Source organism: Streptomyces sp. NPDC001514 (genome assembly GCF_053597075.1).
The window spans coordinates 1-56,135 of record NZ_JBSFHO010000022.1 but is presented as its reverse complement, the minus strand read 5'-3'; the positions used below and the strand labels follow the sequence as shown (position 1 = coordinate 56,135).

The 56,135-nt window shown below is 70.9% G+C and carries 54 protein-coding genes (1 of these 54 running past the window's edge); 23 read left to right on the top strand and 31 right to left on the bottom strand.

What is annotated here, in order from left to right:
• The 7 genes from ACWCXB_RS22985 to ACWCXB_RS22955 all read left to right on the top strand — a co-directional run.
• Positions 1–607, top strand: the 3' portion of a protein-coding gene (locus ACWCXB_RS22985; RefSeq protein ID WP_450725412.1) for a serine/threonine-protein kinase. 1,301 nt of this gene lie to the left of the window's left edge; 607 of the gene's 1,908 nt are visible here — the last part of the coding sequence; its start codon lies beyond the left edge, outside the window; the stop codon is at positions 605–607.
• A gap of 583 nt (positions 608–1,190) precedes the next feature.
• The gene (locus tag ACWCXB_RS22980) at positions 1,191–1,979 is read left to right on the top strand and encodes an IPT/TIG domain-containing protein (RefSeq protein WP_450725334.1); all 789 of its coding nucleotides are present in this window, start codon (positions 1,191–1,193) and stop codon (positions 1,977–1,979) included.
• Positions 1,980–2,053: 74 nt separating this feature from the next.
• Positions 2,054–3,052 (top strand): IPT/TIG domain-containing protein, encoded by a 999-nt coding sequence (locus ACWCXB_RS22975; RefSeq protein ID WP_450725333.1) that lies wholly within the window; start codon positions 2,054–2,056, stop codon positions 3,050–3,052.
• 216 nt (positions 3,053–3,268) lie between these two features.
• Entirely contained in the window at positions 3,269–4,789 is a 1,521-nt protein-coding gene (locus ACWCXB_RS22970; protein ID WP_450725332.1) for an Ig-like domain repeat protein, read from the top strand.
• Positions 4,790–4,880: 91 nt separating this feature from the next.
• Complete coding sequence (locus ACWCXB_RS22965) at positions 4,881–6,458, top strand: substrate-binding domain-containing protein (protein WP_450725331.1); 1,578 nt, start codon at positions 4,881–4,883, stop codon at positions 6,456–6,458.
• Positions 6,459–6,498: 40 nt separating this feature from the next.
• Positions 6,499–6,699: a hypothetical protein gene (locus ACWCXB_RS22960; RefSeq protein WP_450725330.1), complete on the top strand. Its 201-nt coding sequence runs from the start codon at positions 6,499–6,501 to the stop codon at positions 6,697–6,699.
• Positions 6,696–7,001: a hypothetical protein gene (locus ACWCXB_RS22955; protein WP_450725329.1), complete on the top strand. Its 306-nt coding sequence runs from the start codon at positions 6,696–6,698 to the stop codon at positions 6,999–7,001. The genes ACWCXB_RS22960 and ACWCXB_RS22955 overlap by 4 nt, the downstream gene beginning before the upstream one ends.
• A 97-nt stretch (positions 7,002–7,098) precedes the next feature.
• Here ACWCXB_RS22955 and ACWCXB_RS22950 read toward each other — a convergent pair whose 3' ends face one another.
• Together ACWCXB_RS22950 and ACWCXB_RS22945 are read right to left on the bottom strand one after the other, a co-directional pair.
• Entirely contained in the window at positions 7,099–7,404 is a 306-nt protein-coding gene (locus ACWCXB_RS22950; protein WP_450725328.1) for a DUF4326 domain-containing protein, read from the bottom strand.
• 33 nt (positions 7,405–7,437) lie between these two features.
• Positions 7,438–7,734, bottom strand: a complete 297-nt coding sequence (locus ACWCXB_RS22945) for a putative quinol monooxygenase (RefSeq protein ID WP_450725327.1) — start codon at positions 7,732–7,734, stop codon at positions 7,438–7,440.
• A gap of 113 nt (positions 7,735–7,847) precedes the next feature.
• On the opposite strand from ACWCXB_RS22945, the gene ACWCXB_RS22940 reads away from it, so the two are divergent.
• On the top strand, positions 7,848–8,807 hold the full coding sequence (locus ACWCXB_RS22940; RefSeq protein WP_450725326.1) for a GlxA family transcriptional regulator: 960 nt from the start codon (positions 7,848–7,850) through the stop codon (positions 8,805–8,807).
• A 116-nt stretch (positions 8,808–8,923) separates the two neighbouring features.
• Here the strand turns inward: ACWCXB_RS22940 and ACWCXB_RS22935 are convergent, their stop codons facing one another.
• Positions 8,924–10,207 (bottom strand): adenylosuccinate synthase, encoded by a 1,284-nt coding sequence (locus ACWCXB_RS22935; protein WP_450725325.1) that lies wholly within the window; start codon positions 10,205–10,207, stop codon positions 8,924–8,926.
• Positions 10,208–10,349: 142 nt separating this feature from the next.
• Here ACWCXB_RS22935 and ACWCXB_RS22930 point away from each other — a divergent pair, with 142 nt between their 5' ends.
• A complete protein-coding gene (locus ACWCXB_RS22930) occupies positions 10,350–11,195 on the top strand; it encodes a diacylglycerol kinase family protein (protein ID WP_450725324.1) in 846 nt (281 codons plus the stop codon).
• Positions 11,196–11,356: 161 nt separating this feature from the next.
• Complete coding sequence (locus ACWCXB_RS22925; RefSeq protein WP_450725323.1) at positions 11,357–11,791, top strand: hypothetical protein; 435 nt, start codon at positions 11,357–11,359, stop codon at positions 11,789–11,791.
• Between the two features lie 127 nt (positions 11,792–11,918).
• On the opposite strand, the gene ACWCXB_RS22920 is transcribed toward ACWCXB_RS22925, so the two are convergent.
• Positions 11,919–12,374, bottom strand: coding sequence for a GbsR/MarR family transcriptional regulator (locus tag ACWCXB_RS22920; protein ID WP_450725411.1), 456 nt, complete (start codon positions 12,372–12,374; stop codon positions 11,919–11,921).
• A 139-nt stretch (positions 12,375–12,513) separates the two neighbouring features.
• Between ACWCXB_RS22920 and ACWCXB_RS22915 the strand changes: the two genes are divergently transcribed.
• The 3 genes from ACWCXB_RS22915 (at position 12,514) to ACWCXB_RS22905 (ending at position 15,542) form a co-directional block, all read left to right on the top strand.
• On the top strand, positions 12,514–13,434 hold the full coding sequence (locus ACWCXB_RS22915) for an ABC transporter ATP-binding protein (RefSeq protein WP_450725322.1): 921 nt from the start codon (positions 12,514–12,516) through the stop codon (positions 13,432–13,434).
• Complete coding sequence (locus tag ACWCXB_RS22910; RefSeq protein WP_450725321.1) at positions 13,431–15,059, top strand: ABC transporter permease; 1,629 nt, start codon at positions 13,431–13,433, stop codon at positions 15,057–15,059. Before ACWCXB_RS22915 ends, ACWCXB_RS22910 begins: the two co-directional genes overlap by 4 nt.
• A 135-nt stretch (positions 15,060–15,194) precedes the next feature.
• Complete coding sequence (locus ACWCXB_RS22905; protein ID WP_450725320.1) at positions 15,195–15,542, top strand: hypothetical protein; 348 nt, start codon at positions 15,195–15,197, stop codon at positions 15,540–15,542.
• Positions 15,543–15,587: 45 nt separating this feature from the next.
• On the opposite strand, the gene ACWCXB_RS22900 is transcribed toward ACWCXB_RS22905, so the two are convergent.
• The 3 genes from ACWCXB_RS22900 to ACWCXB_RS22890 form a co-directional block, all read right to left on the bottom strand.
• A complete protein-coding gene (locus ACWCXB_RS22900) occupies positions 15,588–16,793 on the bottom strand; it encodes a cytochrome P450 (protein ID WP_450725319.1) in 1,206 nt (401 codons plus the stop codon).
• Between the two features lie 163 nt (positions 16,794–16,956).
• Positions 16,957–17,616, bottom strand: a complete 660-nt coding sequence (locus tag ACWCXB_RS22895; RefSeq protein ID WP_450725318.1) for a response regulator — start codon at positions 17,614–17,616, stop codon at positions 16,957–16,959.
• Entirely contained in the window at positions 17,613–18,962 is a 1,350-nt protein-coding gene (locus ACWCXB_RS22890; RefSeq protein WP_450725410.1) for a sensor histidine kinase, read from the bottom strand. Before ACWCXB_RS22890 ends, ACWCXB_RS22895 begins: the two co-directional genes overlap by 4 nt.
• A 490-nt stretch (positions 18,963–19,452) precedes the next feature.
• On the opposite strand from ACWCXB_RS22890, the gene ACWCXB_RS22885 reads away from it, so the two are divergent.
• The gene (locus ACWCXB_RS22885; protein WP_450725317.1) at positions 19,453–20,211 is read left to right on the top strand and encodes an SCO4225 family membrane protein; all 759 of its coding nucleotides are present in this window, start codon (positions 19,453–19,455) and stop codon (positions 20,209–20,211) included.
• A 228-nt stretch (positions 20,212–20,439) separates the two neighbouring features.
• Here the strand turns inward: ACWCXB_RS22885 and ACWCXB_RS22880 are convergent, their stop codons facing one another.
• Positions 20,440–20,799: a hypothetical protein gene (locus ACWCXB_RS22880; protein WP_450725316.1), complete on the bottom strand. Its 360-nt coding sequence runs from the start codon at positions 20,797–20,799 to the stop codon at positions 20,440–20,442.
• A gap of 171 nt (positions 20,800–20,970) precedes the next feature.
• Here ACWCXB_RS22880 and ACWCXB_RS22875 point away from each other — a divergent pair, with 171 nt between their 5' ends.
• Positions 20,971–21,666 carry a hypothetical protein gene (locus tag ACWCXB_RS22875; RefSeq protein WP_450725315.1) on the top strand — a complete coding sequence of 232 codons (696 nt, stop codon included), beginning with the start codon at positions 20,971–20,973 and terminating at the stop codon, positions 21,664–21,666.
• A gap of 109 nt (positions 21,667–21,775) precedes the next feature.
• Here ACWCXB_RS22875 and ACWCXB_RS22870 read toward each other — a convergent pair whose 3' ends face one another.
• Together ACWCXB_RS22870 and ACWCXB_RS22865 are read right to left on the bottom strand one after the other, a co-directional pair.
• Positions 21,776–22,432 (bottom strand): hypothetical protein, encoded by a 657-nt coding sequence (locus tag ACWCXB_RS22870; RefSeq protein WP_450725314.1) that lies wholly within the window; start codon positions 22,430–22,432, stop codon positions 21,776–21,778.
• Positions 22,433–22,604: 172 nt separating this feature from the next.
• Entirely contained in the window at positions 22,605–23,051 is a 447-nt protein-coding gene (locus tag ACWCXB_RS22865; RefSeq protein ID WP_450725313.1) for a hypothetical protein, read from the bottom strand.
• A gap of 414 nt (positions 23,052–23,465) precedes the next feature.
• Here ACWCXB_RS22865 and ACWCXB_RS22860 point away from each other — a divergent pair, with 414 nt between their 5' ends.
• Both ACWCXB_RS22860 and ACWCXB_RS22855 read left to right on the top strand, forming a co-directional pair.
• A complete protein-coding gene (locus ACWCXB_RS22860; RefSeq protein ID WP_450725312.1) occupies positions 23,466–24,422 on the top strand; it encodes a C40 family peptidase in 957 nt (318 codons plus the stop codon).
• A 132-nt stretch (positions 24,423–24,554) separates the two neighbouring features.
• Positions 24,555–24,752 (top strand): hypothetical protein, encoded by a 198-nt coding sequence (locus ACWCXB_RS22855; protein WP_450725311.1) that lies wholly within the window; start codon positions 24,555–24,557, stop codon positions 24,750–24,752.
• Between the two features lie 548 nt (positions 24,753–25,300).
• Here the strand turns inward: ACWCXB_RS22855 and ACWCXB_RS22850 are convergent.
• The 14 genes from ACWCXB_RS22850 to ACWCXB_RS22785 all read right to left on the bottom strand — a co-directional run bounded on the left by ACWCXB_RS22850 (position 25,301) and on the right by ACWCXB_RS22785 (position 40,041).
• Entirely contained in the window at positions 25,301–26,233 is a 933-nt protein-coding gene (locus ACWCXB_RS22850) for an alpha/beta hydrolase family protein (protein ID WP_450725310.1), read from the bottom strand.
• Positions 26,234–26,310: 77 nt separating this feature from the next.
• Positions 26,311–27,522, bottom strand: coding sequence for a kynureninase (gene kynU / locus ACWCXB_RS22845; protein ID WP_450725309.1), 1,212 nt, complete (start codon positions 27,520–27,522; stop codon positions 26,311–26,313).
• The gene (gene kynA, locus ACWCXB_RS22840) at positions 27,515–28,360 is read right to left on the bottom strand and encodes a tryptophan 2,3-dioxygenase (protein WP_450725308.1); all 846 of its coding nucleotides are present in this window, start codon (positions 28,358–28,360) and stop codon (positions 27,515–27,517) included. The genes kynU and kynA overlap by 8 nt, the downstream gene beginning before the upstream one ends.
• 175 nt (positions 28,361–28,535) lie before the next feature.
• On the bottom strand, positions 28,536–28,949 hold the full coding sequence (locus ACWCXB_RS22835) for a DUF3151 domain-containing protein (protein ID WP_450725307.1): 414 nt from the start codon (positions 28,947–28,949) through the stop codon (positions 28,536–28,538).
• Positions 28,950–29,021: 72 nt separating this feature from the next.
• Entirely contained in the window at positions 29,022–30,500 is a 1,479-nt protein-coding gene (locus tag ACWCXB_RS22830; protein WP_450725306.1) for an MFS transporter, read from the bottom strand.
• A gap of 484 nt (positions 30,501–30,984) precedes the next feature.
• Complete coding sequence (locus ACWCXB_RS22825; protein ID WP_450725305.1) at positions 30,985–32,139, bottom strand: MalY/PatB family protein; 1,155 nt, start codon at positions 32,137–32,139, stop codon at positions 30,985–30,987.
• Positions 32,140–32,218: 79 nt separating this feature from the next.
• Positions 32,219–33,241, bottom strand: coding sequence for a class II fructose-bisphosphate aldolase (fbaA, locus tag ACWCXB_RS22820; RefSeq protein WP_450725304.1), 1,023 nt, complete (start codon positions 33,239–33,241; stop codon positions 32,219–32,221).
• Between the two features lie 154 nt (positions 33,242–33,395).
• A complete protein-coding gene (gene pyrE / locus ACWCXB_RS22815) occupies positions 33,396–33,935 on the bottom strand; it encodes an orotate phosphoribosyltransferase (RefSeq protein ID WP_450725303.1) in 540 nt (179 codons plus the stop codon).
• Between the two features lie 27 nt (positions 33,936–33,962).
• Positions 33,963–34,712: an aldose epimerase family protein gene (locus ACWCXB_RS22810; protein WP_450725409.1), complete on the bottom strand. Its 750-nt coding sequence runs from the start codon at positions 34,710–34,712 to the stop codon at positions 33,963–33,965.
• A gap of 71 nt (positions 34,713–34,783) precedes the next feature.
• Positions 34,784–35,686: an SRPBCC family protein gene (locus tag ACWCXB_RS22805; RefSeq protein WP_450725302.1), complete on the bottom strand. Its 903-nt coding sequence runs from the start codon at positions 35,684–35,686 to the stop codon at positions 34,784–34,786.
• Positions 35,687–35,858: 172 nt separating this feature from the next.
• Positions 35,859–37,406, bottom strand: a complete 1,548-nt coding sequence (locus ACWCXB_RS22800; protein ID WP_450725301.1) for a polyamine aminopropyltransferase — start codon at positions 37,404–37,406, stop codon at positions 35,859–35,861.
• An 84-nt stretch (positions 37,407–37,490) separates the two neighbouring features.
• Positions 37,491–38,009 carry a DUF2617 family protein gene (locus tag ACWCXB_RS22795; RefSeq protein ID WP_450725300.1) on the bottom strand — a complete coding sequence of 173 codons (519 nt, stop codon included), beginning with the start codon at positions 38,007–38,009 and terminating at the stop codon, positions 37,491–37,493.
• 369 nt (positions 38,010–38,378) lie between these two features.
• Positions 38,379–38,609 (bottom strand): hypothetical protein, encoded by a 231-nt coding sequence (locus tag ACWCXB_RS22790; RefSeq protein WP_450725299.1) that lies wholly within the window; start codon positions 38,607–38,609, stop codon positions 38,379–38,381.
• Positions 38,610–38,832: 223 nt separating this feature from the next.
• Positions 38,833–40,041: an aminotransferase class I/II-fold pyridoxal phosphate-dependent enzyme gene (locus ACWCXB_RS22785; RefSeq protein WP_450725298.1), complete on the bottom strand. Its 1,209-nt coding sequence runs from the start codon at positions 40,039–40,041 to the stop codon at positions 38,833–38,835.
• A 305-nt stretch (positions 40,042–40,346) separates the two neighbouring features.
• On the opposite strand from ACWCXB_RS22785, the gene ACWCXB_RS22780 reads away from it, so the two are divergent.
• Positions 40,347–41,468, top strand: a complete 1,122-nt coding sequence (locus ACWCXB_RS22780; protein ID WP_450725297.1) for a glycosyltransferase family 39 protein — start codon at positions 40,347–40,349, stop codon at positions 41,466–41,468.
• A 61-nt stretch (positions 41,469–41,529) separates the two neighbouring features.
• On the opposite strand, the gene ACWCXB_RS22775 is transcribed toward ACWCXB_RS22780, so the two are convergent.
• Positions 41,530–42,075, bottom strand: coding sequence for a YbjN domain-containing protein (locus tag ACWCXB_RS22775; protein ID WP_450725296.1), 546 nt, complete (start codon positions 42,073–42,075; stop codon positions 41,530–41,532).
• Between the two features lie 140 nt (positions 42,076–42,215).
• A complete protein-coding gene (gene clpB, locus ACWCXB_RS22770; RefSeq protein ID WP_450725295.1) occupies positions 42,216–44,801 on the bottom strand; it encodes an ATP-dependent chaperone ClpB in 2,586 nt (861 codons plus the stop codon).
• Between the two features lie 120 nt (positions 44,802–44,921).
• On the opposite strand from clpB, the gene ACWCXB_RS22765 reads away from it, so the two are divergent.
• The gene (locus ACWCXB_RS22765) at positions 44,922–45,335 is read left to right on the top strand and encodes a pyridoxamine 5'-phosphate oxidase family protein (protein ID WP_450725294.1); all 414 of its coding nucleotides are present in this window, start codon (positions 44,922–44,924) and stop codon (positions 45,333–45,335) included.
• A 207-nt stretch (positions 45,336–45,542) separates the two neighbouring features.
• Here ACWCXB_RS22765 and ACWCXB_RS22760 read toward each other — a convergent pair whose 3' ends face one another.
• A complete protein-coding gene (locus ACWCXB_RS22760) occupies positions 45,543–45,860 on the bottom strand; it encodes a (2Fe-2S)-binding protein (protein WP_450725293.1) in 318 nt (105 codons plus the stop codon).
• A gap of 387 nt (positions 45,861–46,247) precedes the next feature.
• On the opposite strand from ACWCXB_RS22760, the gene ACWCXB_RS22755 reads away from it, so the two are divergent.
• Positions 46,248–47,240: a helix-turn-helix transcriptional regulator gene (locus ACWCXB_RS22755; RefSeq protein WP_450725292.1), complete on the top strand. Its 993-nt coding sequence runs from the start codon at positions 46,248–46,250 to the stop codon at positions 47,238–47,240.
• 103 nt (positions 47,241–47,343) lie between these two features.
• On the opposite strand, the gene ACWCXB_RS22750 is transcribed toward ACWCXB_RS22755, so the two are convergent.
• From ACWCXB_RS22750 to dnaK, 4 genes are read right to left on the bottom strand one after another with little or no spacing between them, the layout of a single operon-like run.
• The gene (locus tag ACWCXB_RS22750) at positions 47,344–47,811 is read right to left on the bottom strand and encodes a heat shock protein transcriptional repressor HspR (RefSeq protein WP_450725291.1); all 468 of its coding nucleotides are present in this window, start codon (positions 47,809–47,811) and stop codon (positions 47,344–47,346) included.
• A gap of 4 nt (positions 47,812–47,815) precedes the next feature.
• On the bottom strand, positions 47,816–49,006 hold the full coding sequence (gene dnaJ / locus ACWCXB_RS22745; protein ID WP_450725290.1) for a molecular chaperone DnaJ: 1,191 nt from the start codon (positions 49,004–49,006) through the stop codon (positions 47,816–47,818).
• Positions 49,007–49,063: 57 nt separating this feature from the next.
• Positions 49,064–49,720 carry a nucleotide exchange factor GrpE gene (grpE, locus tag ACWCXB_RS22740; protein WP_450725289.1) on the bottom strand — a complete coding sequence of 219 codons (657 nt, stop codon included), beginning with the start codon at positions 49,718–49,720 and terminating at the stop codon, positions 49,064–49,066.
• Positions 49,720–51,573 carry a molecular chaperone DnaK gene (dnaK, locus tag ACWCXB_RS22735; RefSeq protein WP_450725288.1) on the bottom strand — a complete coding sequence of 618 codons (1,854 nt, stop codon included), beginning with the start codon at positions 51,571–51,573 and terminating at the stop codon, positions 49,720–49,722. The genes grpE and dnaK overlap by 1 nt, the downstream gene beginning before the upstream one ends.
• Before the next feature lie 232 nt (positions 51,574–51,805).
• Here dnaK and ACWCXB_RS22730 point away from each other — a divergent pair, with 232 nt between their 5' ends.
• The 3 genes from ACWCXB_RS22730 to ACWCXB_RS22720 all read left to right on the top strand — a co-directional run bounded on the left by ACWCXB_RS22730 (position 51,806) and on the right by ACWCXB_RS22720 (position 56,043).
• Complete coding sequence (locus ACWCXB_RS22730; RefSeq protein WP_450725287.1) at positions 51,806–52,327, top strand: sugar transferase; 522 nt, start codon at positions 51,806–51,808, stop codon at positions 52,325–52,327.
• Positions 52,328–52,410: 83 nt separating this feature from the next.
• Positions 52,411–54,684 (top strand): (Fe-S)-binding protein, encoded by a 2,274-nt coding sequence (locus ACWCXB_RS22725; RefSeq protein ID WP_450725286.1) that lies wholly within the window; start codon positions 52,411–52,413, stop codon positions 54,682–54,684.
• A 255-nt stretch (positions 54,685–54,939) separates the two neighbouring features.
• Complete coding sequence (locus ACWCXB_RS22720) at positions 54,940–56,043, top strand: FG-GAP repeat domain-containing protein (RefSeq protein ID WP_450725285.1); 1,104 nt, start codon at positions 54,940–54,942, stop codon at positions 56,041–56,043.
• Positions 56,044–56,135: the final 92 nt, after the last annotated feature.

The following is a 56,135-nucleotide window of genomic DNA, read 5'->3' as shown; positions in this document are numbered from 1 at the left end:
TGACCGGCTGTGCATGGGGAGGTCCGTACTCGTCTCGGCGGACGACGACATGATCGTCTTCGGCGAGAGCGATGTGACCACGAGCGTCCCGGCCTCGGAATGCCTGCCCGCCGCGCACCAGACGCTCACCATGCGCTCGCAGGACGTCATGGAGTGGACGTCCGGCGCCGTCACCGCCACGTTCCGCAGGACGAAGGCGGGTCCTCAGATCGTCCCTGCGGCTTTCGTGGGCAGTTGGAAACAGCACTTCGACGAGCTCGCCGGCGGCAACCAGAACGACCTGTTCAACAACACCGTCACGATCACTCAGGGCCCGGTCGGCGCACCGCTCATCCGCTTCGAGGACTCGTACCCGAAGACCGACGGCGCGACCGGAGAGCCGCTCGACGCCACCGTCAACTGCGCAAGCACAGCAGTGCTGGGCGGCGTCGGCAACCTGCTGGTCATCGGCCCGCGCGTACCCGACCTCCGTGCCTCCGACCCCGACTGTTCACCCGACGGCGCGTCGCAGAGTCTGCGCATCGACCGCTTCGAGGGCAAGCAACGTCTACTCATGTACGGGATGGGGCCGGACGGGGAGCCCGCGGAGTACTTCCGCGACCGTTGAACCGCCGGCCCGGATCGGTCAACGGCGGCTCGCCGATTTCGAGTTCACAAAATCCGGCGGAAGCGGCGGGTTACGGGGCATGAATTCGTCGAGGCAGTCGTGAACCATCCCCGCATTCACGGGAATTCACGCCCGGTGGAGATCAACACCGGAAAGTACTGAACAGCAGCGTGCCCCGGCGCACAAAAAGAGACATTCGAAGTTAATATGACAATCGCATAAGCCACTGATACATCGAATGCGCTCTGTTGGTGCCTGCATTCATCGGATTGAATCAGATCAGGCGAGACGGACCGCCCGGATCAGCCGAACCGCAAGGATCGGTCGACCCGCCGGGATCAGTCACTCCGTTCCACCGTGCGACGCCTGCCTCACGGCTTCGTGACGCGTCACTCGCCCGCCACAACCACAACCGGTCCCGCTGCGCGCGCTCGAAGCGCTGTGGCAGCCCATCGGTTCCCTCACCCGGACTCACCATCCCGTTCACCATCCCGCCGCCGGCGCCCTGGACATGCCGTGACGTCGCGGACCCGCACCACAGACGGTCAGCCACGGGAGCACAACGAGCGCAAGGAGACCCGCCATGGCAACTCTCACCTCGCTGACACCCACCCAGAGCCACAACGGAATCACCCTCACCCTCACCGGCACGAGCCTGTCGGGCACTACCAAGGTGAACTTCGGAACGAAGAAGGTCACCCCCGCCACCGTCAGCGCCACCACCGTCACCGTCGTCATCCCGGTCCTGTGCGGTGGCCAGGTCAATGTCAGCGTCACCGCGGGCACTTCGACGAGCAATTCGCTCTCGTTCTTCTACATCGACCCCCCGGCGCCCACGGCGCTCAGCGCCAACACCGGTCCGGCGACCGCCACATCCCTGAGCGTCCTCGGCAGTGGGCTGCTGACCGCGACCGCGGTGACGTTCGGCGCCGTGGGCGCCGGCACCGGACTGACGGTCGTGTCGGACAGCGAGCTGACCGTCACCTGCCCCGCGCACGGCGCCTTCGGCGGTGCCAGCTTCGACACGGTGAACTGCACCGTAACCACCGCAGGAGGCACCAGCATCCCGCTCGGCGCCCCCACCCAGTACACCTACTACGACGTCCCGACCGTAACCGGCCTGAATCCCACCACAGGACAGGTCGGTGACGACACCACCGTCACCGGCGCCAACCTGGTGGACGTCAGCAGCGTGACCTTCACTCCCACGGGCGGGGGTACCGCGGTCGAGGCCGACTTCACCAGCGTCTCCGCCTCCAGCCTGGTCGCCACCGTCCCCGCGGGGCTCACCGCGGGCACGTACGACGTCCGGGCCACCACTCCCGGCGGCCTGACCGCGATCGTCGCCGGTGACGTGTACACCGTCGTCTGACCCCCTGTCTGCGCCCTGGCCGACGCGCCTCGGCCAGGGCGCAGCATCCTGAGGAGTGCAGGAAGGAACCGGTCATGGCCCCGGTAGTGAGCAGTCTCAATCCCAACAAGGGACCGACCGCGGGAGGGACCGCGGTGACGATCAACGGCAGCGGCTTCACCGGGGTCACAGCCGTGAGGTTCGGAACCGTCTCGGCCTCGTTCACGGTGATCAGCACCAGTCAGATCACCGCCACCTCGCCGGCCGGCTCCGGGACGGTCAACGTCACGGTCGTCGCGACATCGGGTACGAGCAACGGCGTCGCCTACACCTATGTCACGCTCCCGGTGCTCAGCTCCCTGTCACCCAACCGGGGACCGACCTCGGGAGGAAACACGGTCACCCTCACCGGTACCAATCTGTCGGGGGCCACCGCGGTGCAGTTCGACTCGCGTCCGGCCGTCATCACCGGCAACACCGCCACCCAGGTGACCGTCATCGCGCCGGCGGGGCCCGCCGCTCCCGCCGAGGTCAAGGTCACCACGCCGGGCGGTGTCAGCAATCCACTGCCCTACTTCTACATCCCGGCCCCGGTCATCAGCCTGATCAGCCCGGACAAAGGCCCGCTCGCCGGCGGAAACAGCGTCACCATCACCGGCAGCAACCTGACTCTCACCAGCAGCGTCCGCTTCGGAACCAGTACGGCCACCGGTGTCACCGTCGACTCCGACAGCCAGGTCACCGCACTCGCCCCCAGCGGATCGGGCACGGTGGCCGTCACCGTCACCACGCCGGGCGGCACCAGCGCCACCGGGCTGGGAACCGCCTACTACACGTACCTCGCGACTCCGGTCCTCAGCAGCCTCAACCCCTCATCGGGACCTGCCCCCGGCGGAACCACCGTCACCATCACCGGCAGCAATCTGACCTATGCCGACGAAGTGCGCTTCGGGGGCGTTCCGGTGCCGTTCACCGCGGTCTCCGACACACAGGTCGTCGCCGTCGCCCCCGGAGGGACGCCGGGCACGGTGCCGGTGGACGTGCACACCCCGGCGGGCACCAGCCCCGGCATCTCGTTCCAGTACGTCACCTGAGAGAGCGAACGATGTAGGCCGACCGGCCCGGGCGCCGCCGATATGTGTGGCGGTATGCCCGGGCTTTGGCAATCTGATGATGGTATGCAGTGATTGTGGCCTTGTCATGTGCCGGCCGCGGGGTCCGTGCCCGCGGCCGGTTCCGTCCCTCCCGCGTGCCTGATGCCACGTCTGCCGGCGGGATGCCGTGAAGTGCGTGAGAGAGGTGGACCAGGCATGACTCCTGGGATTCGGACGGACCGTTCCCGGCGCCCGGTACCAGGCGGGCGGACAGCTGCCCCCACCGCATTCGGCCCCGCGGGCCGCGCCGTGGCCGCGCTGTTCGCCCTGCTCCTCGCCGTCCTCTCCCCGGCCCTGGTCCCCCAGGTCCCGGCGGCGGCCGCCCAGGCCGTACCCCCCGGGACGTACGCCTACGTCACCAACGAGGCCGACAACACGGTGTCCGTGATCGACGTCGCGCATCCGGCCGATCCCGTTGTCGGCAGCCCCATCCAGGTCGGCAGCGGACCGGTCAGAGTGGCGGTGACCCCCGACGGCACCAAGGCCTATGTCACCAACCAGAGCAGCAAAACAGTGTCGGTGATCGACACCGCGACCAACACCGTCCGTTCCACCATCCACGTCGGCAAGCTCCCTGTCGGTGTCGCGGTCTCCCCCGACGGCAGCACGGTCTATGTCACCAACGCGTTCAGCAACACGGTGTCGGTGATCGACACTGCGACCGACCGGGTCACCGCCACCATCACGGTCGGCATGGGACCGCTCGCGGTCGTCGTCTCCCCCAACGGCAAAAAGGCCTACGTCGTCAACGTCAACTCCGACTCCGTCTCGGTGATCAACACCAAAACCCACGGGGTCACCACCATCGCGAACGGCTTCACGGCGCCGTTCGGGGCCGGGATCACTCCCGACGGCACGAAGGTCTACGTCACCAATTCGATCGACGAGTCGGTGTCGGTGATCGACACCGCGGCCGACCTGGTCACCGCCACCATCACGGTCGGCAAAGGACCGGTCGACGTCGCGGTCACTCCCGACGGCACGAAGGCGTACATCACCAACGGCGTCGACGGCACCGTCTCGGTGATCGACCCCGATCCCGACGACGACGTCATCGCCCCCACCATGCCCATCCCGGTCGGCACCGGACCCCTCGGCGCCGCGGTCACTCCCGACGGCACCCAGGCGTACGTCGCCAATGGCGGCAGCAACACGGTGTCGGTGATCCGCACCGCCACCGACAAGCTCGCCATCACCATCCAGGCCGGCTCCTCACCGCTGGACGTCGCCTTCGGCATCGTGCGCGCGGCCACCACGACAACGATCGCCTCGGCTCCGCGCCCGTCGACGTGCCGTCAAAAGGTGACCCTCACTGCGACCGTGTCCGGTGACGACGACGGGGCACCCACCGACGGGACCGTCACCTTCCTCGACGGAACCACGACCCTGGGCACCGCCCCCATCGACAGCGGCACGGCGGTCCTCGTCATCCACGACCTGCCCCTCGGGGACCACTCGCTCACCGCCCACTACAGCGGTGGCGCGACGTACGCCGAATCCACGTCCCCCGTCCTCGTCCACACCGTCGTGCAGGGCGACCGCCGACCCCACCATGACGGTCCCGACCGTTGCGAGGACCGTCCGGACCACGACGACGACCATGACGACCACGACGACGACCACCACGACGACGGCCCGGACCACGATCACGGAACGGGCCACCACCCGGCAGGCTGACGCCCCCAGCGTCTGAACGGGCGGAGAACATCAGCCGACGGAATGGCCCACCTGGCCGAACTCACCTCGTACGCACGTACGGTGACGATCCGTGGAATGGGTGAGCGCTGAAAACATCGTGGCCGTGGGTACCGCTGTGCTCGGCATCCTGGCCTCCGCCGGCGTCCTCTGGTACGAGCGCCGCGTACCGAGCCGTAAGCGCATCGGCTACCGCATCCAGCTGGACACACCGATCGGCAGCAACGTACGCAACGGCCGCCCCAACATCCGGCTCGGGCTGTTCAACGACACACCCGACATGTCCGACGGGACGCTCGTCCTCCTGCGCATCGAGAACGACGGCTCGCAGAGCATCGCCGACAACGACTACACCGGCCGCGAACTGCACGGCCTCACCGTCGATTTCACCGACCGTTTCGTGCGCGGCCTCGCCGTCACCCACCCCAACGACACGGAACACCTCGTCGAGCACTTCACCCCGGCCGCCGGGCTGCGGTTCGTCGGCAACACCCTCTACATCCCGCGCGTCCCGCTCAACCGCGGCGAGCACTTCAAGCTGCTCGTCCTGCTGTCCGGCGGCCCGGTGGGCTGCCAGGTCAGGATCACCGGCGGCATCCGGGACGGCGAGGTGATGCCCAACCGCGCGATCCTGCCCGACGACAAGCCCCCGCTGTTCAGCAGGGCGGCCCGCAACATCACGGTGCTGCTGACCGCCTGTGTCGTCGCGCTCGCCGCGATCATCGTCGTACGGGACGACACCCGGCCGCCGATCGGCTGCGCCAAGGGCGAGCTGACCGTCACGGGCTCGACGGCCTTCGCGCCCGTCGTACGCGAACTGGCGAAGAAGTACGAGAAGGACTGCGAGGGCTCGAAGGTCACCGTGGACGCCCACGGCAGCGCGGCCGGGATAAGGTCGCTCGCCGCGGCGGGTGAGAAGGCGACGAAGGGCTCCCCCGCCGTGATCGCCCTCTCGGACGGGCCCAAGCCGGGCGGCTTCCCGCAGCTGCGCGAGAACCGGGTCGCCGTCTCGGCCTTTGCGCTCGTCGCCAATGACGAAGTGCCGGTGAAAGACCTCTCCCTCGACGACATCCGCGCGATCTACCGCGGCGACATCACCAACTGGAGCAGGTTCGGCGGGCCGGACCTCAGGATTTTCCTCGTCAGCCGCGACGCCAACTCCGGCACCCGCGAGGTCTTCCAGCGCCGCGTCCTCGGCCGCAACGAGCCCGCGAACTCCTCCCGCGACTGCGTGAACAAGGACGACCCCGAGTCGAAGGTCGTCCGCTGCGAACTCGACAGCACGGAGCAGGTGCTGGCCACCGTGGCCAAGCTGCCGGGCGCCATCGGCTACAGCGAACTACGCGCCGGTTCCGGTCTGAAGGGAGCCCACCGCCTCGACATCGACGGCGAACCCCCGTCGGTGGAGACCATCGGCGCCAGTGCGTATCCGTACCGCGAGATCGAGTACGCGTACACCTACGGCCAGCCCCCCGCCGATTCCCTCGTCTCCAGCTTCCTCGGCTACATGCGGCAGGGCGGCGGCCAGGACGTCGTCACCACCCACGGCCATCTGTCGTGCGCGACGCCGAAGGGGCTGCGGGTCTGCGGGGAGGAGCAGCCAGGACCGCTGACGGGTGCGGGCGGCCGACGCCCGCCAAACAAAAGTTGAGCATTCAACTCGGGTTCCCCTGCCAGGGTTTGCCAAGCCCATGACGATGGAACTCATGGCGCAGCAGACTTCAGAGGGCACCAGCGGCACCACACGACGCGCCGTACTCGCCGCGGCCGCCGGGACCGCGGCGGTCGGCGCCGTACCCACCGGCCATGCAGTCGCCGCCGATTCCGGCCAGGGACCGGCGCAAGCGCCCGGTGGCGGACACAGCGGCCGGCCCGCCACGGCGCAGTCGTGAACGGCGCGGCCCTGTGGACCCTCGCCCAGGCGCCGGGCACCCCACGCAGCGCCGAGATCGTCACCAGCATGCTCACCAACGCCACGGAGCTGGTGTGGGACCGCGGCACGGAGCCGGACCTGGCGGGGTACGAGGTGGTGTGGCGCGAGACGACCGCGCCCGAGTGGACCCATGTCATCGCGGTCGGCGATGCGACGCGGCACGAGGTCGACCTGTCGAAGGACAACGTCTTCTTCGGCGTGCGCGCGGTGGGCCGGACGGGCGCGAAGAGCCCGGTGGCGTTCCCTGTGCCGCAACGCTGAGCGGGGCCCGAGGGCCGGGTGGCCCGCGCGTCCGTCCTCGAACGCCGGAGGGGCTTCAAAGGAGCCCCTCCGGCGAGCGGCCGGCCCCGCCTATGGCCTAGGCGTCCGCAAGTTCCGCGATCACCTCGGCGTGGCAGCGCTCCGGGACACACCAGCAGCCGAGCCGGCGGCCGCGCAGTGCGGGGAGCCGGGCCAGCAGCTCGGGTCGCTCCAGCAGATGGGCGCGGTACTTCTCGACCACTTCGTCCCGCGTGCCGTCGGGGCCCGGGCGGAACGGACTGGCGAGCGGTGAGGCGTCGAGGTGCCAACCGCCCCGGTGCATGGCGCGGCCGACGTACACGACGTCCGCGTACTCGGGGTCGTCGCGGTGTCCCTTGAGGTTGACCACGGTCGTCCTGTGCATGGGCAGATCCTCGCTGCTCGGCCCGGCGGACGCTCAGGGCAGCTTGACCGCGAGCAGGTCGACGGGACGGATGTCGGGCGCCGAGGCCAGCATGGTCTCCGCCGCGTCCATCAGGGCGGCGGCGATCCGGCCCTGAAGATGCCCCGCCCGGCCCTCCTCGTTCTCGAAGGTGTCGAAGACGCCGAAGGTCGTGGCGTTCTCCCGGAAGGCGAACCAGGAGACGGTGTGCTCCTCCTCCTTGGCGAGCTGCAGCGCGCTCCGCAGCATGTCCGCCACCTGGTCGGCGTACTCGGGCTTGGCCTCGATGCGGGCAAGCAGGCCGATGTTCATCGTCGCTCCATGGGTTCGATGTCGTGCCCCGTTCTTCGGGGCCTCACTCAACCTAGGACTCCGAACCGGCCGACCCCAGTGTCGTAAACGACTCATCCGATATCGTTTACGACATGGATGTCTCTGTGCTGGTCTACGACGGCGTGTTCGACTCCGGGCTCTGTGCGGCGCTGGACGTCCTGGACGCGGCCAACGCGATGCGCGGCGAACTGCCGCAGCCGCCCCCGGCCTGGAACGTCACGAAGATCGGCTTCCGGCGGCAGGTGCGCACCGGCGCGGGGCACCTCGTCACGACCGAGCCGATCGCCGCGGCCGCGGCCACGGATCTGCTGCTGGCGCCCGCCCTGGCCGAACGGCGGCCCGATGTGCTCCTCGACCAGGTGTCGAGCAGCGCGATGGCAGCGGCCCGGGAGCTGGTCGCCGACGTGCGCGGGCGGGGCACGCCCGTCGCCTCGGCGTGCACGGGCTCGTTCCTTCTGGCCGAGTCGGGAGTGCTCGACGGGCGGCAGGCAACCACCACCTGGTGGCTGGCGCCGGTGTTCCGCAAGCGGTACCCCGCCGTCATGCTGGACGAGTCCCGGATGGTGACCACATCGGACGGCGTGACCACGGCCGGCGCGGCGTTCGGGCACGTCGACCTCGCGCTCGCCGTCGTGCGGATGACCAGCCCGGCCCTCGCTGATCTCGTCGCCCGCTACCTGGTCGTCGACGAACGGCCCTCGCAGTCCGCGTACACGATCCCGAGCGCGCTCGCGCAGAGCGATCCCCTGGTCGCCGCGTTCGAGCGGTGGGCGCGGCTGCATCTCGACGAGCCGATCGGCCTGGCCGAGGCGGCGCGCTCCCTCGGCGTCAGCGAGCGCACGCTCCAGCGCACCGTCCGCCGCGTCCTGGGCACCACGCCCGTGCGCTTCGTCCAGGACCTGCGCGTCGAACAGGCCACGCATCTGCTGCGGACCACGGACCTGTCGCTGGACTCCATCGCCCGCAAGGTCGGCTACGAGCACGCGAACACCCTGCGGATCCTGCTGCGGGAACGCACCGGAACCACGGCGGGGACCCTGCGCGCCCGCTGACAAGGAGCGCACAGGGAAGCGGCCCGCGGGAACGGTGTCCCGCGGGCCGCTTCGTACGCCTCGCCTCGCCTTGCCTCGGTTCGGCTCGGCTCGGCTCGCCTCGGGCTTGCCTGCGCTTACAGGAAGGAGTTGATCTCGATCGTCTCGGTACGGCCGGGGCCGACGCCGATCGCCGAGATCGGGGCGCCGGACATCTCCTCCAGCGCCTTCACGTACCCCTGCGCGTTCTTCGGCAGGTCGGCGAAGGTCTTCGCCTTCGTGATGTCCTCGGACCAGCCCGGCAGGTACTCGTACACCGGCTTCGCGTGGTGGAAGTCGGTCTGCGAGTACGGCAGCTCCTCGACGCGCTTGCCGTCGATCTCGTACGCGACACAGACCGGGATCTGCTCCCAGCCGGTCAGCACGTCCAGCTTGGTGAGGAAGAAGTCGGTCAGGCCGTTGACGCGGGTGGCGTAGCGGGCGATGACCGCGTCGAACCAGCCGCAGCGGCGGTCACGGCCGGTGGTCACGCCGCGCTCGCCGCCGATGCGGCGCAGGGCCTCGCCGTCGTCGTCGAAGAGCTCGGTCGGGAACGGGCCGGCGCCGACGCGGGTCGTGTACGCCTTGAGGATGCCGATGACACGGCTGATCTTCGTCGGGCCCACGCCGGCGCCGGTGCAGGCACCGCCCGCGGTCGGGTTGGAGGAGGTGACGAAGGGGTACGTGCCGTGGTCGACGTCGAGGAGGGTGCCCTGGCCGCCTTCGAAGAGGACGACCTTGCCCTCGTCGATGGCGTTGTTCAGGATCAGCGTCGTGTCCGCGACGTACGGCCTGATCTGCTCGGCGTAGCCCAGCATCTCCTCGACGATGCGGCCGGCCTCGATGGCGCGGCGGTTGAAGACCTTGGCGAGGAGCTGGTTCTTGTTCTCCAGCGCCGCCTCGACCTTCTGGGTCAGGATCGACTCGTCGTACAGGTCCTGAACGCGGATGCCGACGCGGTTGATCTTGTCGGCGTACGTCGGGCCGATACCGCGGCCGGTGGTGCCGATCTTGCGCTTGCCGAGGAACCGTTCCGTCACCTTGTCGAGGGTGACGTTGTACGGGGTGATCAGATGGGCGTTACCGCTGATCAGGAGCTTGGACGTGTCGACGCCGCGCTCGTTCAGCCCGCTCAGCTCGGAGAGCAGGACAGCCGGGTCGACGACGACTCCGTTGCCGATGACCGGGGTGCACCCCGGCGAGAGGATTCCGGAAGGGAGGAGGTGGAGCGCATACTTCTGGTCGCCGACGACGACCGTGTGGCCGGCGTTGTTGCCACCCTGGTAACGCACCACGTAATCCACGGATCCACCGAGCAGGTCGGTGGCCTTTCCCTTGCCTTCGTCACCCCACTGAGCACCGAGCAGCACAAGTGCGGGCACAGGCGTACACCCCTTCCGGGCGGGGCATGTCCAAGGTCAGGGGGCCTGAGCCGCCAACCGGTGTGCCCCGGAATAGACGAAGCCCCTGGCGCAATAGCGCAAGGGGCTCTTGCACAAAGATGCTACCCGAGGAAGGACCGAGGTGTCGGCTCACGGCCAGCTCCTGGTGGTCATCGACCCGGTCGCCCGCCGTATTGACGGCGAGTCCGTTCGGATCGTGAAGGATGTGTTGTGTGCCGGGGCGGCGGCGAAAATCTGCCTGCCCGACGGGCCCGAGGAATTTTGCCGGGCACTGGCCCGAAGGGGTGCCAGGCGGCTTGTCGTGGTCGGTGACGACCGTGCACTGCTGCGCGCGGTCGCCGCTCTGCACCGCGGGCGCGGGCTCGCGGACGAGGCGCTGTCGCTCGTGCCCGTGGGGGTCGGCGCGTCGGTGGAGCTGGCGCGGGCGCTGGGGGTGCCGACCGGGCCGGTAGCTGCGGCGCGGGCGGTGCTGGACGGGGAGGCGCGGTCACTGGATCTGCTGGTGGACGACAGCGACGGGGTGGTGCTGGGGAATCTGCGGATCCCGGCCCCGTCGGCCTCGTCGGCCTCGACACCGTCCTCTGCCGCTGCCGCGCACCCGGCGTCGGTCTGGGACACCTGCCGCTCCCTGGTCCGCACCCTCGTGCGCCCCGATTCGGTCTCCGCCCCGCCGGCCGCGACCACGCACCGGCTGCGGGTCGAGGCGGACGGGGTGCTGCTGAACGACCTGAACGAGCCGGTCGAGGACGTACGGGTGCGCACGGCCGAGGGCGCCGCTGAGGTGACCGTGCAGCGCCGGGCGGGCGCGGAGCCCCTGCGGACCCTGGCCAAGGTCGTCACGGTCTCGGGCCCCAGCTTCCGCTATCGCGCGGACGCCCTGATCGCCGGCCCGGTCCGGCACCGGACCTGGACGCTGCGGCCGAAGGCATGGTCGCTGACCCTCCCGGCCGCGGGGCCGCCGGAGTAGCTTGGGCGCCGATATCGGCGGGTGGGGGCGGCAGGGGGCGCCGGGCGGCGCCTTGGCAGCCGCAGCGGGCGATCGCGCCTGCGCCGGGACCGGCACAGGGACCGGCACAGGGACCGGCTTCGGCCCCTGCGCGCGGGCGCCGCCGGGGAATCTTCCGCTGGGTGCCGCTCCTCGGCGCGGTCTGTTTCGGGCTCGGCGTCGCCGGCTCGGAGGGGTTCACGCACGACCCGCAGATCGACCTCACCGTGCTGAGCGAGAAGCCCGACGGCCGGTGCGTCGTCCGCTGGACGGATCCCTTCGACGGGCGTGAGCGGACCGGCCCGTACCGGTGCGACCCCGACCGGGAGCCGGAGCTCCACGACCGGGAGACCGGCTTCGTGGTCTCGTACGGCCCCTGGAAGGGCGATCTCTACAACGCGGAGTGGGAGGGCACCGCCGCTGATGACGTCAACGCGGCCGTCGGGCTCTCCGGTCTCGCGCTCCTCGCGGTCGGGCGACGGCGCGCGGACTCCCGCGTCCGCCCGGCCACCGCCGTGGCGTCGCGCGTCGATCCCACCAAGTCACCCGAAGACGGCGGCGAACACGCGCCGACGTAGGCGGTGTTCGCGGGACGGGCGTACCTGGAGCGGCTGGTGGCCGGAGCCTCGTACGCCCCGTGACCGGCTCCGGCTCCGGCTCCGGCTCCGGCTCCGGCTCCGGCTCCGGCTCCGGCTCCGGCTCCGGCTACGAACCGAAGAGCTGCTCCCGGCGTACCTGCCACCGCTCCATCATGTCGACGAGCTCGTCCTGGAGGAAGTCGAAGAAGGCGAGGGTCTCCGCCAGCCGGCGCCCGGCCGGGGTGTCCGGGCCGAGGCTGGCCACACCCTCGCGCAGGGCGTCTGACCACCGCTTGATGATCGCGTCGCGGTTCGTCAGCGCCTCGTACCACTGATTGCTGTGGACGCGGTACCGCTCACGCCGCGATCCGGGCTCACGCTCGCGCGAGACCATGTGCTGCTGCGAGAGATAGCGCACGGCGCCGGAGACCGCGGCGGGGCTGACCTGCAGCTGTTCGCCGAGCTCGGCGGAGGTCAGCGTGCCGGTGTCGGAGGCGAGCAGGGCGGCGAAGACCCGGGCGGGCATGCGCGTCATGCCCGCCTCGACGAGCTGCGCAGCGAAGCGCTCGACGAAGTCGGACACCGCGGCTTCGTCCCGCTCACCCTGCTGCTTCTCGGTCTGTTCAGCCACCACCGGATCATCTCCCCTGCTCACGGCCCGACCCGAGTTTATACGCTTCCTTAACTTCACAAATTTGTGAAACTAGCGTACGTTCCGAACCATGACGAAGGCAATCACGGTCGCCGGACTGCACAAGTCGTTCGGGCGCACACACGCACTGGACGGCCTCGACCTCGCGGTCGAGACCGGTGAGGTCCACGGCTTCCTCGGCCCCAACGGCTCCGGGAAGTCCACCACCATCCGGGTCCTGCTGGGCCTGCTGCGCGCCGACTCCGGCGCTGCCCAGCTGCTCGGCAGGGACCCCTGGAAGGACGCGGTCGAGCTGCACCGGCGGCTCGCGTACGTCCCCGGCGACGTGACGCTCTGGCGCAACCTCTCCGGCGGAGAGGTCATCGACCTCTACGGGCGGCTCCGCGGCGGCCTCGACAAGGCGCGCCGGGACCGGCTGATCGGGCGGTTCGAGCTGGACCCGACGAAGAAGGGGCGTACGTACTCGAAGGGCAACCGCCAGAAGGTCGCCCTCGTCGCCGCCTTCGCGTCCGATGTCGAGCTGCTCATTCTCGACGAGCCGACGAGCGGCCTCGACCCGCTGATGGAAGAGATCTTCCAGCAGTGCGTGGCCGAGGAGCGCGACCGCGGCAGGACTGTCCTGCTCTCCAGCCATGTGCTGAGCGAGGTCGAGGCGCTCTGCGACCGGGTCAGCATCATCCGCAAGGGCCGGGCGGTCGAGAGCGGTTCGCTCGCCGATCTGCGCCATCTGACCCGTACGAGCGTGAGCGCCGAGCTCGCGGGCGCGCCCAACGGGCTCTCGCACCTTCCCGGTGTTCACGACGTCGACATCCAGGGCAGGCGCGTCAAGCTCCAGGTCGACACGGACAAGCTGGACGCCGTCCTGAAGAAGCTGTCCGAGTCGGGCGTGCGATCGCTGACCAGCACCCCGCCCACGCTGGAGGAGCTGTTCCTCCGCCACTACCAGGACGACGTACGCGACGCGGGCGCGGAAGGGGCGATGGCACGATGACCGCCCCGACGCCCGCCGTCGCACGGACCGCGGGATTCACCCGGCGGGCAGGCGGCTCACGCCCGCTGGCCGGCACAGGGGCACTCCTGCGGCTCGCGCTGCGCCGCGACCGGGTCATGCTGCCCCTCTGGGTGCTGGTGACCGGCGGGGTGATCTCCAGCGCCCCGAACTCCCTCAAGACGCTCTACGCCACCGCCGCCGACCGCGCCGGCATCGTCAGAACCATGTCGGGCAACGGCTCGCTGCGCGCCCTGTACGGTCCGGCCTTCAGCGACTCGGTCGGCGGCATCGTCGCCTGGCGCTACGTCACCTTCGGCGCACTGCTGGCCGGAATCATGAGCCTGATCATCGTGATCCGGCACACCCGCGAGGAGGAGGAGACGGGCCGTCAGGAGCTCCTGTCCTCGGCGGTGGTGGGGCGGCGCGCCCCGCTGACCGCCGCGCTGCTCACCGCGCTCGTCGCCAACGCGGCGCTGGCCCTGGTCATCACGGCCGGTCTGCAGGGTGAGGGGGGAGAAGGTGCCCTGGCGCTCGGGCTCGCCATCGGCGGCGTCGGCATGCTCTTCGCCACCATGGCGGGGATCGTCGCGCAGCTCACCGAGAGCGCCCGCCTCGCCAAGGGCCTGACCGCGGCCGTGCTCGGGTTCGCCTTCGTGCTGCGGGCCGCGGGCGACGCCGGGTCCAACGACGGCTCGTCCGTGCTGACCTGGGTGTCGCCGGTCGGCTGGGCCGAGAACATGCGTGCCTTCGCCGACGAGCGCTGGTGGATCCTGCTGCTGTTCGCCGGGGCGATCGTGGTGCAGGCCACCGTCGCGTTCGACCTGGCCGGACGGCGTGACATCGGCATGAGCTTCCTGCCGACCCGCCCGGGTCCCGCGGCCGGGCGCATCGCCACGGCCGGCGGTCTCGCCTGGCGGCTGCAGCGCGGCAGCGTGCTCGGCTGGGGCATCGGCCTGCTGGCCACCGGCATCATGTTCGGCGCGATCACCGAAGGCGCCACCGAACTGGTCGGCGACTCCGAGCGGACCCGCGAGATCGTCGAGCGGATGGGTGGCCAGTCGGGTCTCACCAACGCCTTCCTGGCGGGCATGGTCGGCATGCTCGGCATGGTGACCGCGCTGTACATCGTGCAGGCGGTGCTGCGACTGCACGGCGAGGAGACCGGGCAGCGCGCCGAGCCGCTGCTGGCCGCCGCGGTGGGGCGCGTGCGGTGGGCGGCGGGCCATCTGGTCATCGCCTTCGGCGGGGCGGCGCTGATGATGCTGCTCGGCGGCGCGGGCCTGGCCCTCGGGTACGGGCAGGACCTCGGCCCGATCCTGGGCGCGTGCCTGGTGCGACTCCCGGCGATCTGGGTGCTGGGCGGTGTCGCGGTGCTGCTGCACGGCACCTTCCCCAAGGCCGTGATGATCGCGTGGGCGGCGGCGGGCCTGTCCCTGGGGCTCGGCTGGATCGGCCCCGCGCTGGACCTGCCGCAGACGGTGATGAATCTGTCGCCGTTCGAGCACCTGCCGTCGCTGCCGGGCCCCGACATGCAGTGGACGCCGGTGCTGGTGCTGACGGTGCTGGCCGCCGCGCTGGTCGCTGCGGGCCTGGCAGGGCTGCGCCGCCGGGACCTGATCACCTGAACCCCGGCCCTTCGAACGCGCGGCGCCCGGACCTGTAGCGGAGTCCGGGCGCCGTGTGCTGCCAGGGAACCGTGGGCGGCGGGAACCGAGAGCTGCCGGGGAACCGTGGGCGGCGGCGCGGTGTCCGTCGTGGACATGAGCCAAGAGACCACGGACATGAGCCGGGACGCCGAGGGATGTGCCGGCTTCCTCCTGGCAGCCGTCGGCGCCGCGACCGCGGTGCTCACCTGGGCGCCGCTCGCGCGGATCAGCATCACCGGCGGGTTCGAGGGACAGCACCGCGACCTGAGCGTGCTCTACGGCGACCTCCCGCTCATCGCGCTCGGCGGCGCGCTCGTTCCGCTCGCGGCCTGGGCGCTGACACGGCGTTGGCTGGGCCGCCCATGGATCGCGGCGCTGGCCGCCGTGGGCGCGCTCGGGCTTGCGGTGTGGGGGCTGACGGCGTGGTGGACGCCGTACGAGCGGCCGGAGTTCGTGTTCTAGGTCCTGTCCGGTCGATCAGGCCGGATCCGGACAGGGCCCAGGCGGTCACAGCTCCACGCGCAGCTCCCGCACCCCCCTGATCACGAACCCGGGCTTCCACTCCGGCTCCGCCACCAGTCGCATCCCCGGCGCCTCCCGCAGCAGCTCCCCGAAGGACGCGGTCAGTTCGATGCGCGCGAGCGGGGCACCGAGGCAGTAGTGGATGCCCGCGCCGAAGGAGATGTGCGGGTTGTCCGGGCGGGACAGATCGAGCTCGTCGGGCCGCTCGAAGCGGGCCGGGTCGCGGTTGGCGGAGCCGAAGAGGAGCGCGAGCTCGGAGCCTCGCGGGACGAGGGTGCCGCCGATCTCGATGTCGTCGAGGACCCAGCGCTCGAAGAGCTGGAGCGGGGTGTCGTAGCGCATCAGTTCTTCCACAGCTGTGGACAGCAGGGAGTGGTCGGCGCGCAGGGCGGCCAGCTGCTCGGGGTGGCGGAAGAGCGTCCACCAGCCGTTCGCGGTGGTGTTGACGGTCGCCTCGTGGCCCGCGTTCAGCAGCAGCACACAGGTGGAGATCATCTCCTGTTCGCTCAGCCGGTCGCCCTCGTCGTACGCGGCGATCAGCGCCGAGATCAGATCCTCGCCCGGGGCCTTGCGCCGCTCGGCGATCAACTCCCGCAGATACGCGGAGAACTCGAGCGAGGCGCGGACGGCTCGGGCCGCCGTCTCCTCGGACGGATTGAGCTCGTACATCCCGCAGATGTCCGCCGACCAGGGCCGCAGCAGTTCCCGGTCCGGCTCCGGGATCCCCAGCATCTCCGCGATCACAGCGACCGGCAGCGGCTCGGCGACCTCCGCGAGCAGATCGCCCCCGCCCGCCTTCTTCAGGTCCGCGACCAGCCCGGCCGCGAGCCGGCGTACGGTCGGGGCGAGCGCCTCGACCGTACGCGGGGTGAACGCCTTGGTCACCAGCCGCCGGATCCGCGTGTGGTCCGGGGCTTCGAGGTCCAGCATCCCGTTGTCGTTGAGCGTGTGGAACGGCTCGTGCGCGGCCGGCGGGGGTGTGCGCCCGAACTCCTCGTGCGTGAAGCGGTGCAGATACGTACGGCCCAGGCGCCGGTCCCGCAGCAGCGCGGACACGTCGGCGTGGTGCGGGACGAGCCACTGGCGGGTGGGCTCGAACCAGTGCACGCGGCCCCGGGCGCGCAGGTCCGCGTAGGCGGGGTAGGGGTCGGCGACGAAGTCGGGGGACCAGGGTTCGAAGGGTACGGCCATGTGGGGACGCTAGCCCGCACGGGGCGCGCCTGGCGACCGGATCGGGGCTCCGCCCCCGATCCCCCGGGACCTGTCCGGTACCGCCGGGTCGGCCGGCGTATCCGTCCTCAACCGCCGGACGCGCTCGGAACGAGCCCCGCCGGGGGCCCCGCGCCCCGCCCCCCTACGACGGCGTCACCAGCCTCGTCTCGTAGGCGAAGACCGCCGCCTGGGTGCGGTCGCGCAGGCCCAGCTTCACCAGGACACGGCTGACGTGCGTCTTGATCGTGGACTCGGCGACCACGAGGTGCGAGGCGATCTCCGCGTTCGACAGCCCCTGCGCGATCAGCACCAGCACCTCCGTCTCGCGCTCCGTCAGATCGCCGATCCGGGCCATCGCGGGGGGCCGCGGGGCCGTGGAGATGCGGGAGAACTCGGTGATCAGGCGGCGGGTGACGGTCGGCGCGAGGAGCGCCTCGCCCGCCGCCACGACCCGGACGCCGTCCGCGAGCTGCCGGGCCGATGCGTCCTTCAGGAGGAAGCCGGACGCCCCGGCGCGCAGGGCCTGGTACACGTACTCGTCGAGGTCGAAGGTCGTCAGAACCAGCACTTTCGCTTCGGTGTCCGCTGCGACGATCTCGCGGGTCGCCTCGATGCCGTTGAGCTCGGGCATGCGGATGTCCATGAGGACGACGTCCGGGCGCAGCGCGGCGACCTGGGCGATCGCTTCGCGGCCGTTGACCGCCTCGCCGATCACCTCGATGTCGGGCATCGCGTTCAGCAGGACGGAGAAGCCTTCGCGGACCATCATCTGGTCGTCGACGATCAGGACGCGGATGGTCATGCGGTTTCGTCCCTCGCGACGGGGAGGAACGCGGCGACCTCGTAGCCGCCGTCCTCCGTCGGCTCCGCCGTCATCTCGCCGTTCAGCATCGTCACGCGCTCCCGCATGCCGGTGATGCCGTGACCGGCACCGGGCGAGGGCTTCACGAGCCCGCGCGCCGGGCCGTTGACGATCCGCAGGCCGAGACCGCCGAGGACGTAACTGACCTCGACCTTCGCCGGCGCGCCGGGCGCGTGCCGCAGTGCGTTGCTCAGCGCCTCCTGGACGATCCGGTACGCCGACAGCTCGACGCCCTGCGGCAGTTCACGCACCGCGCCCGTGATCGCCAGGTCCACCTCCAGGCCCGCGTCGCGGACGTTGCCCAGGAGCCCGTCGAGGTCGGCGAGCGTCGGCTGCGGCGCATCCGGGGCCTCGTAGTCCTCGGCCCGTACGACTCCGAGGACGCGGCGCAGCTCGGTGAGCGCGGCCACCGCGTTCTCGCGGATCGTCGCGAAGGCCTGCTCCAGCTCGGGCGGCGGGTTCTCGACCCGGTACGGCGCGGCCTCCGCCTGGATCGCGACGACCGACATGTGGTGGGCGACCACGTCGTGCAGCTCGCGGGCGATGGTGGTGCGCTCCTCGAGCAGGGTGCGGCGGTCGCGCTCGACGGCGGTGACGCTCTGCTGGACGGCGACTTCCTGTCGCGCCTCACGGCGGACGTGGGCCAGAGCCACCACGAGCAGCACCATGGCCGAGACCACCAGCAGCGGAGCGGTGTTGCCGTCGCCGTACCCGCGGCCCAGGAGTGCCTCGGCGACAAATCCGTACGCCCCCGTCAGCAGCCACATCCACATGGCGGTACGCGGGCGGGTGCGCGCCGCGACCACTGGCAGGACGGCGAGGTGCGTGGCGATCATGGCACCCGACCAGGGCCAGTCGCCCCACGGGTTGGCGACGAGCGAGACGAAGAGCGTGGCGGCCAGCGAGGCCCAGAACGCCAGCACCGGGCGGACCAGCGTCATCAGCACCACGGCCGCGGGAACCGCGCCGATGACGAGCGCGGCGAGGCCGTACATGTCGTTCGCCACGCTGCCCGCGGCCAGCACGATCAGCGCGCCGGCCGCGACGACCGCGTGCGGCGTCCAGACCGCGTACCGGCGTATCCGCTTCGGCAGCCGGCGGATCACCGGCCCGTCGGTCGCCAGCGGCGCCAGCGGACGGTAGGCGAAAGCGTCGTGGAAGAGGTCCTGCCGCAGACCGCCTATCGCGCCCATGGCCAGGCGGAACTCGGGGCTGCGGCTCTCGGCGTCGGTGCGCGGTGAGCGCGGTATGCGCTGCGTGGTCTGCGTGTCGGTCACGTTCGCCAAGGTACGGGGGCGGACGGGCGCCGTCGTCACCTGCGAAGGGGATCCTTTCGCGTCCGTCCCAGGTACTACGCGGGGCTTCGCCTCACGGGCCTGGCCGGTGGGGGTGCCTGTGTGGGCGCGCGTCCGGTGTGCGCGGTACCGCGGGCGTGCCCGGTGTGTCCGTCCTCAAGCTCCCCCTACGCCCTGCGGCGTGGGGGGACCCCCAGACGGGCTTGGTGCGGCTGCTGTGGGTGGGTGGTGGGTCGGGGCCCCTCCGGGCTCGCCTCCTGGCCAACCGACGGAATTCGCTGACCTGCTGAAACCCGACCACCGCCGAGTGAGGGTCCCGCGTAGAAGCGTGAGGATTCCCGATGAACTTCCTTACGCCGACGTGTGACTGAGCAGCGTGGTAGGTTCTGCGGCCCTGCCGATGAGTACCCGTACTCATGTCTGTGCGCGCCCTGCGGTCCACCGTGGAGATCACCAACGGACCGACCCGAGGGAGCCACCGATGTCGACTGCGTCCCACCCCCGCCGCTTCCCGCGCCTGCGCCGACTCCTTGCACTTGCCTCGGGCAACTGGCTCGCCCGGGGCTATCTGGCTGTGTTCGCCGCCTCCTTCGCGGTCATGTTTCTCTTCCCGGAGAGTGTCTTCGCCGGGAGCCCTCTGATGCTGACGGCGCCCCTCTCCTTCCTGTGTATATTCCTCCCTCTCGATCCCGGCGCCGAGGTCGACGGGGCGGCCGAGGTGCTGGCCATCGCGTTCTTTGCCGTATGGCTCCTCCTGTGCGCCCTCGTGAACGCTGCCGTGCTCGGCGCCCTCGCCACGAGGGCCGCGACCGCCACATCGCCCGGCGCGCGTGAGCCCCTCCCGCGCGTCGCGGACCCCTCAGAACAGCAGAGAACGGACATGACGGGTTCTGTTGGTCCCCGCCTGCGGAGGGTTCGGGCCTTGCTGGCGCCCGCGGTGGACAACTGGCTCGCGCGTGGATACCTCGCCGTGGTCGCGGTGGCGCTGGGGTTCTTCCTGTGCGCCGAGTTCGTGTTGCCGGACCCCGGGTTCGCCGGGATCTGGCCGCTCATGGCCACGGCGCCGCTCAGCATCCTCGTCCTGATGGTGTCGTCACCCATTGCGTATTACTCCTCGCTCGCCTGGCTGAGCCCGTTGATCTTCTCCATCGGGGTGGCCCTGTCCGGGCTGGTCAACGCCGTCCTGCTCGGCCTGCTCGCACGCAGGCTGCGGGCGCGGGAACCGCGCCCGGCCACCTGAGGGAAGCGCCGGATCAGCCGGCCGGGTCCAGGGCGTGCTGGCTGACCAGGCGCAGACTGCGCCGCGGAGCTCGGGGGATCCCCGAGTAGGGCGCGAGCGTCGACGAACCCGCGGCGGCCGCCCCCGGGTCGCCCGCCGACTGCAGGTCGGGGGGTGGAAACGATGCCCACCGGGGCGAGCCCCCACCGGTGACCACGCCCGGGGACGCGCAGGGGTCGTGACCCGCCCTCAACGTGCGAACTCAGCGGCCGCCGGCACAGTTTCGGGGTGGTGCTTGAGTGCCATCCGGGCCTCGACCCGCGCCGGGCCCTCGAGGGTGGCCCAGTACGGATGGGTCGACACCTGGACGGACAGCTCCCGCACCAGCTCGCGCCAGCGGGCGTTCTCCATCAGCTGCTCCTCGGTGTAACCGGGACTGTCCGCCCGCCCGCCGGTCACGACCCCGGTGTGCGGGTGCACCTCGCCGGGCCAGCCCTTGGCCGGCACGACCGACCAGGGCAGGGTGCGGCAGAAGGCCTCGTACTCGGCTCGGGCCCGATGAAGGCGGAGCTGGGCGTCGAGGAGGTCCGGAGGAAAGGTATCGGCCACGACCAGAATGATACGCCTGTTCGAATTTAAGGAAGAAGTGCGACGCCCGCACGTCACCCGTGTGGGTGCTGTCCCGTCTCCGGAGAAGAACAGGGAGTTTGAGCGAGTACGCGCTCTCAAGTGAGTACGTGTACTCAAGTGCAGCGGGCGGCTTGATCGAAGACTGTGCGCATGACACGAATTCCTGCCCCGACCCGTACGGTTACCCGCTCCGCGCGCCGCCCGCGGCTCACCTTCGCGCTCACAGCTCTTGCCGCTCTGGCGCTCGCCGCCTGCGGCACCGAGAAGCCAAGTGCCGGCGGCTCGCAGAACAGACCCGCCGACGCCGTCGGAGCGCAGCCGGCTGCCGCGCAGCCCGCCCCTGATCCGCAGCAGGTGGTGGCTTTCATGGAGATGCTGAACAAGGTCGCGCAGTCGTGCCCCTCGGGCCCCGCGGGCGCCCTGCACTTGGGCCCCCCGCAGGGACCGCAATCGAACATTCCGGGGGAGGAGCCGCCGACCGGTCCGGTGCCGGCACCACCGAGCGACGCGATCGAGCCCATCGCCCCCACGACAGGGCCGGAAGTGGAGTTGAACGCTCGCGAGTGGTGCGCGAGCAAACTCCATGAAGAGCGCATCACCCAGACGCTCTGGGATCTGGCGGATCCCACCCCCGCCAAGGTCAGGAAGATCCTGAACGACCTCGGCTACGTCGACGAGCACATCCACGGCCTGAAGCAGTCCGGCACGACCACTCGGTTCTTCCTCGACTTGCGTGACAAGGGCGGACGGCTCTGCCTGGAGGGCTCGGCGGAGGGCGAGAAGACCGTCGTCGAGTCTTTCGCAGGTCCCGAGACCGGCCCGTTCACGCCCGGAAAGCGGAACTAGTGACCACCCGTCAGGTAACCACCTCCGCCGGGCGACACCTTCGGGAGGCGTCGCCCGGCGGACGTGGGTTACCGGTGGGCTCCGCGGTCCGGTGCGCGGGTGCGGGCGGCTAATGAGCCGTGCGCTTGGGGGCCTTGGTGCGCCTGTAGGCGTCCATCCAGGGATTCTGGACGGTACCTGAGCCCTTCTTCACCCACTCGGGCTGGAGGTAGGACTGGCAGACGAGGTAGTCACCGTGCCAGTTCCAGAAGCCGCGTTCCTCGTAGACGTCGAACGTGTACTGCTTGTAGATCATGCCTGCGCGGACCCGGTACTGGACCTTCTCCGGCAGCTCGATCTCGACCCTGTCGACGACCGTCCTGGTGTTGGTGACCTCGAATCCCAGACCGGCGCTGAGCTCCTTGTAGGTCATGCCGAAAGTGGCGCTGACCTTGTTGGAGACTTCGAGCTTGTACTCGAAGATCTTCTTGCCGGGACCGGGCATGCTGGTCGCGGCACCGGGGTTGTCGGGCCAGTCGTAGACGGTCTTGACGAACTTCTTGTTCCGGATCTTTTGCGCGCCGGTACGGCAGGACTGGCCCTTCGTCCTGGACTTCTTCGCCGACTGGGCGGCGCCGGCCTGGGTGATGGTGTCGGTTGACCCTGTGGGCCGGGCCTCGCCTCCAAAGAGGTCGGTGGTGCCGGCGGTGAGCCCGCCGGCCAGCAGGCCGGTGGCGATGGCGGTGATCGCCATCGCACGCATCCTTCGCGCGCGTGTGATGTGCATGGTGATGTCCTTTTCAGTTCTTGGATGGGTGGCGCGAGCCGAGAGGTGCCTGGGGCGGCTCGGAGTGCTGTTGCGCCGTGCCAGTGCGCGGCGTGTCCCGCCCTTGGTCAGGCCGGGGTATGGCGGCCTTGGGGCCGTCGCAGCGGCGGGGGACCCCCGGCTGCCGCCTGGCTCAGCGCTCGATGGCGTAGATCGACTTCGCCTTGATGCGCCACTGGTCGCCCCAAGTCGTGCAGATCGTGGTGCGGCGTTCCAGGGGCTTGAAGTATTTGGTGCCGTTGGCCTGGATCTTCCAGCCGCGATGGGCGATGAAGCCGCCGGTCGACTTCTTGTACAGGGCGCCGTTGCCGCCGATCGTGTAGCCGGGCAGGTAGTAGTGCCTGCCGCCCGGGGTCACGAGGTACGGGCACGTGTCCCACGCCTCGAACCTGCCGACGATCTTGGACTGCTTCTGGGAGTGCTCCGCCGCCGCGACGGCGACCGTGTCGGTGGCCTTCTCGGCAGCCCTGTCGGTGGTGACGACGCCCGTGGCAGCGGCGGTGACGCCGCCGGCCAGCAGGCCCGCGGCAGCGACGGCCACCGCCAGTGAGCGGGACTTTCGTGCTCGTGCGATACGCATGCTGATGCTCCTTGAGCTGAGGACTGGTGCGGGATGGGCCGGGCTTGTTCACATGGCCTCGGCTGTGGTTGCGCCTGCCTGCGGTCGTCGACACCAGCGGGCGGCAGGGCCGGCCCGACAGCGCGTGGCGGCGCCTTCGACTGGGGGCGTCGCCCGGCGGTGCGGGGCGGTGGAAGAAGCGTTGCCGGGCGGTCGGGGGTCGGGCAACGCCTTGCGGCGGCCGGGACAGTCCGAGGTTGTCTGCGCTGGTCGGACGCGGTGTCCGCGCATATTTCGCCCGCCGTCGCCAGGGGGTCTTTCACTGGTGGACGGACCCGGACTGTCCCGGACTCCCGTAGATCTGGCGGGACACCTTCACGCCGAAAGAGCCTCCTTCCCGGGCCGCGAACTCCGCGGCTGGTGAAGGAGGTTGTGATGGCACAGCAGACGTTGCCGAGGCCCGGCCAGGAGGCACCGACCCAGGCGCGGAGGCGGGCAGGGGCCCCGGTGTCCCACAGGCGCCCGCGGGCCCGCACCTTGCGCAGGAGCGGCGAGCGAGAGGTGTGGTGGGCGCTTCCGTTCCTGATGGTGTTGTTCGCGCTGTTCATGCTGCTCGGTGCGGGCCTGACCGTGAACGGACCGGACGGGTCGTCGTCGGCTGGGCGGCCGCCGGCGAGTCTCGAGCCTCAGGACCCCACCGCCCCCGAGCCGCCTCAACTGCCGCCACTGCCGCACCCGGTGGAGAACCCTGACAAGCCGGCCGAGGCCCGCCCCGGTCGGGACGCGGCCACGCCCACCCCTGAGAAGAAGGTGGTCCTGCGGCCCGGTGACACCCTCTACGCCCTGGCCCACAAGCACGGCACGACCGTCAAGGCCCTGCAGAGGCTGAACAACCTGGGCACCTCGACCCTGATCTACGCCGGCGACACGCTGCGCGTGCCGTCCGCGGCCGACGCCGGCCCCGAGCCGAGGGCCGATGCATCCCACCGGCCCGCGCCCGCGCCCAAGGAGACCGGCACGTCGGGCACGAAACGGTCCGCGAAGGGCGGCGCCGCGGCGGTCGCTTTCGCCCGGGCGCAGCTGGGCAAGCCCTACGTCTGGGGCGGCACCGGGCCGCGCGGGTACGACTGCTCGGGCCTGGTGATGCGCGCGTGGCAGAAGGCCGGGGTGCAACTGCCGCGCACCACATGGGGCCAGGTCGAGGCAGGCACAGCCACCACTCGCGGCAAGCTGGCCGCCGGCGACCTGGTGATCACCCGCGGCGGCGGCCACGTCCAGCTCTACATCGGCGACGGCAAGGTCATCCACGCCCCCCGCCCCGGCCGCACGGTCACCGTCGCACCGCTCGCCGATCCTTCCGACGTGGTCAGCTACCGCCACATCACCGCATAGGACGGTCCGATGCCCGGACAAGGCGAGGCCCACACCCGCCCGTGCCGTCGAGCGGCCAGCCCAAGGCCACCGACCTCTGGCCGACCCGGTACCGCGGCGTGCTACAGACGAAGATCCTGAAAGACTGCGCCGATGAGCGCCACCCGTCGCCGGCTCGGCACCGGCCCCCGCCCCGACCCCGCCGCGCCGCAGGCCCCTGCCGAGCGCCGCCTCACCGTCGCGGAGCGGGCCGCAGTCGACCCGGCCGCCTCCCAGGCCGAGGCGCCGCCGACGCGGCTGCCGGGCCGCCGGCGCCTGGGATCCGGGCCCACCCCGTCCGAAGAAGCGTGAACGCCCGCGTCACATCCCGCCCACCACCCCGTGATCACTACGGCGATACAGCGGCCGAGGATCCGATGCAAGGCCGGCGACCTGGACTTCCCGGAGACAGACGGGCAGAGTTGCGCGGCTCTAAAGCGTGATTTGTGGCGCGCGGCGTGGGCGAGCGATGACTGGTGGGTCCGGGGTGGCCCGCGCCGTACGGGGGTCCCGGGGTGTCCCCCGCAAAGGCACAGCATGCCGTCCCGGATACCCCCGACACCCCAGCCCGTCTGGGGGTCCCCCCACGCCGCAGGGCGTAGGGGGAGCTTGAGGACGGACACACCGGCCCACCTGGCGGTACCGGCTGCACACCCAGCCTGTCCGGCCGCCGCCGCGACACCGGGCACAAACCCAGCCCGTCTGGGGGTCCCCCCACGCCGCAGGGCGTAGGGGGAGCTTGAGGACGGACGCCCCGGGCCCGCCCGACGGCGCCGGGCACACCGCACACCCGGCCGCCGTCACGGCACCGGGCGCGCCGGTTCACCAGGCGGCACCGGGCATGCTCTGGCAGGAGCGATTCACCAGGCGAGCTGGGCGATCTCCTCCGCCACCACCGCGCACGCGTCGGCCGCCGGATCGATCAGCGGGAAGTGTCCGACGTCCTCGAGGAGCGTGAGGCCCACCGTCTCACCCGCCTTCGCCGCCGCGTCGACGTATGCCTCGGCGACGGCCTGCGGGACGACGGTGTCCTCACGGCCCTGGACGACGGTCGTCGCGATCCCGGTGGGCAGCAGCAGCGCGGGGTCGGCGTGCTTGGCCCGCTCCTCGAACTGCGCGCCCTCGCCGAGCAGCTGGTGCACCGCCCCGCCGCACACGGACAGCTCGGCCGCCCGGGCGAGGTCCGCGATCGGGGCGAGCGCCACGACTCCGCGCAGCGACGGCGGCGCCGCCAGCCGCCAGGCGGGCGGCGCCCCCGCGGGCAGCACATGACGGGCGGCGGCCCACAGCGCGAGATGGCCACCCGCCGAGTGGCCGGTGATGACCGTGCGCCGCGGATCGGCCTGCGGCAGCGCCGTACGGACCAGCTCGGGCAGCGCGTCCAGCGCTGCCGCCACGTCGTCGAAGGTCTCCGGCCAGCGCCCGGCGACGGGACCGCCGGCGTTCTCCTCGTCCCGCTGCTGGGGCAGCGAACCGCCCCGCCGGTACTCCAGGTTGGCGACGGCGAAGCCGCGCCGCGCCAGGAAGTCCGCGAACGGCGTGACGTGCTGCCGGTCGTACGGCGCCCGCCACGCCCCGCCGTGCAGCATCACGACCAGCGGCACCCGCTCCTGGCCGCCGCGGGGGGCGTAGAAGTCGACGATCTGGTCGGGGTGTTCGCCGTACGCGGCCGTGGCGTCCGGGGCGACGGCCGGATGCGACAAGGCGGAGGCTTCCTCGGCGGCATCACGAGCGGCGGCATCACGAGCGGCGTCGTCACGAGCGGCGTCGTCGCGCGCGGCGGGGTCCGGCATGCTGCTCCACCCTTTCGGTGAGGGGGCCGAATCGGCCTGACCAGCGGGGACGGTACCAGGCCCCCGGCCCCCCGCGATCAGCCGTGCACCTCGGTCAGGACCTCGGCGAGGACCCTGGCCGCGCGCTCGGTGTCCGCGAACCCGACGTACAGCGGAGTGAACCCGAATCGCAGCACGTCAGGGCGGCGCAGATCGCCGACGATGCCGCGCGCGATCAGGGCCTCCATGACGGCGGGCGCCCCCTCGCACGACAGCGCGACCTGGCTGCCGCGCTCGGCGTGCGCACGGGGCGTCAGCGAGGTGACCTGTCCCTCGGGGACGTACGCCTCGACGCACTCCAGGAAGAAGTCGGTGAGGGCGAGCGACTTGGCCCGTACCGCCTCCACCGAGACCCCGTCCCAGACGTCGAGGGCGGCCTCGAGCGCCAGCATCGAGAGGATGTCGGGCGTGCCGACCCGGCCGCGTGCCGCCCCGTCCGCCGCCTGGAACCCGGGGGTCATGGCGAAGGGGTCGGCGTGCGAGTTCCAGCCGGGGAGCGGCGAGTCGAAGCGGTCCTGGTGGCGCTCGGCGACGTACAGGTACGCCGGCGAACCCGGGCCGCCGTTCAGATACTTGTAGGTGCAGCCGACCGCGAGGTCCACGCCGTGCTCGTCGAGTCCGACGGGCAGCGCGCCAGCGGTGTGGCACAGGTCCCAGACGGCGAGCGCGCCCGCCTCGTGCACGGCCGCGGTGAGCGCCGGCAGGTCGTGCAGCCTGCCGGTGCGGTAGTCGACGTGGTTGACGAGCGCGACCGCCGTGCGGGGCCCCAGCGCGCCGGGCAGCTCCGCCGGGGCGACGGGCACGAGGCGGTGACCGGTCAGCCGTGCGGCGGACTCGGCGATGTACCCGTCGGTGGGAAACGTCGTCGCGTCGACGACGATCTCGTTCCGGTCGCTCGGGGCCATCCGGACCGCCGCGACCAGCGCCTTGAAGACGTTCACGCTCGTCGAGTCGCCGACGACGATCTGCCCGGGCGCGGCGCCGACGAGCGGGGCGATGCGGTCACCGATCCGCTCGGGCGCGGTCCACCAGCCGCTCTCGGTCCAGGACCGGATGCGCAGCTCGCCCCACTCGCGGGTGATGACGTCGGCCATGCGGTCGGGGACGTGGCGGGGCAGCGCGCCCAGCGAGTTCCCGTCCAGGTACACGACCGAGTCGCCGAGCGCGAACAGCTCGCGCTGCTTGGCCAGTTCGTCTGCGGCGTCCAGTGCCGCGGCCTTCTCGGCCAGGTCCATCGAAAGATCAGACATGGCTGCGCGCCGTCCACAGCTCGGGGAACACGTTCTTCGTGGCCCGCTTCTCCAGCCAGGCGACGCCCGCCGAACCGCCGGTGCCCGTCTTGGAGCCCATCGCCCGCCGGGTGGCGACCAGGTGGTCGTTGCGCCAGCGCCAGACCAGCTCGCCGACGTCGGTCAGCGCCTCGCCGAGGCGTACGAGCTCGGCGTGCTGGTCGTCATCGGCGTACACGCTCGCCCACACCCGCTCGACCTCGGGCGACGGCTCGTACCGCTGCGACAGATCACGGTCGAGGACGGCCTGCGGGACGGGCAGTCCGCGGCGCGCGAGCAGCCGCAGGACCTCGTCGTACAGGCTCGGCTCCTGGAGCGCCTTCTCCAGCTCGGCGTACACGCGCGGGGCGCCGCGGTGCGGCACCAGCATCGACGCCGACTTCTCGCCGAGCAGGAACTCCATGCGCCGGTACATGGCCGACTGGAAGCCGGAGCCCTCGCCGAGGGCGCTGCGGTAGGAGTTGAACTGCATGGGGGTGAGCTGCGCGAGCGGCTTCCACGAGGCGTTCAGCGCGTCCAGCTCGCGTACGGACCGCTTGAGGGCGTCCATCGCGACGGGCAGATCGTCACGGCGGAGGGCGTGGGACGCCGTCTCCCACTCGTGGACGATGACGGTGAACCAGAGCTCCATCACCTGGGTGGTGACCAGGAAGACCATCTCTCCGGGATCGTCGGAGAGCGGGTGCTGGAGATGGGTGAGGACGTCCGCCTGGACGTAGTCCTCGTACGGGGTCGTGCCCGCGAAGTCGAGGTTCGGGGTCTCCGAACCGGCTCCGGAGGCATCGGGATACTGCGACATCGCTGTCTCCTGACACAAGTGTCCGGGTAGCGGTCCGCCCCTTTCCGTTGGTGGTTTCGGAGCTCCGGTCCCCTGCGGGCATCATAAACAGAGGCTCCGCCCGCACCGCCAGGGGCGGACGCCAGGAGGGCGTCCGCCCCTGGTCAGGCGACGGTCACGAGGGCGACGGCCCTCGTCAGCCGAGGGTCTCCGCGGCTGTCTCCGACGAGTCGCGCAGGAACGTCGTGCAGCGCTCGTACTCCTCCTGCTCACCGATGGCCTGCGCGGCGCGGGCGAGGGCGTGCAGGGCACGCAGGAAGCCGCGGTTCGGCTCGTGCTCCCAGGGCACCGGGCCGTGGCCCTTCCAGCCGCTGCGGCGCAGTGCGTCGAGGCCGCGGTGGTAGCCGGTGCGGGCGTAGGCGTACGACTCGACGACGCGGCCGGCGGCGAACGCATCGTCGGCGAGCTGGGCCCAGGCCAGCGAGGAGGTCGGGTACTTCGCGGCGACATCGGCGGGGGCGGTGCCGCTCGCGAGCAGTTCCCGGGGCTCCGGGTCGTCGGGCAGGTGGGTCGGGGGCGGTCCCCCGAGCAGGTTTTCGTGGATGGCCATGTCCTCAAGTGTCACAGAAGGGGTGGGACGGCCTCACCCTGAGGCCTCACTCCGAGGCCTCGCCCTTGGGCCTCACTCCGAGGCCGTGCCCGGCCGTCCGGGGGCGCCCTGCTCGGGCGACGACTGCGCGGGGTGTTCCAGGGCGGGCGCGCCGACCCCGCACTGAATCTTGCACTCGGGGTGGGCGCAGGTCGGCGGCGGCCGCCGTACCGTCGCCCACGCGATCGCCGCGCCCAGCACGAGCACGCCCGCGCAGATCGGCATCGCCCGCCGGAAGGTCGCGTCGAACTCCGCCGGCATCCGGTACGCCTCCGGCCCCATCCCGGCCAGCAGCGGCAGCGCGGCCACCGCGAGGAGGCCCGCCGCACGGGCGGCCGCGTTGTTGATCCCGCTGGCGATGCCCGCCCGCGCGGTGTCGACGGACGCCAGGACGGTGGCGGTCAGCGGGGCGACCAGGGTCACCATGCCGAGCCCGAGCACCAGCATCGCGGGCAGCACGTCGGCGACGTACGAGGCGTCCTCGCCGACCCGCAGCATCAGCAGCATGCCGACGGCGCAGAGCAGCGGGCCGACGGTGAGCGGAATGCGGGGGCCGATCTTCTCGCCCAGCTCCCCCGAGCGGGCGGAGAGCAGGAGCATCAGCACGGTGGTGGGCAGCAGGGCGGTACCGGCGGCGAGGGCCGAGTAGCCCGAGACGACCTGGAGCTGCAGGGCGGCGAGGAAGAAGAACCCGCTGAACGCGGCGTACACGCACAGGGTCACCACATTGACCGCCGTGAACTGCCGCGAGGCGAAGATCGAGGGCGGCACCATGGGCTCCGGCCTGCGCCGCTCGACGGCCACGAACGCGGCCCCGACCACGACGCCCGCCACGCCTGCCCACCACGCCTTGTCGATGAGCCCGTACGTCACGAGCCCGAGGCCCAGCGCGCCGAGGACCGCGCCCAGCACATCGAACCGGCCGTGCGCGGCCGGGTCCCGCGACTCCGGTACGTGCCGCAGCGCGACCGGCACGCACAGCGCGGCCAGCGGCACGTTCAGCAGGAACACCCACCGCCACCCGGGTCCGTCGACCAGCCATCCGCCGACGAACGGCCCCACGGCCGCACCGATGCCACCGAACCCGGACCACAGCCCCACGGCCCGCGCCCGGTCGTCCGGGTGGAAGCTCGCCTGAATGATCGCCAGCGACCCCGGCGTGAGCAGCGCCCCGCCGACACCCTGCAGGGCACGGGCGATGACCAGCACGGGCGCAGTGGGCGCCAGCCCGCACGCCAGCGAGGCCAGCGCGAACCACACGACCCCGATGACGAACACCCGCCGCCGCCCGTAACGGTCGCCGAGCGCCCCGCCGAGCAGAATGAGCCCGGCGAGCGTCAGCATGTACGCGTTGACGGTCCACTGCAGCGCGGCCAGATCGGCATCGAGATCGTCTCCGATGTGCGGCAGCGCGACGTTCACGACGGTCGAATCGAGCATCGCCATGCTGGACCCCAGGACGGTCGTCAGCACCACCCACCGACCGGTCCGTGACGCCAGCCTGATGTCCATACGCCGATCATCCCCGCGTGTACCCCCGCCCACCACCCTGGGGCTCCGCCCCCGCCCCCGGTTTGCGGGGCGCCGCCCCGGACCCCGGGCCGCTGCGCGGGGCCTTTCCCCACCCCGCCCCTTCCCGAACCGGGGGCATCGCCCCCAGACCCCCACTGGGGCTCCGCCCCGAACCTCCCTGGGGGCTGCGCCCCGGACCCTCCCCCTGCGCCCCGGCGGGCGTGGGGGGCGTGGGGGGATATCCCCGGTGGGCCTCGCTTCCTTGCCCGGACCCGGGCGCGCGTATCAAGCCCGTCCGGCGCTTGAGGACGGACACCCCGGCCCACCGCCCGGTACGGGGCGACCTTCCAGCCCGTCTGGGGGTCCCCCCACGCCGCAGGGCGTAGGGGGAGCTTGAGGACCGAGACCCCGGACCGCCCGGCGGTACCGGGCGCACACCCAGCCCGCCCGCAAGGCGCACCAGCGCAGCGACGGGCGGAACCCGTCAGGTCAGCCGGGACAGCGCGCGGACCAGCGCGTCGACGCCCTGCTCCGCCTTGGCCCGCGGGCAACCCACGTTCAGGCGGACGAAGCCCGGCGCGCCGTACACCCCGCCCGGCATGATCGCGACCTTCTCGCGTTCGATCAGCTCCCGCTGGAGCGCCTCGTCCGGCACACCCAGCGCCCGCAGGTCGATCCACGCGAGGTACCCGGCCTGGGGCGGCGTCCAGCCCAGGACCGGGAACGCCCCGTTCAGCCGATCCGCGATCATCGACAGATTCCCCGCCACGTACGCGCGCAGTGCGTCCAGCCACTCCCCCGCCTGCCGGTACGCGGCGACATGCGCCGTCAGCGAGAGCGCCGCGGGCGAGGCGAGGCCCTCACCCGTCTCCATCCGCCGGACGAACGCCGCACGCTCGTCCGGATCGCCGACGATCCCGTACGAACCCGTCAGCGCGGGGAAGTTGAAGGACTTCGACCCGGACGTGATCACCGCCCAGCGACCGCGCTCCCCCGCGAACCTCGTCCACGGCAGATGCCGGTACCCGCGGTGCACGAAGTCCGCGTGGATCTCGTCGCTGATCACGGCGACGCCGTACGTCTCCGCGAGCCGTGCCATCTCGCGCAGCTCCCCCTCCGTCCACACCCGCCCCGTCGGGTTGTGCGGCGAGCACAGCAGCAGAACGCGGCTGTCGTCCCGGGCCAGCTCTCGCTCAAGACCTGCGACGTCGCCCACCGGCACCCCGCGCAGCTCGCGTCCGAGGCCGGAGACCGCCTTGCGGAAGCCGTCGTACGTCGGTGTGTGGACGACCACGCCGTCGCCCGGCTCCGTCCACATGCGCAGCAGCTGCGACAGCTGGTTGAGCACGGACGGCCCGTACACGATCCGCTCCGGGTCGAGCTCCGTCCCGTACCGCGTCGCGTACCACTCGCATATCGCCGCGCGGAAGTCACCGAGCCGCCAGTCGGTGTAGCCGAACACCCCGTGCGCGAGCCGCTCCCGCAGGGCGTCGAGCACCTGCGGCGGCGAGGGGAAGTCCATGTCGGAGATGGTGAACGGGAGCAGCCCGTCCACTCCGAAGCGGTCCGCCACACCGTCCCACTGCACACACGCGGTGCCGCGGCGGTCGACGGTGAGGTCGAAGTCGTACGTCGTCATCGTGCGCCCTCCGGACAGGACAGGACGAAGGCCCGGCACCGAAAACCGGTGCCGGGCCTCGCGTCTGGCTTGGTCTCGCTTACTTCAGCTTCGTGCCCGCGGAGCGCAGCGCACCGCACGCCTCGACCACACGCTTGGCCATGCCGGCCTCGGCCAGCTTGCCCCAGCTGCGCGGGTCGTACGTCTTCTTGGAGCCGACCTCGCCGTCGACCTTCAGCACACCGTCGTAGTTCTTGAACATGTGGTCCGCGACGGGGCGGGTGAAGGCGTACTGCGTGTCGGTGTCGAGGTTCATCTTCACGACGCCGTTCTCCAGCGCGGTGGCGATCTCCTCGGCGGTGGAGCCGGAGCCGCCGTGGAAGACGAAGTCGAACGGGTCGACCTTGCCGAACTTCGCGGCGACACCGGCCTGCAGGTCCTTCAGCAGCTCGGGGCGGAGCACGACATTGCCCGGCTTGTAGACGCCGTGGACGTTGCCGAAGGACGCGGCCAGCAGGTAGCGGCCCTTCTCGCCCAGGCCGAGCGCCTCGGCGGTGCGGATGGCGTCCTCGACGGTGGTGTACAGCTCGTCGTTGATCTCGTGGGAGACGCCGTCCTCCTCGCCGCCGGTCGGGGTGATCTCGACCTCAAGGATGATCTTGGCGGCGGCGGCCTGCGCCAGCAGCTCCTGGCCGATGGCCAGGTTGTCGGCGAGGGTCTCGGCGGAGCCGTCCCACATGTGCGACTGGAACAGCGGGTCCTGGCCCTTCGCGACGCGCTCCGCGGAGACCGCGAGCAGCGGGCGGACGTAGCCGTCCAGCTTGTCCTTCGGGCAGTGGTCCGTGTGCAGCGCGACCGTGATGTCGTACTTCGCGGCGACGATGTGCGCGAACTCGGCGAGCGCGACCGCGCCGGTCACCATGTCCTTCTTGTACTGGCCGCCCAGGAACTCCGCACCACCGGTGGAGATCTGGATGATGCCGTCGCTCTCGGCCTCCGCGAAGCCGCGCAGCGCAGCGTGCAGGGTCTGGGACGAGGTGACGTTGATGGCCGGGTAGGCGAACTTGCCTGCCTTCGCCCGGTCGAGCATCTCGGCGTAGACCTCGGGGGTTGCGATGGGCATCTGTCCGCTCCTTGTGATGTGCGGTTTGCGTTGCTTGGCCCTGACCTGGGGGCGACGTCATCGTCGCACCTATCTTTCCAGACGCCCACGCAGGTTCCCGGTCCCAGGGGCGGGACGTTTCACGTGAAACCCCGCCCCTGCGCAAAACCGCAGGTCAGGCCAGATCGAGGTCCGAAAGCTGATAGCCCGTGAGGTAGGTCAGCCCGGCCTCCGCGATGGCGTCGGCCGCGCCGCGGTCCACGATCGTGGCGACCGCGACGACCTCGCCGCCCGCCTCGCGCACCGCCTCGACGGCGGTGAGCGGCGAGCCACCCGTCGTCGAGGTGTCCTCGACGACGAGGCAGCGGCGGCCCTTGACGTCGGTGCCCTCGATACGACGCTGCATGCCGTGCGCCTTCTGGGCCTTCCGTACGACGAAGGCGTCCAGGCGCCCGCCGCGCGCGGCGGAGGCGTGCAGCATCGAGGTCGCGACGGGGTCGGCGCCCAGCGTCAGACCACCGACGCAGTCGTAGTCCAGCTCCTTGGTCAGGTCGAGCATGACCTGACCCACCAGCGGCGCGGCCTCGCCGTCCAGCGTGATCCGGCGCAGGTCGATGTAGTAGTCGGCCTCACGACCCGAGGAGAGGGTCACCTTGCCGTGCACCACGGCCTTGTCCTTGATCTGCTGGAGCAGCTCAGCGCGTACGTCAGTCATGTTCAGCAGCTTAGGCGGTGTCTCCCCCTAAGCCGGCCGCCGCCAGCTCCAGATCGTGGCGACCTCCAGGGGGTCGATCGGGGTGACCAGGCGCGGGTGGGTGTTGAGACCGTTCGGCGGGCCGGACTGGGGCTCGACGCACACGGCCTCGGCCTCCTCGTTGTAGATGACGACCCACTCGGCGCGGCTCTTCACGGTGAGCTCCAGGCGCTCCGGCCAGGTGAGGGTGACGTCGACGCCGTCGGGCATGCCGAAACAGTCGTCCCAGGGCCCGGGGGTGGGCCCGATGCGCCGGCCGGTGGGGAGGTGATCGGGGCCGCGCTCCTCCTGCCAGTCGGCGGTGAAGGCGATCCGTACGTCCTTGCCGTCGGGGAAGGCGTTGCGCAGGAACCAGGGGTGCCAGCCGGCCTGGGCGGGGAACGACACGTCGTACGTCTCGATGCCGAGCTGGAGGGTGACCGAGTCGGCGGTCAGCTCCACCGTCTGCGTGACCAGTCCGCTGTACGGCCAGGGATCGCCGAGCTCGTAGGTGAACACGGCGGAGGCCGGGCCGGAGCGGACGGTGCGCCAGGCGGTGTCGCGGCCGGTGCCGTGGATGGCGTGGGGAGGGGCGTTGACGGGCAGCTGGTGCGGTACGCCTCCGTTGATGAACCGGCCGTTCTCGGTCCGGCCGCACCAGGGGACCATGGGGAACGATCCGTACCACTCGCCCTGGCGCAGCAGCTCGGTCCCGCCGATCCGGAGGCTGCTGATCCGGCAGCCGTTCGCAGGGGCCATGGTCAGCTCGACGTCGCCGGCGGTGAGCCGGACGCTCTCTTCGCTACTCACACCCCGACACTACTGGTGGACTACCTGCGGCGTCGCAGTGCCCGATTCACCACGACGACGGACGCGATGGCGATCGCGGCGGCGGGCGCGAGCCAGCGCAGGGTGCCTCCCGCGGCTGCGGGCTGCGGCGCGGGGACGGGCGCGTACCGCCCGCGCGGCGGGGCGTGATCGACCTCCTCCGCACTCCGCCCGATCATGGTCCGCCGCGCATGTGCGGCTTCCGCCGGGGGCTCGTCGTCCTCGCCGAGCTCCTCCTGGGCCATCGGGTCCAGGGCGGAGGGCGGTACGTCGACGTCGAACACGGACACGGCGTCGGGCTCGTCGGCTTCGGCGACTTCCGTGCCCTCGGCGCCCTCGGCTTCCTCGACGTCCTTGACGCTCTCGGCTTCCTCGACGTCCTTGACGTCCTTGACGTCCTCGGCGCCGTCGTCGGCAGACGCCTCATCCGTGTCGACCGAAACCACCGCGTCGGACCTCGCCGCCTCGGGACTCGCCGCCGTCGCCGTGTCCGCCAGCGACGAGGCGAAACGGTCCAGGAGGCGGGTGGCCGCCTGGGAGGTGGTGTCCTCGGGGAGCTCCGCGAGACGGCCCTCCGCGTGGGACGTGCCGCTGAACCTGAGGGTCGTGCCGCCCTCCGCAGGGGTGAGCCGGAGTGTCAGGGCGAGCTTGGCGGAGCCCGGACCGCGGGCCTCCGTGCCCTCGCCCTCGACCGCGAAGGCGCCGCCCTGCTCGGTGATGCGCAGGGCGCCGCGATAGGTGATCGTGTGGCCGGCCACCCGGATCTTCAGACGGCCCGCGAGCGGGCCCGCCGAGGCGTCGGCGTCCTGCTGAAGTCCGGGGACGCAGCGCGCGACGCGCGCGGGGTCGGCCAGCGCATGCCGGAGGGTTTCTGCCGGAACCGGAACGAACACCTCATGCTCCATGGAAGCCGAGCCTACTCAGCCCGGGCCCGCAGTGAGCCGTTCTGCGCAGAACCGGCACAGTTCGCGGCGCCCCGGCTCGCCCGGGCCGGCAGCCAGGCAGTCCCCGTAGCAGCGCCGGCGGCCGGGCCCGACAGCCCCCGGCCGGGCCGCCGCAGTGCGTCGACCGCCCCGCTCACTCGGCGTACCGCGGTCGCAGCAGCGTCGACGGCGACAGACCCTCCGGCCGCTCACCCTGCACACCCCGGACCCCCGGACCCAGCGCCGGCGGCGGGCCCGTCGGTGCACGGACGGCGAGGACGAAACCCCGGTCGGGCGGGGCCGGCGAGCGGTACGGACGCGTCGCGAACCCCGCCGCGCGGATCGTGGCCTCTACGGTCCAGTAGGTCCGCGGGCGCGCCGCCACCGGCCCCGCGTGCACGACCAGCCGCCCGCCGTCCGCCAGGACCCCCGCCGCGAGCCCGTAGAACTCCTGCGAGTACAGCTTCGCGCTGGGCGCTGTGCGCGGATCGGGCAGGTCCGCGATCACCACGTCGTACGCCCCCCGCGGCGCCGCGGGCCCCCGCAACCAGCGGAACGCGTCCGCGTACACCACCTTCAGGCGCGCGTCCCGGTACACGTGCCTGTTCAGCGTGGCCAGGGCCGGATCCGTACGGGCCAGCCGCACCATCCCCGGATCGAGCTCGACCACGGTCACCGACTTCACCCCGGTGTGCAGGAGCACCTCGCGCGCCGCGAGCCCGTCGCCCCCACCGAGGATCAGCACGCGTGCGTGCGGTCCCAGCTGCATCGCGGGGTGCACGAGCGCAGCGTGATGCCGGGCCTCGTCACGCCCGCTCACCTGCAGCCGCCCGTCCAGGAACAGATCGAGCGGCCCCTGCGCGGCCCCGGTGAGCACGACCTCCTGCACCTCGGTACGGACGGCGACCCGCACCGGCTCGCCGTAGACCGCGCGCCGCGCCGCCGCCTCGAAGTCGGCGACCAGCGCCGTCGCCGTGGCCAGCACGACCAGCACCGTCAGATTCGCGGCGAGCAGCCACCACCGTGCCCGCGCCGACAGATCCCGCCGGAACAACCACAGCACCAGCGCCCCGCCCGCCACCGCGTTCACCGCGCCCGTCAGCAGCGCACCCGTGAGTTGCCCGAGCCACGGCAGCAGCAGGAACGGGAACGCGAGCCCGCCGACGAGCGCACCCACATAGTCCGCCGCGAACAGATCGGCGACGGTGCCCGCCGCGTCCTGTTCCCGGTCGCCGCGCCGCGACGCGCGCTGGATCAGCGTCATCAGCAGCGGGATCTCCGCGCCGATCAGCACCCCGATCGCGAGCGAGAACCCCACCAGTGCGTACCGCGCCTCGCCGAGCCAGGCGAACGCCGCGTACAGGACGAGCGCCGAGCAGCCGCCGATCAGCGCGAGCGCCGCCTCCACCACGCCGAAGCCGACGGCCGCATGGCAGCGCAGTCGCTTCGCGAGCAGCGAGCCGAGGCCCATCGCGAAGACCATGACGGAGAGGACCACGGAGGCCTGGGTGACCGAGTCACCGATCAAGTACGAGGCAAGGGCGACCAGTTCGAGCTCGTACACCAGGCCGCAGGCGGCGCAGACGAAGACCACGAGGAGGACGAGGAACCGGCCCGCGTCCGGACGGACGGGCAGCCGCGCCCCGCCCTGGAGCGGTCGCGCCCCACCCTGGAGCGGTGGTGACGCAGGCGGGTCGATCATGCAGTAACGCTACGTCACAGCCGCGTCGCACCACGTCACCCACACGAGTGCAACTGCCCCAAAATGCCGCGGACATGCATGGAATCAGCCGCCTGTGGGCATTCGCACGCCGACCCGCGTGCGGGTCACCACGAGCTGCCCCTCCTGCGGATACGCGTGCCAAGTCCGCCACCGCACCTGGCCTTCGAGGCGCTGTGCCACCATCGCCGTGAACGCGTGCGGCGAGCCGGGAAACGTACCGGCGAGCCCGTTCGGATGGTCCGCGACGAGCGCGAGCAGCTCCTGCGCACGCCCCGCGAACGAGCCCTTCGACAGCGTCTCGACGCGCGCCGCGAACTCGTACTCCCACGGCCCGAGTCGCTTGGCGATCCCCAGCGGCAGCGGGGTGCTGCTGCCGGGCATACAGGCGACGGTCTCGGAGCACGTGCCCCGCTCCTCCTCGAGCAGCACCTGGTGGGAGGCGCCCAGAAGTCTCAACTGCAGTTTCGTACCCGCCAGTTCCAGGTCGAGCGCGGCGAGGGCGGGCAGCGGTTCCCGACCCAGCGCCCAGGCCAGATCGGCCGCGCGGGTATCGGTGTAGGAGGTCTTCAGGGTCGTGAGCATGGGTCGGCTCCGCAAACACGCGTGACGGGTGGACCGGGGCGCCCCGGAGGCAGCACAGAGGAGATGGGGATCGCCGGCTCGGGGTCCACAGAAGGTCCGAGGGCTGGATGTTCTCGACAGCGAGGGAATCATGAAGTGCGCGACGCTCACAGCGCTTTTACCCAACATGACGCGGTTTCCATCCCCTCGGGGGCCTTACGGTTCAACTGTTCAACAGAAACCCATCGTGAGAGTGCACAAGACCGCCCGATACGTGCATGGTGCGTCAACAGGAGGGCGCCCGGAGGGAATTCATCCCGTCCGGGCGCCTTCGCTCGCGGCGGACCGGCTGCCCCGTGTCAGCCCTCCGCCGCCGATGACCGGCGTCGGTCAGCTGCCCCCGCCTCCGCAGCCGCCTCCGCCGCCCCCGCACGAGGAGGACCCGCAGGACGAACCGCCGCCGCAGCCGCCCCCGCCGCCCCCGCCGCCACCGCCTGCCCACCAGCTGCCTCCTCCGCCGCGGCGCGACCTGTGCCGGCTGCGGCGCGAGGAGACGGCGGCGAGCCCGACGAACGCCGCCACGAGCACCAGAATGAACAAGGCTCCGAACGTGTCGGCCATCGCCCCCACCGTCCCTTCGTTCCCCGAATCGATCTCGAAGCGTCCCCCGAAGTGAGGCCCCCGCTCCTCGCACTGCTGCGTGCGTGTGAGGGGAATGCCCCCGGCCTCGTAGGCCCAAAGCAGACTTGAGGAACTCCAGAGCTTCGGCGGGAGCGGGCACTCCGACGTGGGAGGTCGCCGTTGCGCAGGACCTTGACGGCGGACCGCGGTGAACCGGGACCGGTCAGCGCGCAGCGATCATCTGGTCCACCGCGGCACGGATCGAGTCCTCCCGCTTGCAGAAGGAGAACCGGACCAGCCAGGCCGGGGCATCGGTACCCACGTAGAAGGCCGATGTGGGAATGGCGACCACACCCGCGCGCTGGGGCAGATCCCGGCAGAACCGCACGCCGTCCGCGTAGCCCCACGGCCGCACGTCCGCCTGGACGAAGTACCCGGCATCGGCCCGGTAGGGGCGCAGACCGGCTCGTGCGAGGCCGTCGCTCAGCAGGTCCCGGTTCCGCCTCAGGGTGTCCCGCAGCTCGCCCGCCCACTCCTCCACCGAGCCGAGCGTCCGCGCCAGTGCCTCCTGGTACGGCGTGCCCGAGGCGTACGTCAGGAACTGCTTCGCGGCCGCCAGCGCCGCGACGAGCGGAGCGGGACCGCACACCCAGCCGATCTTCCAACCGGTCACGTTGAAGGTCTTGCCGGCAGAGGAGACGATCAGCGTCCGGTCCCGCATCCCGGGCAGCGCGGCGATCGGCAGATGGCGAGCGCCGTCGTACGCCAGGTGCTCGTAGACCTCGTCCGTGACCACGGTCAGCGAGTGCTCCTGGCACACGTCGGCGATCACCGCCAGCTCATCGGCCGAGAACACCTTGCCCGTGGGGTTGTGCGGAGTGTTGAGGAGCAGCACCCGGGTCCGCGGGGACACGGCGGCGCGCAGCGCGTCGGCGTCCAGCGCGAAGCCGTCGCCGTCGAGGGCCAGCGGCACACCGACGAGGCGGGCACCCGCCAGACGGGCGTCCGCCGCATAGGCGTCGTAGCAGGGATCGAAGGCGATGACCTCGTCCCCCGGGTCGCAGAACGCCAGCAGCGCGGACGCGAGCGCCTCTGTCGCGCCCGTGGTGATCAGGACCTCGTCCTGCGGCCGGTAGTCGAGGCCGTAGCGCCGGAGCTGATGAGCGGCGACCGCCTCGCGCAGCGCCGGGAAACCGGCAGCGGGCGGGTACTGGTTGTGCCCCGACAGCACGGCGTCCGACACGTCCTTGAGCAGCGCCGCGGGACTGTCCAGTTCCGGCACTCCCTGGCCCAGGTTCACCGCCCCCGTGCTCCGCGCGAGTTCGGTCATCTCGGTGAAGATCGACGTGCCCATGTCCCGCACCCGCCCCGCCGGGCTCCATGTCCCGGAGCTCGCAGCGGCGAGCGCACCGGCCGTCCTCTTCGCATCCATGCGATCCCACTTTCCGTCGCCGCCGACCAGGAGATACAGCCCTCACGATAGGCGGATGCGGGGGCCCGTTCGCCAGGCCCTGTCCGGCCGGACAGGGCGGCCGGGCCCGTTCCCGACGACTGTCACGGGCGACATGCGTCCCTTCCCCCCGGCCGGGAGAACTCCTACCCGGTCGGCCGCTCAGCGCTGGCGCGGCGGGCGTGCGCCACCGATGGTCGAACTGACTGACCGATCACGCGCGCGCACGGAGGTGCCCCCTGTCCGCCGAGACGCTCGACTCATCACCGTCAGTCGACACCCGGCCCGTGCCCCGCCGGCGCGGCGCCCTGCACCGGGCGGCGCCCGCGCTCGGGATGTTCGCGGCGGCACGGCTCACCGGGATGGTTCTGCTGGCCCTGTGGGCCTGGCACATCGGCAAGTCACCGCGGGCCCTGCTCGCCAACTCCTGGGACTCCGACTGGTACATCCGTATCGCCGCACACGGCTACGGGCGCACGCTGTACTGGCCGGACGGCTCCGCCCAGTCCGATCTGGCGTTCTTCCCGCTCTACCCCGCGCTCGTACGGGCCGGGACGACCCTCTCGCCGTTGGCCGGGGGAACGGTGGGGCTGGTGCTGTCCTGGGCCGCCGCGGGAACGGCCGCGTGGGGCATCTACGCCGTCGTCGAGCACCTGTACGACAGGACCGTCGCGACCGTCCTCGTACTGCTGTGGGGGCTGCTGCCGCACTCGATCGTGCTGTCCATGGCGTACACCGAGCCGCTGCTGTGCGCCTTCGCGGCGTGGTCTCTGTACGCGCTGGTGACCCGGCGATGGCTCTGGGCGGGCTCGCTGGCGGGGTTGGCGGGGCTGACCCGCCCCAACGGGATCGCGGTCGGGGCGGCGGTCATCGCCGTGGCGGCGTACGAACTCTGGAAGCGGCGCGGCAGGGGCGGAAGGCTCTGGGCGGCGGCCGCGCTGGCGCCCGCCGGGTGGCTCGGCTATCTGCTGTGGGTGGGGGCACGCAAGGGCGACTGGCTCGGCGGGTACTTCGCAGTGCAGGACGGCTGGACGTCGCGGTTCGACCTGGGTCTCGGCTCGCTGCGCACGGTGCGGTCGATGGTGACCACGCCGGTGTTCTTCGGCTTCCCGATGGCGCTCGTGATCGTGGGGGCGGGGGTACTGCTCTTCGCGCTGTTCGTCCTGGCAAGACCGGCGCTGCCCCTGCTCGTGTACACGGCCGTACTGGTGCTGATCACGGTCGGCGGGTCGGGCTTCTTCGAGTCCAAGCCGCGCTTCCTGCTGCCGGCGTTCCCGCTGCTCCTGCCGCTGGCGTCCGCACTGAAGAAAGCCCGGCCGAGTGCCGCGATCACGGTGATCGTGGCACTGGCCGGGCTGTCGTTCGGCTACGGGGCCTATCTGCTCACGCTCGGCCCCATGGCGCTGTAGCCGCCGCTTCGGGCGGTGAGGCCCAGCGGTACGGCTCAGCGGTACGGCTCAGCGGTACGGCTCAGGCGTCGTCGGCCGGCTTCTCGCCCTCGTCGTCGCCGCCCGCGGGCTCGAGGCCGAACTGCTCCACGAGCCACTTGTCGAACTCGATCGAAGCGCGCACCCAGCTCACCGTCGACGACACGAAGTGCTCCAGGCTGACGCCCGTGCCGATGAGCATCTGCGCCTCGCCGATGAGACGGACGGAGGCGGGCTGGCCCTCCTCCTCGTGGGTGTGCGTGTAGACCTTCGGCCACAAGGTGCGGCGGTTCCAGTCGTCGATCGCGTCGAGGACCTTGGCACGGTCCTCGATGGCGTGCGGACGGTCGTAGAACGTGCGCACCGAGAAGACCTGCTGCTCGTCCTCGCCACGGAACATGAAGTACGTACGGAATTCCTCCCACGGCGCCGCGAGGTCACCCTCGTCGTCGACGACGTACTTCAGCTCCATCTGGTCGAGGAGCTGCTTGACCAGGTCCTGGTCGGGGATGACCGGGCCCGCCGGTGCTTGGGCCTGAGGCTGGGGCTGGCCCCCGAAATTCGGAATCGAGGACGGGTCGATGCTCACGGGGTGTTTCCCTTCGTACGGATGCGGCCATCCTCCCCCATCCCGGGCGGGGGCTGGCAACCCCCACCGGACCTTCGCCACGACGTGTCCGGATCGGTGTCCCGGGGCGGGGCGCGGGGCCGGGCCCGCGCCCCTCGGCATCACTGCACCGGGCCCACGATCAGGCCGTCGTCGAAGCGGTCGACGCGGACCTTGTCGCCGTCCTTGATCTCGCCGGAGAGGATCTCCTTGGCGAGGCGGTCGCCGATCGCGGTCTGGACGAGGCGGCGCAGCGGGCGGGCGCCGTACGCCGGGTCCATGCCTTCGTCGGCGAGCCACTCCAGGGCGGTCGGGGTGACCTCCAGGGTCAGCCGGCGCTCGGCGAGGCGCCGGGCGAGGCGGTCGATCTGGAGCTCGGCGATACGGGCGAGCTCGTCCTTCGACAGGGCCGAGAAGACGACCAGATCGTCGAGCCGGTTGAGGAACTCCGGCTTGAAGCTGGCCCGCACGACCTCCAGGACCTGCTGCTTCTTCTCCTCCTCGCTGGTCAGCGGCTCGACGAGGTACTGGCTGCCGAGGTTTGAGGTGAGGATCAGGATGGTGTTCCTGAAGTCCACCGTACGGCCCTGGCCGTCGGTGAGCCGTCCGTCGTCGAGGACCTGCAGCAGGATGTCGAAGACCTCGGGGTGCGCCTTCTCCACCTCGTCGAGCAGGATCACGCTGTACGGACGTCGGCGCACCGCCTCGGTGAGCTGGCCGCCCTCCTCGTACCCGACATAGCCGGGCGGGGCGCCGACCAGGCGCGCGACGCTGTGCTTCTCGCTGTACTCCGACATGTCGATGCGGACCATGGCCCGCTCGTCGTCGAAGAGGAAGTCCGCGAGCGCCTTCGCCAGCTCGGTCTTCCCGACACCGGTCGGGCCGAGGAAGAGGAAGGAGCCGGTGGGGCGGTCGGGGTCCGCGATGCCCGCACGGGAGCGGCGCACCGCGTCCGACACGGCCCCTACGGCCTCGGTCTGGCCGATCAGCCGCCTGCCCAGCTCGGACTCCATGCGCAGCAGCTTCTGGGTCTCGCCCTCCAGCAGCCGGCCCGCCGGGATCCCGGTCCAGGAGGCGACCACGTCCGCGATGTCGTCCGGGCCGACCTCCTCCTTGACCATGGTGTCCTTGGCGGCCTCCTGCTCGGCCTCGGAGGCCTCCGCGAGCTCCCGCTCCAGCCCGGGGATCTCCCCGTACAGCAGCTTGGACGCGGTGTCGAAGTCGCCGTCGCGCTGGGCGCGCTCGGCCTGGCCGCGCAGCTCGTCGAGCTTCTCCTTCAGCTCACCGACGCGGTTGAGGCCCTGCTTCTCCTTCTCCCAGCGGGCGGTGAGGCCGCGCAGCTCCTCCTCCTTGTCGGCGAGGTCGCGGCGCAGCTTCTCCAGGCGCTGCTTGGACGCCTCGTCGGTCTCCTTGGAGAGCGCCAGCTCCTCCATCTTCAGCCGGTCGACGGCGCGCTGGAGCTCGTCGATCTCGACGGGCGAGGAGTCGATCTCCATGCGCAGCCGGGACGCCGACTCGTCGACGAGGTCGATGGCCTTGTCGGGCAGGAAGCGGGAGGTGATGTACCGGTCGGACAGCGTCGCGGCGGCGACCAGCGCGCTGTCCGCGATCTGCACCTTGTGGTGCGCCTCGTACCGCCCCTTGAGCCCGCGCAGGATCGCGATGGTGTCCTCGACCGTCGGCTCGGAGACCAGCACCTGCTGGAAGCGGCGCTCCAGCGCCGCGTCCTTCTCGATCCGCTCGCGGTACTCGTCGAGGGTGGTCGCGCCGACCATGCGCAGCTCGCCGCGGGCGAGCATCGGCTTCAGCATGTTGCCCGCGTCCATCGCGGAGTCGCCGCCGGCGCCCGCGCCCACGACGGTGTGCAGCTCGTCGATGAAGGTGATGATCTGGCCGTCGCTCTCCTTGATCTCGGAGAGGACGGTCTTCAGCCGTTCCTCGAATTCGCCCCGGTACTTCGCACCGGCAACCATCGCGCCCAGGTCGAGGGCGACCAGCCGCTTGTTCCGCAGCGACTCGGGGACGTCGCCCTTCACGATCCGCTGGGCGAGCCCCTCGACGACGGCGGTCTTGCCGACGCCGGGCTCACCGATCAGCACGGGGTTGTTCTTGGTACGGCGCGACAGCACCTGCACCACGCGGCGGATCTCCTGGTCGCGGCCGATGACGGGGTCGAGCCTCCCCTCCCTGGCCGCGGCCGTGAAGTCCGTACCGAACTTCTCCAGGGCCTTGTACTGGCCCTCGGGGTCTGGCGTCGTCACCCGGCGGCCTCCCCTCGTCCTCTGGAACGCGTCCAGCAGCTTGCCGTCCGTGGCGCCCTGCCCGGACAGCACCTCGCCGGCCCGTCCGCCCTTGGCCGCGATCCCGATGAGCAGGTGCTCGGTGGAGATGTAGTCGTCCCCGAGCTCCTTGGCGCGGCGCGCGGCGTCGGCGATGACGGCGAGCAGCTCGCGGTTGGCCTGCGGCGGCGCGACGGTGGACCCGGTCACGCTGGGCAGGTCGGCGAGGACCCGCTCGGCCCCGGACCTTACCGCGGCCTGGTCGGCGTCGACTGCGGCCAGCAGGTCGGTGATGTTCTCGTTGTCCTGACCCGCGAGGAGTGCGAGCAGAAGGTGCGCGGGTGTCAGATCGGGGTGCCCGTCGGACACGGCTCGGCTGGAAGCGGCGTTGAGCGCGTCCCGGCTCCTGTTGGTCAGCTCGGCGTCCACGTGCGGTCTCTCCTCCTCGGCTCGTCACGTCATACGGATGTGACTCTTCCAACGTACACAAAGTTGAGTCTATTCCACTCAAGGTACGGGATGAGCAGGCTCCGCCGATAGGTTCCGGGCATGGCCATCGACCCACGGAATCCCGACGCGTCCTACCTCAGCTTCTGGCGCGAGTACCACATGTGCACCCTGACCACCCCACGCCCGGACGGCACCCCGCACGTCGTCGCGGTGGGCGTCACGTACGACCCGGAGGGCGGCGAGAAGGGCATCGCCCGCGTCATCACCAACAAGCACAGCCACAAGGTCGCCAACGTCCTGGCCGCGGGCCCGGAACCGGCACGGGTCGCAGTCTGCCAGGTGGACAAGGGGCGTTGGGCGACGCTGGAGGGCCGCGCCACGGTCCGGACGGAACCGGAGGTGGTCGCGGACGCGGTCGCGCGTTACGCGGACCGATACGGCCGTACTCCCGCGCCGAACCCGGACCGGGTGGTCATCGAGATCGCCCTGACGCGCGCGATGGGCCGGGCGTAGCCGCGAGGCCCGCGATCCCGGACGTCCGGGGCCACCGGGGCCACCGGGGTCACCGGGGTCACCGGGGCCTCGGAGGCCCCGGACCCCTCGGAGGCCTCCGGAGAAGGAGAAAGAGCAAAGCACAGCGGCGCCATCGTGTTTCAGGTCCACGATGGCGCCGCTGTGTGGGGGAAGCACCTGAGCGATCTTGAACGACGGGGGAACCGCTCAGGCACTGCGGGGGGTGGCGGTGGTGGTGTGCGGCTCGACCAGCTGGTGGTCGCGCTGGTCGAGATTGACGAAGATCATGCCGTACCTGATGGCACAGCGGACGGGTTGCGGAGCCCCGCGGGGCCTCCGCAGGCAGCGGTACGCGCGGATCTCCTCGTCGTCGCCGCGGTTGATCACGACCGGTTCGCCGAAGAGGGTGACCATCAACGAATCGCCACGGTGCGGCACCGCTGTGACGAGGTCGATGAAATGCCACCCGGAGCGGTACGCGGTCGCCATCTCCCGCCGGAAGCGAGGATCCTCGGGAACCGTCATGCCCTCACGGACTCCCAACCGGGGTCCGCCGACTCCCAGCCGGGATCCTGCGACGCCGCCGGCGCCGTGAACTCCCAGCCCGGGTCCTGGACCGCCCGCGGTGCGACTTCCCAGCCCGGGTCAGGCGCCGCTGAGGTCACCTGGGTCACCTGTGAACCCAGACCCCACCCGGGACCCTCGGCCGACGTCACAACCCCCACTGCCGCAGCAGCGAAGAGCGCGACACCGACTACGGTGCGTATGAGCTTCTTGGCCATGACCGAGCAACCTCACTTGAAGGTGATTCCTACGGCTCCCCCGCAGCCATGACGATGGCTCACTCTCCACGTTTCCACCACTGGCTCAATGCATCATGTTCCTGTATTGCAAAAGCCTGGGGGTGTATAGATGCGGTCAGAACTGGACAATCAGGGTCACCCTCATACACATGCACAGCTGTGCGAGGCCGGTTCACGGCTGTATGCGAGTGCCCTGCGGAGTGGACGGATCGCCCGGACGGAGGTGACCTCCGCACCCTGCCTGATCGACCTGGACCTGCTGCGTCCCGACCCCGACGACGTCCAGTGGCTCCGCCCCGTGCCCCCCTCCGCGGCGCTGGCCCAGCTCCTGCTGCCGATAGAGAGCGAAATTCAGGAGCGTAGACGGCTTACCGTTCAACTGTCCGACGCGTTTGAGCCATTCATGACCATCAGCGCGCAGGACCCTTCGACCACCCACGCGATCACGGTGCTCGAAGGACTCCCCCGGATCAATGCCAGCCTGGACCGCGTCGTTGCCGAGTGCACGTCGGAGCTGCTGACCGTCCAGCCGGGCAGCGGCCGCAGCGCGGCCACCTTCGGCGCGGCACTGCGCAGGGTCAGACCGCTCCTCGGCCGCGGCATCCGGATGCGCACCCTCTACCAGCACACCGCCCGCCACCAGCCGATCACCCTGGCCTATCTGGAACGCATAGGCCCCGAGGTCGAGGTGCGCACGCTGGAGGAGATCATCGACCGGCTGATCATCGTGGACCGCAAGGTCGCCTTCGTCCCGGCCAGCCGGGACCGCCAGGTCGCACTGGAGCTGCACCACCCCGGCCTGGTCGAGTATCTCGTCGGCGTCTTCGACCAGTTCTGGATGCAGGCGATCCCGCTCGACGACCCGGTGACGTACGAGCCCAACGTGAACGGCATAAGCGGGGTGCAGCGCGCCATAGCAAGGCTCCTCGTCGAGGGCCACGTCGACGAGGCGATCGCCCGCCGGCTCGGTATGAACGTCCGCACCTGCCGCGCCCACATCGCCAAGCTCGCCTCGGCGCTCGGCAGTGGTTCGCGGGCGCAACTGGGTTATCTCATCGCCCAGTCCGGGATCCTCTCGGCCCCGCCGCCGGAACAGGGCTGACGGCGGCCGCGCCCGCCCGTGCAGAGGGCGCACGCATAGGCGGACGCAGAGGGGCCGGGAGAGCTACTCGCCCTCCCGGCCCCTTCATGCGTTCCTGACGGCTTCAGCCGTCGCGCTTCGGCTTCGGCCGCCACACCACCAGCGCACTGGCCTGCTGCACGTCCTGATACGGCACCAGATCCCGCCGGTACGACGCGTGCACCTGCGCCTCGCGCTGCTGCATCGCCGCCGCCGCGCCCTCCACCGCCGCCGAGAGCTCGGCGACGCGTGCCTGGAGCGCCGCGACCTGGTTCTCCAGTTCGATGATGCGCTTGATACCGGCCAGATTGATGCCCTCGTCCTGCGACAACTGCTGCACCTGGCGGAGCAGTTCGATGTCGCGGGCCGAGTAGCGCCGACCCCGTCCGGCGGTGCGGTCGGGGGAGACCAGGCCGAGGCGGTCGTACTGCCTCAGCGTCTGCGGGTGTAGGCCGGAGAGCTGGGCCGCCACCGAGATGACGTACACCGGCGTCTCGTCGGTCAGTTCATAGACCCTGCTTCCGAACCCGGGCTGTCGACGTCGGCCGTCCATCGCGTCATGCTCCCTTCGCAGCCTGGAACAGTTCTGCCCGCGGGTCCTCGCCGGCAGTCGCCTTCCGGTACGCCTCCAGGGCCTCACGCGCATCGGCACCGAGGTCCTTCGGCACCGCGACCTCCACGGTGACCAGGAGATCGCCGTGGGTGCCGTCCTTACGGACGGCGCCCTTGCCACGAGCGCGCATCGTACGACCGTTGGGCGTGCCCGCGGGCAGCTTCAGCGTGACCGGGGGCCCGCCGAGCGTCGGCACCTTCACCTCGCCGCCCAGTGCCGCCTCCGTGAAGGAGACCGGCACCGTGACGGTGAGGTTGTCGCCCCTGCGGCCGAAGACCGGGTGGGGGTCGACATGGACGACGACGTACAGATCGCCCGCCGGGCCGCCGCGCTCGCCCGGTGCGCCCTTGCCGCGCAGCCGGATCCGCTGGCCGTCACTCACGCCCGCGGGGATGCGGACCTGCATGGTCCTCGACGACTTGGCCCGGCCGCTGCCGTGGCAGACCTCGCACGGGTTCTCGGCGATGAGCCCACGCCCCTTGCAGTCCACGCACGGGTCGGTGAGCGAGAACGAGCCGCTGCCGCCGCGCGAGACCTGCCCGGTGCCGACACAGGTCGGGCACACACGCGGCGTGCCGTTCTTGTCTCCGGTGCCCGAACAGGCCTTGCAGGGCTGCTGGCTGGACATCCGCAGCGGGACCGTGGCCCCTTCGACCGCCTCGGTGAAGCTGAGCGTCACCTCGGACTCGATGTCCTGGCCGCGGCGCGGCTGCGTACGCGTACCCGCCCCGGCGCCGCGGTGGAACAGCCCGCCGAAGACGTCTCCGATGCCGCCCCCGAAGCCGCCGGCGCCGCCGGCGCCGCTGCCGCCCCCGGCCTGGGTGCCGCCGAAGAGGTCACTCAGGTCGAAGTTGAACGTGCCGCCGGCGCCGGGGCCGCCTGCCCGGAAGCCGCCGTTGCCGAAGAGGGCGCGCGCCTCGTCGTACTCCTTGCGCCGCTTGGCGTCGCCGAGCACGTCGTTGGCCTCGGAGATCTCCTTGAAGCGCTCCTCGGCCTTGGCGTCGCCCTTGTTGGCGTCCGGGTGGAACTCGCGGGCGAGCTTCCGGTACGCCTTCTTGATCTCGGCCTCGGTGGCGTCCTTGGGGACGCCGAGAACCTTGTAGTAGTCCTTCTCCACGAAGTCCTTCGTGCTCACCGACGTCCCTCCTCTCGGACGACTCCGTACTCGTACCCGTTTCCGTCACCGATCACGTCAGCCCTCGTCCGGGCCACCGCTCTCCTCGCCTGCCGGCTGCTCCTCCTTCGGCGCCGCGGGTGCCGCGCCCGGCTGGGGCTCGGCCACCGCGACCCGCGCGGGGCGGATGGTCCGCTCGCCGATCCGGTAGCCCGGCTGCAGGATCGCGACGCAGGTCGTCTCGGTGACGTCCGGTGCGTACGAGTGCATCAGGGCTTCGTGGATCGTCGGGTCGAAGGGCTCGCCCTCCTTGCCGAACTGCTGCAGACCCATCTTGGCGGCGACCGTCTCCAGCGATTCGGCCACCGACTTGAAGCCGCCCACCAGTTCACCGTGCTCGCGGGCACGGCCGATGTCGTCGAGGACGGGCAGGAGCTCGGTCAGGAGCTGCGCGACGGCGATCTCCTTGACCGTGATCCGGTCCCGCTCCACCCGGCGACGGTAGTTCTGGTACTCGGCCTGGAGCCGCTGGAGGTCCATCGTGCGCTCGTTGAGCGCGGTACGGACCTGGTCCAGCTGGGCCGTCAGGCCTGCCTGAGCCGCGGTCTGTGCTGCGTCCCCGGCCGGGGCCGCCCCCTCCTCCGCGGAGGGGGAGGCGGCCTGCGCCGCTTCGTCCGGAGTGGCGCCGGAGGGGACGTCAGGCTTCTCCTCGAAGCCCGGGGTCTCCTCCGTCATCAGGCAGCGCCACCCTTCTGGTCCTTCTCGTCGTCGACGATCTCGGCGTCGACGACATCGTCCTCGGCCTTCGCCTGGGAGGCACCGGCGTCACCGGCACCGCCCGCGGCCTGCTGGGCCTGCGCGTCGGCGTACATGGCCTGGCCGAGCTTCTGGGAGACGGCGGCGACCTTCTCGGTCGCGGTGCGGATCTCCGCGGTGTCCTCGCCCTTGAGCTTGTCCTTCAGCTCGGCGACGGCACCCTCGACCTCGGTCTTGATCTCGCCCGGGACCTTGTCCTCGTTGTCCTTGAGGAACTTCTCGGTCTGGTAGACGAGCTGCTCGGCCTGGTTGCGGGTCTCGGCGGCCTCGCGGCGGCGGTGGTCCTCCTCCGCGTACTGCTCGGCCTCCTGGCGCATCCGGTCGACCTCGTCCTTGGCGAGCGAAGAACCGCCGGTGACGGTCATCTTCTGCTCCTTGCCCGTGCCGAGGTCCTTCGCGGTCACGTGCATGATGCCGTTGGCGTCGATGTCGAAGGAGACCTCGATCTGCGGGACGCCGCGCGGGGCCGGGGGCAGGCCGGTCAGCTCGAACATGCCGAGCTTCTTGTTGTACGCCGCGATCTCGCGCTCGCCCTGGTAGACCTGGATCTGCACGGACGGCTGGTTGTCCTCGGCCGTCGTGAAGATCTCCGAGCGCTTCGTCGGGATCGTGGTGTTGCGCTCGATGAGCTTGGTCATGATGCCGCCCTTGGTCTCGATACCGAGGGACAGCGGGGTCACGTCGAGGAGCAGGACGTCCTTGACCTCACCCTTGAGGACACCGGCCTGGAGCGTGGCGCCGATGGCGACGACCTCGTCCGGGTTCACACCCTTGTTGGCCTCCTTGCCGCCGGTCAGCTCCTTGACGAGCTCGGCGACGGCCGGCATACGGGTCGAGCCACCCACGAGAACGACGTGGTCGATCTCGGAGAGCTGGATGCCCGCGTCCTTGATGACGTTGTGGAACGGCGTCTTGCAGCGCTCCAGCAGGTCGGCGGTGAGCTGCTGGAACTGGGCGCGCGTGAGCTTCTCGTCCAGGTGCAGCGGGCCCTCGGCGGACGCCGTGATGTAGGGCAGGTTGATGGTCGTCTCGGTCGAGGACGACAGCTCGATCTTCGCCTTCTCCGCGGCCTCGCGGAGACGCTGGAGAGCCATCTTGTCCTTCGACAGGTCCACGCCGTGGCCGTTGGCGAACTGCTTCACCAGGTAGTCGACGACGCGCTGGTCCCAGTCGTCACCACCGAGGTGGTTGTCACCGTTGGTGGCCTTCACCTCGACGACGCCGTCGCCGATCTCCAGCAGCGAGACGTCGAAGGTGCCGCCACCGAGGTCGAAGACGAGGATCGTCTGGTCGTCCTTGTCGAGGCCGTACGCGAGCGCGGCGGCCGTCGGCTCGTTGACGATGCGCAGGACGTTGAGACCCGCGATCTCGCCGGCCTCCTTGGTGGCCTGGCGCTCGGAGTCGTTGAAGTACGCCGGGACGGTGATGACCGCGTCCGTGACCTTCTCGCCCAGGTACGACTCCGCGTCGCGCTTCAGCTTCTGCAGGATGAAGGCGCTCATCTGCTGCGGGTTGAAGGTCTTCCCGTCGAGCTCGATCTTCCAATCGGTGCCCATGTGACGCTTCACGGACCGGATGGTCCGGTCCACGTTGGTGACCGCCTGACGCTTCGCAACCTCTCCGACGAGCACCTCACCGTTCTTGGCGAAGGCGACGACGGACGGCGTGGTCCTGGCGCCCTCGGCGTTGGTGATGACGGTGGGCTCCCCGCCTTCCAGAACGCTGACGACGGAGTTAGTCGTGCCCAGGTCGATGCCGACCGCACGTGCCATTTCGAATCCTCCAGTGGGGCTTAACTTGAGCGGAACTGGCTCAAGGATGCATCACAGGTCCCACGGAGTCAACAGACCTGAGTCGACCCGACTCAACTATGGTGCGTGGCCTGGCGCGCCCCGGCCGATCCACCCCGGCGCGGCCTGCGCCCCCCACGCCACCCACCGTGCCATTGTTCGCATAAAGCACGCGAAAACATGACACGAACGACGGAACGGTCGGGTGAGAGCCATGCAGCCCAAGCGCCTTCTCGATCTCGTCCTCGGCTCGCTCCTGCTGACCCTCTTCGCACCCCTGCTGGCGGCAGCCGCCTACTCGGCCGTGCTGCGCCTGAGGCCCGGCGGCGCGTTCGTGCGCGAGACGAGGACCGGGCTGCACGGCCGTCCGCTGACCGTGCGCTCGCTGCGCACCCGCCGCTACCGGCTGGACCTGCTCTCCCGGCTGCCCCATGTCGTACGGGGCGAGATGTCCCTTGTCGGGCCGGCCGCGCTGGCGCCCGGCGACCCGCGCGCCGCCGCACCCTGGCGGCAGAGCGTCAAGCCGGGCCTGACCGGCCTCGCCCAGCTCCGCCGGCATTCGACGATGCCCTGGGACGAGCCGGAACTACTCGATCAGCACTATGTGGAGCACCATTGGATGGGCCTCGACCTGGCCATCCTCGTACGTACGCTGCCGGCCCTGCGGCCCCCGCGCACTCAGGGTGACCTGAGCGACGCAGATCACCGCTTGCACAACTACAGTGCGGCGGAATAAGTGGGTAGTCTCAGCACGGACTGATTAAGTTACCGCTTAGTAAGTCCGATCTTCCCACCTCGCAGGCCCGAGGGAGCCCCCAAATGCAACTCGCCGCGATCATCGTGTCGCTGGTCCTGACCGTGGTCGGCGTTGCGCTGCTCGCACGCGCCATCGGCCAGTTCGTCAGGTACTTCAAGCTCGGCCAGCCCGTGCCCGCCGGCACCCGGACCGACAACCCCTACCAGCGCAGTGTGACGCTGGTGAAGGAGTTCCTCGGCCACACCCGGATGAACCGCTGGGGCATCGTGGGCGTCGCCCACTGGTTCGTGGCGATCGGCTTCCTGACGCTGCCGCCGACCATCATCACGGCGTACGGCCAGCTCTTCGAGGCCGACTGGACGCTCCCGGTGATCGGCGGCTTCCTGCCGTACGAGCTGTACATCGAGTTCATCGCCGCGATGACCACCCTCGGCATCGTCACGCTGATGGTCATCCGCCTGCTGAACCTGCCGTCGCGGCCCGGCCGCAAGTCGCGGTTCGCGGGCTCGAAGATGGGCCAGGCGTACTTCGTCGAGTACGTCATCTTCACCATCGGCCTGGCGATCTACGCCCTGCGCGGCCTCGAGGGCGCGCTGCACCACGTGGACCACTACGAGGCCGCGTACTTCGCCTCGTACCCGCTGATCCTGGCCTTCAAGGGCCTGAGCATCGCCGCGCTGCAGAACCTCGTCTACCTCTTCGCGATGATCAAGCTGAGCACGACCATGATCTGGATGATCACGGTCTCGCTCAACACGAACATGGGTGTGGCCTGGCACCGCTTCCTCGCCTTCCCGAACATCTGGTTCAAGCGCAACGCGACCGGTGAGACGGCCCTCGGCGGCCTCCAGCCGATGACGTCCGGCGGCAAGCCGATCGACTTCGAGGACCCGGGCGAGGACGACGTCTTCGGCGTCTCCCAGGTGGAGCAGTTCTCCTGGAAGGGCCTGCTGGACTTCTCCACCTGCACCGAGTGCGGTCGCTGCCAGTCGCAGTGCCCGGCCTGGAACACGGGCAAGCCGCTCTCTCCGAAGCTGCTGATCATGTCGCTGCGCGACCACGCGCACGCCAAGGCGCCCTACCTGCTGGCCGGCGGCGGCAAGACGATGGAGGGCGAGGAGAAGGCGTCCGAGGAGCAGCTGAAGGACGTCCCCGCCTCCGCCCTCGCCGAGGCCGAGCGCCCGCTGATCGGGACCGCCGAGGAGAACGGCGTCATCGACCCGGACGTGCTGTGGTCCTGCACCACCTGCGGTGCCTGCGTGGAGCAGTGCCCGGTCGACATCGAGCACATCGACCACATCGTCGACATGCGCCGCTACCAGGTGATGATCGAGAGCTCCTTCCCGTCCGAGGCGGGCACGATGCTCAAGAACCTGGAGAAGAAGGGCAACCCCTGGGGCCTGGCGAAGAAGCAGCGCCTCGAGTGGACCAAGGAGGTCGACTTCGAGGTCCCGGTCGTCGGCAAGGACGTCGAGGACCTCAGCGAGGTCGACTACCTGTACTGGGTCGGCTGCGCGGGCGCCCTCGAGGACCGGGCCAAGAAGACCACCAAGGCCTTCGCCGAGCTGCTGCACATCGCGGGCGTCAAGTTCGCGATCATGGGCGGCGAGGAGAAGTGCACCGGAGACTCGCCGCGCCGCCTCGGCAACGAGTTCCTGTTCCAGCAGCTGGGCGCGGAGAACGTCGCGATGCTGAACATGGCATTCGGCGAGGACGACGAGGACCCGTCGACGAAGAAGCCGAAGTCGTCGAAGAAGATCGTCGCGACCTGCCCGCACTGCTTCAACACCATCGCGAACGAGTACCCGCAGCTCGGCGGCGAGTACGAGGTCATCCACCACACCCAGCTGCTCCAGCACCTGATCGACGAGGGCAAGCTGATCCCGGTGACGCCGGTCGAGGGTCTGATCACGTACCACGACCCCTGCTACCTGGGCCGCCACAACAAGGTCTACACGCCGCCGCGCGAGATCATCGCCAAGGTGCCGGGCCTGCGGAACGAGGAGATGCACCGCCACAAGGAGCGCGGCTTCTGCTGTGGCGCCGGCGGAGCGCGCATGTGGATGGAGGAGCGGATCGGCAAGCGCATCAACACCGAGCGTGTGGACGAGGCTCTCTCGCTCAACCCTGACATCGTCTCGACGGCCTGCCCGTTCTGTCTCGTGATGCTGACCGACTCGGTCAACGGCAAGAAGAACGACGGCCAGGCCAAGGAGAGCCTGCAGGTCGTGGACGTGGCGCAGCTGCTCCTCGACTCGGTGAGGATTCCGGTGGACCCGGAAGAGGGTGCGGCGGAGCCCGCTGGGGGAGCGCCGGAACCGCAGCCCGTGAAGTAGTCGTCCTCGTACTCGGTACGGGAAACGAGAAGCGGCCGGACCTGCCTCGGGGGCAGGACCGGCCGCTTTTCGCGTGACCTCCCGGCTCGCACCGGCCTCACCCCATGCGAGTGGGCCATTACGCATCGCCCAAGCATTGGCCCAAGCGCCTGGCAGGAGCATGATGAGGCGGCTGGTTCCGGAGAGACGGATGGGGTGGGTGCCGCCGTGGGGCGTCGACGTCGAATGCGCAAGGCCGCGCTCGGAGGCTTGGGCATGCTGCTGCTGGCGCCGCTGTCGGCGGGCTGCGGGCTCTCACCTGCGCACCCCGACGCCACGTCCGACCGCCCGGCCCTCGGCGCCTCCGCTTCCGCCGCCGCATCCGCCTCCGCCTTCGCCGGCAGGGCGGCCGTGCCCGCCCTCCCCGTACCGCGCGGCAACGGCAGCCGCGTCCCGGAGGACTTCAACGGCGACGGGCACCGCGATCTCGTCCTCGACGACCTCGTCAAGGCGCCGGGCGCGGCCCACGACGACGATGCGGGCATCGGCATCGTCTACGGGACCGCGAAAGGCTCCCTGGCCCCTTCCGTACGCCGGCTCCTCACCCCTCGCGCCAACGGCGCCCCCGTCGCGGGCGTGCTCCCCTCCGCCTTCGACGCAGCGGCCGCGTGCGACCTCGACAAGGACGGCTTCAGCGACCTGATCGTGGCCACGGACCCGCCGTACGACGGTGTCGGCCGCCCGCCCGTCCCCCTCCAGCTGCTCTTCGGCGGCCCCACCGGCCTCATGGGGAAGGCGGTCGTCCTCCGCATCCCGGAGCGGGCCCGGTACGGCAACGAGTGGCCCGACCACCCCGTCTGCGGCGACTTCGACGGCGACGGCGCCCAGGACCTCGCCGTCACCGCGAGCGGCGGCCGGCTCAGCTTCCTGCCCGGCCCCTTCACCCGTACGGGCGCCCCACGCGCCGCCGAGGCCCCGCTCCCGGGCGCGGGCCCGTTGCTCGCGGCCCCCGAGCCCGACGCCGACCCGAACGGCGACGGCTACGACGACCTGGCCCACTCCACACGCCCCCGCACCCCCGGCGCCGCGGCCGAGACCGGGCTGCTGCTGGGCGGCCCCGACGGCCCCGGGCGCCCCGGCGGCACGTACACCTTCAAGGCCGTGCGCCTCCCGCCCGCGCCACCGCTCCCGGCAGGCGAAGCCACGCCCGTCACCGAGCTGCTGCGCTACGCGGACTTCGACGGCGACAAGCGGGCGGACGTCGTGACGCGTACGCACCGGGGCGAGAACGCCGACGTCATCGCCCTTTACCCGGCCTCCGGCGACCGCACAAGGCCCTTGATCACTTTCAGCACGTCGATCTTCCTGGACATCCCTTAGCTTGATCTTTAACGTCCGGCGTCGAATGGTGCGTCGAACTTGATCACTCGGTTCGGTATCCGGCGTACACGGAAGCGGCCTTCGTCTGAACA

Coding starts and splice junctions, on each gene's coding strand:
- ACWCXB_RS22980 (WP_450725334.1), top strand. CDS start 1,191: ATGGCAACTCTCACCTCGCTGACACCCACCCAGAGCCACAACGGAATC.
- ACWCXB_RS22800 (WP_450725301.1), bottom strand. CDS start 37,406: ATGATCGACCCGCCTGCGTCACCACCGCTCCAGGGTGGGGCGCGACCG.
- ACWCXB_RS22870 (WP_450725314.1), bottom strand. CDS start 22,432: ATGCACATCACACGCGCGCGAAGGATGCGTGCGATGGCGATCACCGCC.
- ACWCXB_RS22830 (WP_450725306.1), bottom strand. CDS start 30,500: ATGGACATCAGGCTGGCGTCACGGACCGGTCGGTGGGTGGTGCTGACG.
- ACWCXB_RS22860 (WP_450725312.1), top strand. CDS start 23,466: ATGGCACAGCAGACGTTGCCGAGGCCCGGCCAGGAGGCACCGACCCAG.
- ACWCXB_RS22905 (WP_450725320.1), top strand. CDS start 15,195: ATGAGCCAAGAGACCACGGACATGAGCCGGGACGCCGAGGGATGTGCC.
- ACWCXB_RS22960 (WP_450725330.1), top strand. CDS start 6,499: ATGACGATGGAACTCATGGCGCAGCAGACTTCAGAGGGCACCAGCGGC.
- ACWCXB_RS22885 (WP_450725317.1), top strand. CDS start 19,453: ATGTCGACTGCGTCCCACCCCCGCCGCTTCCCGCGCCTGCGCCGACTC.
- ACWCXB_RS22910 (WP_450725321.1), top strand. CDS start 13,431: ATGACCGCCCCGACGCCCGCCGTCGCACGGACCGCGGGATTCACCCGG.
- ACWCXB_RS22945 (WP_450725327.1), bottom strand. CDS start 7,734: ATGAACATCGGCCTGCTTGCCCGCATCGAGGCCAAGCCCGAGTACGCC.
- fbaA (WP_450725304.1), bottom strand. CDS start 33,241: ATGCCCATCGCAACCCCCGAGGTCTACGCCGAGATGCTCGACCGGGCG.
- ACWCXB_RS22795 (WP_450725300.1), bottom strand. CDS start 38,009: ATGCTCACGACCCTGAAGACCTCCTACACCGATACCCGCGCGGCCGAT.
- ACWCXB_RS22850 (WP_450725310.1), bottom strand. CDS start 26,233: ATGCCGGACCCCGCCGCGCGCGACGACGCCGCTCGTGACGACGCCGCT.
- ACWCXB_RS22875 (WP_450725315.1), top strand. CDS start 20,971: ATGACACGAATTCCTGCCCCGACCCGTACGGTTACCCGCTCCGCGCGC.
- ACWCXB_RS22825 (WP_450725305.1), bottom strand. CDS start 32,139: ATGACGACGTACGACTTCGACCTCACCGTCGACCGCCGCGGCACCGCG.
- ACWCXB_RS22725 (WP_450725286.1), top strand. CDS start 52,411: ATGCAACTCGCCGCGATCATCGTGTCGCTGGTCCTGACCGTGGTCGGC.
- ACWCXB_RS22855 (WP_450725311.1), top strand. CDS start 24,555: ATGAGCGCCACCCGTCGCCGGCTCGGCACCGGCCCCCGCCCCGACCCC.
- ACWCXB_RS22810 (WP_450725409.1), bottom strand. CDS start 34,712: ATGGCCCCTGCGAACGGCTGCCGGATCAGCAGCCTCCGGATCGGCGGG.
- ACWCXB_RS22755 (WP_450725292.1), top strand. CDS start 46,248: ATGCGGTCAGAACTGGACAATCAGGGTCACCCTCATACACATGCACAG.
- dnaK (WP_450725288.1), bottom strand. CDS start 51,573: ATGGCACGTGCGGTCGGCATCGACCTGGGCACGACTAACTCCGTCGTC.
- ACWCXB_RS22950 (WP_450725328.1), bottom strand. CDS start 7,404: ATGCACAGGACGACCGTGGTCAACCTCAAGGGACACCGCGACGACCCC.
- ACWCXB_RS22720 (WP_450725285.1), top strand. CDS start 54,940: ATGCTGCTGCTGGCGCCGCTGTCGGCGGGCTGCGGGCTCTCACCTGCG.
- kynU (WP_450725309.1), bottom strand. CDS start 27,522: ATGTCTGATCTTTCGATGGACCTGGCCGAGAAGGCCGCGGCACTGGAC.
- ACWCXB_RS22765 (WP_450725294.1), top strand. CDS start 44,922: ATGGCCATCGACCCACGGAATCCCGACGCGTCCTACCTCAGCTTCTGG.
- kynA (WP_450725308.1), bottom strand. CDS start 28,360: ATGTCGCAGTATCCCGATGCCTCCGGAGCCGGTTCGGAGACCCCGAAC.
- ACWCXB_RS22975 (WP_450725333.1), top strand. CDS start 2,054: ATGGCCCCGGTAGTGAGCAGTCTCAATCCCAACAAGGGACCGACCGCG.
- ACWCXB_RS22865 (WP_450725313.1), bottom strand. CDS start 23,051: ATGCGTATCGCACGAGCACGAAAGTCCCGCTCACTGGCGGTGGCCGTC.
- ACWCXB_RS22750 (WP_450725291.1), bottom strand. CDS start 47,811: ATGGACGGCCGACGTCGACAGCCCGGGTTCGGAAGCAGGGTCTATGAA.
- ACWCXB_RS22730 (WP_450725287.1), top strand. CDS start 51,806: ATGCAGCCCAAGCGCCTTCTCGATCTCGTCCTCGGCTCGCTCCTGCTG.
- ACWCXB_RS22895 (WP_450725318.1), bottom strand. CDS start 17,616: ATGACCATCCGCGTCCTGATCGTCGACGACCAGATGATGGTCCGCGAA.
- ACWCXB_RS22940 (WP_450725326.1), top strand. CDS start 7,848: ATGGATGTCTCTGTGCTGGTCTACGACGGCGTGTTCGACTCCGGGCTC.
- ACWCXB_RS22805 (WP_450725302.1), bottom strand. CDS start 35,686: ATGGAGCATGAGGTGTTCGTTCCGGTTCCGGCAGAAACCCTCCGGCAT.
- ACWCXB_RS22915 (WP_450725322.1), top strand. CDS start 12,514: ATGACGAAGGCAATCACGGTCGCCGGACTGCACAAGTCGTTCGGGCGC.
- grpE (WP_450725289.1), bottom strand. CDS start 49,720: ATGACGGAGGAGACCCCGGGCTTCGAGGAGAAGCCTGACGTCCCCTCC.
- ACWCXB_RS22835 (WP_450725307.1), bottom strand. CDS start 28,949: ATGGCCATCCACGAAAACCTGCTCGGGGGACCGCCCCCGACCCACCTG.
- ACWCXB_RS22970 (WP_450725332.1), top strand. CDS start 3,269: ATGACTCCTGGGATTCGGACGGACCGTTCCCGGCGCCCGGTACCAGGC.
- ACWCXB_RS22900 (WP_450725319.1), bottom strand. CDS start 16,793: ATGGCCGTACCCTTCGAACCCTGGTCCCCCGACTTCGTCGCCGACCCC.
- ACWCXB_RS22785 (WP_450725298.1), bottom strand. CDS start 40,041: ATGGATGCGAAGAGGACGGCCGGTGCGCTCGCCGCTGCGAGCTCCGGG.
- ACWCXB_RS22790 (WP_450725299.1), bottom strand. CDS start 38,609: ATGGCCGACACGTTCGGAGCCTTGTTCATTCTGGTGCTCGTGGCGGCG.
- pyrE (WP_450725303.1), bottom strand. CDS start 33,935: ATGACTGACGTACGCGCTGAGCTGCTCCAGCAGATCAAGGACAAGGCC.
- ACWCXB_RS22760 (WP_450725293.1), bottom strand. CDS start 45,860: ATGACGGTTCCCGAGGATCCTCGCTTCCGGCGGGAGATGGCGACCGCG.